Source organism: Allochromatium palmeri, from assembly GCF_009720725.1.
Taxonomy (GTDB): Bacteria; Pseudomonadota; Gammaproteobacteria; order Chromatiales; family Chromatiaceae; genus Thermochromatium; species Thermochromatium palmeri.
Map to the genome: position 1 here is coordinate 1 of NZ_WNKT01000021.1, position 57,671 is coordinate 57,671.

51 protein-coding genes and 1 riboswitch (1 of these 52 running past the window's edge) are annotated in these 57,671 nt (G+C 63.6%); of the genes, 31 read left to right on the top strand and 20 right to left on the bottom strand.

The features are described 5' to 3' along the window. Positions 1-189 precede the first annotated feature (189 nt). Together GJ668_RS20580 and GJ668_RS10825 are read left to right on the top strand one after the other, a co-directional pair. On the top strand, positions 190-1,062 hold the full coding sequence (locus GJ668_RS20580; RefSeq protein WP_246194792.1) for a DUF1186 domain-containing protein: 873 nt from the start codon (positions 190-192) through the stop codon (positions 1,060-1,062). 280 nt (positions 1,063-1,342) lie between these two features. Beyond that, positions 1,343-2,401 (top strand): thioredoxin family protein, encoded by a 1,059-nt coding sequence (locus GJ668_RS10825; RefSeq protein WP_155450168.1) that lies wholly within the window; start codon positions 1,343-1,345, stop codon positions 2,399-2,401. 95 nt (positions 2,402-2,496) lie between these two features. Here the strand turns inward: GJ668_RS10825 and GJ668_RS10835 are convergent, their stop codons facing one another. Further along, complete coding sequence (locus GJ668_RS10835) at positions 2,497-3,438, bottom strand: lysophospholipid acyltransferase family protein (protein WP_155450214.1); 942 nt, start codon at positions 3,436-3,438, stop codon at positions 2,497-2,499. Between the two features lie 320 nt (positions 3,439-3,758). On the opposite strand from GJ668_RS10835, the gene GJ668_RS10840 reads away from it, so the two are divergent. Further along, on the top strand, positions 3,759-4,187 hold the full coding sequence (locus tag GJ668_RS10840) for a rhodanese-like domain-containing protein (protein ID WP_155450169.1): 429 nt from the start codon (positions 3,759-3,761) through the stop codon (positions 4,185-4,187). Positions 4,188-4,239: 52 nt separating this feature from the next. Here the strand turns inward: GJ668_RS10840 and GJ668_RS10845 are convergent, their stop codons facing one another. From GJ668_RS10845 to GJ668_RS10860, 4 genes are all read right to left on the bottom strand, one after another. Next, on the bottom strand, positions 4,240-4,782 hold the full coding sequence (locus GJ668_RS10845; RefSeq protein WP_343032207.1) for an iron-sulfur cluster co-chaperone HscB C-terminal domain-containing protein: 543 nt from the start codon (positions 4,780-4,782) through the stop codon (positions 4,240-4,242). Between the two features lie 37 nt (positions 4,783-4,819). Then, entirely contained in the window at positions 4,820-5,302 is a 483-nt protein-coding gene (gene iscR / locus GJ668_RS10850) for a Fe-S cluster assembly transcriptional regulator IscR (protein WP_186343036.1), read from the bottom strand. A 61-nt stretch (positions 5,303-5,363) separates the two neighbouring features. Continuing rightward, positions 5,364-6,161 (bottom strand): serine O-acetyltransferase, encoded by a 798-nt coding sequence (cysE, locus tag GJ668_RS10855; protein ID WP_155450171.1) that lies wholly within the window; start codon positions 6,159-6,161, stop codon positions 5,364-5,366. A gap of 35 nt (positions 6,162-6,196) precedes the next feature. Then, positions 6,197-6,979, bottom strand: coding sequence for an RNA methyltransferase (locus tag GJ668_RS10860; RefSeq protein WP_155450172.1), 783 nt, complete (start codon positions 6,977-6,979; stop codon positions 6,197-6,199). An 80-nt stretch (positions 6,980-7,059) separates the two neighbouring features. Between GJ668_RS10860 and GJ668_RS10865 the strand changes: the two genes are divergently transcribed. Beyond that, a complete protein-coding gene (locus tag GJ668_RS10865) occupies positions 7,060-7,860 on the top strand; it encodes an inositol monophosphatase family protein (protein WP_155450216.1) in 801 nt (266 codons plus the stop codon). Here GJ668_RS10865 and yjgA read toward each other — a convergent pair. Both yjgA and recJ read right to left on the bottom strand, forming a co-directional pair. Beyond that, entirely contained in the window at positions 7,845-8,381 is a 537-nt protein-coding gene (gene yjgA / locus GJ668_RS10870) for a ribosome biogenesis factor YjgA (protein WP_155450173.1), read from the bottom strand. The two genes, GJ668_RS10865 and yjgA, sit on opposite strands and share 16 nt — an antisense overlap. A gap of 86 nt (positions 8,382-8,467) precedes the next feature. Beyond that, positions 8,468-10,189, bottom strand: a complete 1,722-nt coding sequence (gene recJ / locus GJ668_RS10875) for a single-stranded-DNA-specific exonuclease RecJ (RefSeq protein WP_186343037.1) — start codon at positions 10,187-10,189, stop codon at positions 8,468-8,470. 190 nt (positions 10,190-10,379) lie between these two features. Continuing rightward, positions 10,380-10,611: riboswitch (cobalamin riboswitch) on the top strand. Positions 10,612-10,786: 175 nt separating this feature from the next. Here recJ and btuB point away from each other — a divergent pair. The 4 genes from btuB to GJ668_RS10895 all read left to right on the top strand — a co-directional run bounded on the left by btuB (position 10,787) and on the right by GJ668_RS10895 (position 15,162). Further along, positions 10,787-12,658 (top strand): TonB-dependent vitamin B12 receptor, encoded by a 1,872-nt coding sequence (gene btuB / locus GJ668_RS10880; protein ID WP_155450174.1) that lies wholly within the window; start codon positions 10,787-10,789, stop codon positions 12,656-12,658. 75 nt (positions 12,659-12,733) lie between these two features. Beyond that, positions 12,734-13,789, top strand: coding sequence for a nicotinate-nucleotide--dimethylbenzimidazole phosphoribosyltransferase (gene cobT, locus GJ668_RS10885; protein ID WP_155450175.1), 1,056 nt, complete (start codon positions 12,734-12,736; stop codon positions 13,787-13,789). A 27-nt stretch (positions 13,790-13,816) separates the two neighbouring features. After that, a complete protein-coding gene (locus tag GJ668_RS10890) occupies positions 13,817-14,410 on the top strand; it encodes a histidine phosphatase family protein (RefSeq protein ID WP_155450176.1) in 594 nt (197 codons plus the stop codon). Further along, positions 14,407-15,162: an adenosylcobinamide-GDP ribazoletransferase gene (locus GJ668_RS10895; protein WP_155450177.1), complete on the top strand. Its 756-nt coding sequence runs from the start codon at positions 14,407-14,409 to the stop codon at positions 15,160-15,162. Before GJ668_RS10890 ends, GJ668_RS10895 begins: the two co-directional genes overlap by 4 nt. Here GJ668_RS10895 and GJ668_RS10900 read toward each other — a convergent pair. Further along, positions 15,124-17,475: a DNA internalization-related competence protein ComEC/Rec2 gene (locus GJ668_RS10900; RefSeq protein WP_155450178.1), complete on the bottom strand. Its 2,352-nt coding sequence runs from the start codon at positions 17,473-17,475 to the stop codon at positions 15,124-15,126. The two genes, GJ668_RS10895 and GJ668_RS10900, sit on opposite strands and share 39 nt — an antisense overlap. A 64-nt stretch (positions 17,476-17,539) precedes the next feature. Here GJ668_RS10900 and GJ668_RS10905 point away from each other — a divergent pair, with 64 nt between their 5' ends. Further along, positions 17,540-18,094 carry a DUF2062 domain-containing protein gene (locus GJ668_RS10905; RefSeq protein WP_186343038.1) on the top strand — a complete coding sequence of 185 codons (555 nt, stop codon included), beginning with the start codon at positions 17,540-17,542 and terminating at the stop codon, positions 18,092-18,094. Here GJ668_RS10905 and lolD read toward each other — a convergent pair. Beyond that, positions 18,037-18,738, bottom strand: coding sequence for a lipoprotein-releasing ABC transporter ATP-binding protein LolD (gene lolD / locus GJ668_RS10910; RefSeq protein WP_155450179.1), 702 nt, complete (start codon positions 18,736-18,738; stop codon positions 18,037-18,039). The genes GJ668_RS10905 and lolD overlap by 58 nt on opposite strands. After that, a complete protein-coding gene (locus GJ668_RS10915; RefSeq protein ID WP_155450180.1) occupies positions 18,731-19,978 on the bottom strand; it encodes a lipoprotein-releasing ABC transporter permease subunit in 1,248 nt (415 codons plus the stop codon). The genes lolD and GJ668_RS10915 overlap by 8 nt, the downstream gene beginning before the upstream one ends. Before the next feature lie 177 nt (positions 19,979-20,155). Between GJ668_RS10915 and GJ668_RS10920 the strand changes: the two genes are divergently transcribed. Next, entirely contained in the window at positions 20,156-22,609 is a 2,454-nt protein-coding gene (locus tag GJ668_RS10920) for a glycoside hydrolase family 31 protein (protein ID WP_155450181.1), read from the top strand. 5 nt (positions 22,610-22,614) lie between these two features. Here the strand turns inward: GJ668_RS10920 and GJ668_RS10925 are convergent, their stop codons facing one another. After that, positions 22,615-24,153 (bottom strand): mechanosensitive ion channel family protein, encoded by a 1,539-nt coding sequence (locus GJ668_RS10925; protein WP_155450182.1) that lies wholly within the window; start codon positions 24,151-24,153, stop codon positions 22,615-22,617. Between the two features lie 227 nt (positions 24,154-24,380). Further along, positions 24,381-24,959, bottom strand: a complete 579-nt coding sequence (locus GJ668_RS10930; protein WP_155450183.1) for an OmpA family protein — start codon at positions 24,957-24,959, stop codon at positions 24,381-24,383. A 444-nt stretch (positions 24,960-25,403) separates the two neighbouring features. On the opposite strand from GJ668_RS10930, the gene GJ668_RS10935 reads away from it, so the two are divergent. After that, positions 25,404-25,925, top strand: coding sequence for a DUF7931 domain-containing protein (locus GJ668_RS10935; RefSeq protein ID WP_155450184.1), 522 nt, complete (start codon positions 25,404-25,406; stop codon positions 25,923-25,925). Between the two features lie 112 nt (positions 25,926-26,037). Here GJ668_RS10935 and GJ668_RS20130 read toward each other — a convergent pair whose 3' ends face one another. Continuing rightward, entirely contained in the window at positions 26,038-26,811 is a 774-nt protein-coding gene (locus GJ668_RS20130) for a hypothetical protein (protein ID WP_186343039.1), read from the bottom strand. Positions 26,812-27,199: 388 nt separating this feature from the next. Between GJ668_RS20130 and ppsA the strand changes: the two genes are divergently transcribed. The 3 genes from ppsA to GJ668_RS10955 all read left to right on the top strand — a co-directional run bounded on the left by ppsA (position 27,200) and on the right by GJ668_RS10955 (position 31,555). Continuing rightward, entirely contained in the window at positions 27,200-30,781 is a 3,582-nt protein-coding gene (gene ppsA, locus GJ668_RS21260; protein WP_155450185.1) for a phosphoenolpyruvate synthase, read from the top strand. Positions 30,782-30,920: 139 nt separating this feature from the next. After that, positions 30,921-31,145: a hypothetical protein gene (locus tag GJ668_RS10950; protein WP_155450186.1), complete on the top strand. Its 225-nt coding sequence runs from the start codon at positions 30,921-30,923 to the stop codon at positions 31,143-31,145. Continuing rightward, positions 31,145-31,555: a type II toxin-antitoxin system VapC family toxin gene (locus GJ668_RS10955; protein ID WP_155450187.1), complete on the top strand. Its 411-nt coding sequence runs from the start codon at positions 31,145-31,147 to the stop codon at positions 31,553-31,555. The genes GJ668_RS10950 and GJ668_RS10955 overlap by 1 nt, the downstream gene beginning before the upstream one ends. On the opposite strand, the gene GJ668_RS10960 is transcribed toward GJ668_RS10955, so the two are convergent. Continuing rightward, complete coding sequence (locus tag GJ668_RS10960) at positions 31,556-32,776, bottom strand: AI-2E family transporter (RefSeq protein WP_155450188.1); 1,221 nt, start codon at positions 32,774-32,776, stop codon at positions 31,556-31,558. Positions 32,777-32,963: 187 nt separating this feature from the next. Between GJ668_RS10960 and GJ668_RS10965 the strand changes: the two genes are divergently transcribed. From GJ668_RS10965 to GJ668_RS10975, 3 genes are all read left to right on the top strand, one after another. After that, entirely contained in the window at positions 32,964-33,857 is an 894-nt protein-coding gene (locus GJ668_RS10965) for a transporter substrate-binding domain-containing protein (RefSeq protein ID WP_155450189.1), read from the top strand. Positions 33,858-33,874: 17 nt separating this feature from the next. Further along, entirely contained in the window at positions 33,875-36,601 is a 2,727-nt protein-coding gene (locus GJ668_RS10970) for a putative bifunctional diguanylate cyclase/phosphodiesterase (protein ID WP_155450190.1), read from the top strand. A 98-nt stretch (positions 36,602-36,699) separates the two neighbouring features. Continuing rightward, positions 36,700-37,656 carry a metallophosphoesterase gene (locus GJ668_RS10975; RefSeq protein ID WP_186343040.1) on the top strand — a complete coding sequence of 319 codons (957 nt, stop codon included), beginning with the start codon at positions 36,700-36,702 and terminating at the stop codon, positions 37,654-37,656. Between the two features lie 102 nt (positions 37,657-37,758). Here GJ668_RS10975 and GJ668_RS10980 read toward each other — a convergent pair whose 3' ends face one another. The 3 genes from GJ668_RS10980 to GJ668_RS10990 are packed head-to-tail and all read right to left on the bottom strand — an operon-like array spanning position 37,759 to position 40,622. Beyond that, positions 37,759-39,159: an NAD(P)(+) transhydrogenase (Re/Si-specific) subunit beta gene (locus tag GJ668_RS10980; RefSeq protein ID WP_155450191.1), complete on the bottom strand. Its 1,401-nt coding sequence runs from the start codon at positions 39,157-39,159 to the stop codon at positions 37,759-37,761. 12 nt (positions 39,160-39,171) lie between these two features. After that, a complete protein-coding gene (locus GJ668_RS10985; RefSeq protein ID WP_155450192.1) occupies positions 39,172-39,471 on the bottom strand; it encodes a proton-translocating transhydrogenase family protein in 300 nt (99 codons plus the stop codon). A 53-nt stretch (positions 39,472-39,524) separates the two neighbouring features. Further along, positions 39,525-40,622: a Re/Si-specific NAD(P)(+) transhydrogenase subunit alpha gene (locus GJ668_RS10990; protein ID WP_155450193.1), complete on the bottom strand. Its 1,098-nt coding sequence runs from the start codon at positions 40,620-40,622 to the stop codon at positions 39,525-39,527. Positions 40,623-40,866: 244 nt separating this feature from the next. Between GJ668_RS10990 and prmA the strand changes: the two genes are divergently transcribed. Together prmA and GJ668_RS11000 are read left to right on the top strand one after the other, a co-directional pair. Next, positions 40,867-41,742, top strand: coding sequence for a 50S ribosomal protein L11 methyltransferase (prmA, locus tag GJ668_RS10995; RefSeq protein WP_155450194.1), 876 nt, complete (start codon positions 40,867-40,869; stop codon positions 41,740-41,742). A 47-nt stretch (positions 41,743-41,789) separates the two neighbouring features. Further along, positions 41,790-42,869, top strand: coding sequence for a DUF3592 domain-containing protein (locus GJ668_RS11000; RefSeq protein ID WP_155450195.1), 1,080 nt, complete (start codon positions 41,790-41,792; stop codon positions 42,867-42,869). Positions 42,870-42,943: 74 nt separating this feature from the next. Here the strand turns inward: GJ668_RS11000 and GJ668_RS11005 are convergent, their stop codons facing one another. Next, positions 42,944-43,219, bottom strand: a complete 276-nt coding sequence (locus GJ668_RS11005; RefSeq protein WP_155450196.1) for a Txe/YoeB family addiction module toxin — start codon at positions 43,217-43,219, stop codon at positions 42,944-42,946. Continuing rightward, positions 43,200-43,472 (bottom strand): type II toxin-antitoxin system Phd/YefM family antitoxin, encoded by a 273-nt coding sequence (locus GJ668_RS11010; protein ID WP_155450197.1) that lies wholly within the window; start codon positions 43,470-43,472, stop codon positions 43,200-43,202. The genes GJ668_RS11005 and GJ668_RS11010 overlap by 20 nt, the downstream gene beginning before the upstream one ends. A 158-nt stretch (positions 43,473-43,630) precedes the next feature. On the opposite strand from GJ668_RS11010, the gene dusB reads away from it, so the two are divergent. From dusB to GJ668_RS11065, 11 genes are all read left to right on the top strand, one after another. After that, positions 43,631-44,650, top strand: a complete 1,020-nt coding sequence (gene dusB, locus GJ668_RS11015) for a tRNA dihydrouridine synthase DusB (protein WP_425482487.1) — start codon at positions 43,631-43,633, stop codon at positions 44,648-44,650. Between the two features lie 73 nt (positions 44,651-44,723). Next, entirely contained in the window at positions 44,724-45,005 is a 282-nt protein-coding gene (locus tag GJ668_RS11020) for a hypothetical protein (RefSeq protein ID WP_155450199.1), read from the top strand. After that, positions 44,992-45,312 carry a hypothetical protein gene (locus GJ668_RS11025; protein WP_155450200.1) on the top strand — a complete coding sequence of 107 codons (321 nt, stop codon included), beginning with the start codon at positions 44,992-44,994 and terminating at the stop codon, positions 45,310-45,312. The genes GJ668_RS11020 and GJ668_RS11025 overlap by 14 nt, the downstream gene beginning before the upstream one ends. A 140-nt stretch (positions 45,313-45,452) precedes the next feature. Continuing rightward, positions 45,453-45,761 (top strand): helix-turn-helix domain-containing protein, encoded by a 309-nt coding sequence (locus GJ668_RS11030; RefSeq protein WP_155450201.1) that lies wholly within the window; start codon positions 45,453-45,455, stop codon positions 45,759-45,761. 126 nt (positions 45,762-45,887) lie between these two features. After that, positions 45,888-47,447 carry a bifunctional phosphoribosylaminoimidazolecarboxamide formyltransferase/IMP cyclohydrolase gene (purH, locus tag GJ668_RS11035; protein WP_155450202.1) on the top strand — a complete coding sequence of 520 codons (1,560 nt, stop codon included), beginning with the start codon at positions 45,888-45,890 and terminating at the stop codon, positions 47,445-47,447. A 6-nt stretch (positions 47,448-47,453) separates the two neighbouring features. After that, positions 47,454-48,230: an acyl-ACP--UDP-N-acetylglucosamine O-acyltransferase gene (gene lpxA / locus GJ668_RS11040; RefSeq protein WP_155450203.1), complete on the top strand. Its 777-nt coding sequence runs from the start codon at positions 47,454-47,456 to the stop codon at positions 48,228-48,230. A gap of 43 nt (positions 48,231-48,273) precedes the next feature. After that, positions 48,274-49,569 carry a phosphoribosylamine--glycine ligase gene (gene purD, locus GJ668_RS11045; RefSeq protein ID WP_155450204.1) on the top strand — a complete coding sequence of 432 codons (1,296 nt, stop codon included), beginning with the start codon at positions 48,274-48,276 and terminating at the stop codon, positions 49,567-49,569. A 15-nt stretch (positions 49,570-49,584) separates the two neighbouring features. Beyond that, positions 49,585-51,201, top strand: coding sequence for a tetratricopeptide repeat protein (locus GJ668_RS11050; protein WP_155450205.1), 1,617 nt, complete (start codon positions 49,585-49,587; stop codon positions 51,199-51,201). Positions 51,202-51,214: 13 nt separating this feature from the next. Further along, positions 51,215-51,889: a sensor histidine kinase gene (locus GJ668_RS11055; protein WP_246194795.1), complete on the top strand. Its 675-nt coding sequence runs from the start codon at positions 51,215-51,217 to the stop codon at positions 51,887-51,889. Next, complete coding sequence (locus tag GJ668_RS11060) at positions 51,877-53,709, top strand: VWA domain-containing protein (protein WP_186343041.1); 1,833 nt, start codon at positions 51,877-51,879, stop codon at positions 53,707-53,709. The genes GJ668_RS11055 and GJ668_RS11060 overlap by 13 nt, the downstream gene beginning before the upstream one ends. Beyond that, positions 53,706-54,743 (top strand): hypothetical protein, encoded by a 1,038-nt coding sequence (locus GJ668_RS11065; RefSeq protein WP_155450207.1) that lies wholly within the window; start codon positions 53,706-53,708, stop codon positions 54,741-54,743. The genes GJ668_RS11060 and GJ668_RS11065 overlap by 4 nt, the downstream gene beginning before the upstream one ends. 19 nt (positions 54,744-54,762) lie before the next feature. Here the strand turns inward: GJ668_RS11065 and GJ668_RS11070 are convergent, their stop codons facing one another. Next, positions 54,763-55,767, bottom strand: coding sequence for a phosphotransferase (locus tag GJ668_RS11070; protein WP_186343042.1), 1,005 nt, complete (start codon positions 55,765-55,767; stop codon positions 54,763-54,765). A gap of 93 nt (positions 55,768-55,860) precedes the next feature. Between GJ668_RS11070 and GJ668_RS11075 the strand changes: the two genes are divergently transcribed. Continuing rightward, on the top strand, positions 55,861-57,671 hold the 5' portion of the coding sequence (locus GJ668_RS11075) for an LPS-assembly protein LptD (RefSeq protein WP_246194797.1). 775 nt of this gene lie beyond the right edge of the window; the window shows 1,811 of its 2,586 coding nt (coding positions 1-1,811); the start codon lies at positions 55,861-55,863; its stop codon lies off the right edge, out of view.

A 57,671-nucleotide genomic window follows, 5' to 3' on the forward strand; every position in this document is an offset into this window, starting at 1 on the left:
GGGCTCAACGGACGGTGAAGAGGGGCTTATCCTGGTCTTGAAGACCGCAGACGGTCAAGGGGTCTCTGAACGCTTACATCCTGGCCAAGTACGGAGCCTGAAGCCCGCACGCGCCACGCCTTCAATGGATCCCGATGCCTGTTAAAATGCGCCGAAACACGCGCATCGCGATGTTAAGGGTAAAGACCGATGAACCTCAACGACATCAAAGATCAGCTTGCCTTCTTCAGTAGCCGTTTCCCCAAAGCGGCAATTCAGGCGGCCATCACGCAGCGTGAAGCCGTCACTCCCATGCTGCTGGAGGCGCTGGAAGCAATGGCCAATGCGCCCGAAATCCCGAACCGCGAACCCTACCCCATGCTGCACATGTATGCGCTGTACCTTTTGGCGCAGTTTCGAGAGCCAGCGGCCTATCCATTGCTGGTCAGGCTATTCTCGATGCCGGGCGACTTCGCGCTTGATTTGACCGGCGATATAGTGACCGAGGATCTGGATCGAATGCTGGTAGCGGTGTGCGGCGAGGATCTGGATCCGATCAAAGCGATGATCGAGAACCCCGAGGTCAATGAGTACGTCCGTAGCGCCTGTCTCCACGCGCTGGTCACGCTCGTCCTCCAGGGCGATCTGGCGCGTGAGGAGGTCATCGACTACTTCAGGGATTTGTTCCACCACAAGCTGGAGCGAGAACCAAATTTCATCTGGGACGCGCTCATCATCAATTGCTGTGATCTCTATCCGGAGGAGCTGTTGACGGAGATCGAGCGCGTGTTCGCCGATGATCTTGTGGATCAGTTCATGATCAGACTGGAGGATGTCCAGCAGGTGATGGCCGATGGAAAAATGAATGCCCTGCGGGAGGCAAGGCAGCGTAGGCGGGGGCCGATCAAGGATACCGTGGCCGAGATGAGCGGGTGGGGCTGCTTCAACGAGGATCGGCATAAGCATGCAGGTACGGCCGCAAAAACCGCAGGAGGCGCCCAGGCCAAGCAACAGAAGGTTGGCCGTAACGATCCCTGTCCCTGTGGTAGTGGAAAGAAGTACAAAAAGTGCTGCGGGGGCTGAGAAGATGCCTGAATAGGCGCCCCAGCTCGATGACCCCGACCGGCTACGGTCGATGAAGAGCACAGAGTCCGCTGGGCCGACACCGGTTAGGTATTCGCGCACGGCGATGACGCGACTGGTGTTGAATGGGCAGAGTGTCGCGATCCCCATCAAAAGCCCCTGAGTGTGCGCTCAAACTCTGCCGCTCGGCATTGCCAGCCGGCGCGCGGATCGCGCAGAATCCGACCTCGATTGTACGAAATCCAATAACAACGACGTCCAATTGAGGAGTGCAAGCGCCATGTCCACACACAGATCCCGCATCCTCGCCCTGTCGCTGGGCGCCCTGCTCGCGCTGCCGCTCCTGGCTCAGGGCGCCGAGGAAGCCGCCAAGGCCGCCGAGACCGCCACTCCCGCCGGCAAGGTTCTCGGTGCGCGCCAGTCGGTCCACCCGGACTGGTTCAAGGAGAGTTTCCTCGACATCGACGAGGACATCGACGAGGCGACCGAGCTGGGCAAGCATCTGATCCTGCTCCTTGAGATGAACGGCTGTCCCTATTGCGCGCGGATGGTCGAGGAAAACTTCGCCCAAGCGCCCTACCGCGACTTCATCCAGGAAAAGTTCGACGTCATCGTGCTCAATGTCCAGGGGGATCGTGAGGTCGCGCTGGACGCCGAAACCAGCCTGCCCGAAAAGGAACTAGCGCAGCGGCTCGGGGTGCGCTATACGCCGACCGTGATCTTTCTGAATGCCGCCGGCGAACCGGTCGCGCGGGTCGATGGGTATCGCAACACCGAAGACTTCAAGCGCGTGCTCGACTATGTCGCCACGCGCGCCTATGAGAACCAGACGCTCGCCGAATTCATCACCAGCACAGGCACAGGGGCTTACAGCTTTCGTCCGCATCCGCGCCTCCAGTCACTCACCGACCTGAGCACGGTCAAGGACCAGCCGCTTGCCGTACTGTTCGAGGATGCCCAATGCCTCGCCTGCAACGCGCTGCACGACGGCCATCTAGCCGCCCCCGAAGTCGACGCTGCCCTGGCGCCCTTCGTCCTGGTCCGGCTCGACGCGCTGGCCGACACGCCCATCATCACACCCGACGGACAGCCGACTACGGCCCGCGACTTCGCCAACACGCTGAAGATCACGTATCGACCAACCCTGGTGCTCTACGATCAGGGCCGCGAGATCGCCCGCATCGAGAGCGATCTCTACCGCTATCACTTCGTCGGGCTCCTGGAGTACGTCGGCCAGCGGCAGTATCAAACGTATCCAGACAGCCCCTTTGACTATATCAACGCTAAGACCGCCGAACGGATCGCCGCCGGCCAGGATGTGCATATCACCGACGATTGACGTCAACTTTTGATGGGCTACAAGGACGTCCTGAGTCTGGCGGGCGGCTTCACCGGCTGGGAAGCCGCCGGCCTGCCTGTCAAGCGCGAGGCGCGCTACGTCTGATCCAACACGGGCGCGAGACCCTGGTCCAACGCCAGGGTCTCGCGCACACGACGGGCCTGTTCGAGCGCGTGCCCGTCATCGAGCGGCCCGCTATAGACCTTGGGCATCCCCTCCGGGCGACGACGGAAACGCTTGTAGGGCCAGAGATACTGCTCGGGACAGACGCGAACGCAGTGCTCGATGCCACGATTGAGCGCCGCCGCCGCCACACTGTCATCTTCGCTGTCGATCCCCTCGGGCGCCGGCAGACAGTGGATGATGAATCCACGCCCATCGACCAGCCGTTCGGCAAACAGGAAAATCACAGGCGCGCCGGTCCGCCGCGCCAGCCGGTTGACCAGCAACATGCTGAAGGCCGGAATCCCGAAGAAGGGCGCAAAGACCGCGCCCTTATCCGCTTTTGGTTCCTGATCGGGCAGGATGCCGACAGAATCCCCTCGCTCCAACGCCTCGACCAAAACCCGGATCCCGCGCGCCGTGATCGGCGCCAGATCCGCCCCGGTACGCGCGCGCGACTCGCGGATCAGGTCGTCGAGATAGCGCTGCGGCTTGTAGAAGATCGCCGTGCGGCCCTGAGCCGCCAGATAGAGTCCGGCCAACTCCCAGGCGCCGTGATGCGGCGAGAGCACGATGAGTCCCTGCCCCGGCTGACGTGTGAGCCATTCGGCGCCCCGCACCTCGCGCACCAGCGACAGCACCTGGTCGACCGGCCGCAGCCAGAGATAGGCGATTTCCAGATAGGTCTTGCCGAACTCGCCGAGATTGCGGTCGCGCAGACGCCGCTGTGCATCAGCCGTCAGTGCCGGGAAGCAGAGCGCGATGTTGAGCAGCGCATTGCGTCGCTGCCGGTTCGGCCAACGCGCCACCACCCAGCCCACGACGGACCCCAGCCGATGGATCAGCGGCAGCGGCAGACGCGCCATGAGCTGCATCAGCACACGCAATCCGCGCTCCTTGAGCACCTGTCCGGGACGTGTCGCGTCCCCGGCCCCGTTGACCGTGTTCGAGTCCCGCTTCGCTTGGCGAGTCAATGCACCAACCTCCACCGCCGCGCTGAGATCCGATTCGCACGGTTCGGCTTATCGATTCAATAGATAAATTCAAGTCACCCGAACGGATTGCTCGTGATGACAGACGATGCGCGGCGGTTACACTGGTCGCTCGGCGCCAGTCCGGCAACCGACCGGCACGGACCGACAAGGCACGATAACAAGCAATGACCACCAACCACCAAAACGAGGCATCACCAACCATGAGCGACGATTTACCAACCGGCCTCGCGCCCCGCGAAGCGCTCGAAATGCTCGACTCCCATCCACAGGCCATCCTGGTCGATATCCGCTCGTCCATGGAGTTCCTGTTCGTCGGACACCCCAAGGGCGCGGTCCATGTCCCCTGGATCGACGAACCCGACTGGGTGGTCAACCCCGACTTCGTCACCGAGATCCGCAAACTGGTGCTCGGCGGCGCGGTCTGCGATCAACGCCAGGGGTGCGCGCCGATCATCCTCATCTGCCGCAGCGGCAAACGTTCGCTGGAAGCCGGCCGGGCCTTGATCCACGAGGGCTTCAAGTCGGTGTTCCATGTCGACGAGGGATTTGAGGGCGAACTCGACGAGCATCATCATCGCAGCACCATCGGCGGCTGGCGTTTCCACGGGCTACCCTGGGAGCAGTGCTGAGGCGCCCATTGCTCTAGGTCGTCAGGCCAAGCGCGTCCAGCCTGGGCCAGGCTCAGTCTGGACGCCGCTTGAGCCGTTCGGCCTGTCGCTCCTCGGTCTCGCGCTGACAGCGGGCGAGCGCCTGGAGCTGACGCACGACCTCGCGCGCGGCACTCAGATTGGGCGGCGAGGGATCGGCGAAGAGCTGGTGCAGTTCCTTGTCGAGCGCCGCGCCGCGCTCGGCCAGACGGGTCAGCACCTCGGACAGGGCTGATTCCAGGTCGGAGCGATTGGTAGCCGCGACCAGCGCCTCCTGGCGCTCCATCTCCTCGACGAGCAGGGCGCCCGGCGCCTCCTCGCTGGTCGCGGCCCCCGTCTCCTCGGCGCCATAGAGCCGAAACAGATATTCAGCCCGCGCCAGCGGCTCGGTCAGCGTTTGATAGGCCCGATCGATCCAGGCCAGCGAACGCGCCGTCTCGTCTTCCTCATCGCTGAGAAAGTCGGCCCGCACCACGCGCACCAGGGCGCGATAGCGCTCGGCCAGCACGCGGGTATCGAGCGCGAAATCGACCGGCAGATCGAAGAGTTCGAAGTAGTTTTTCTTTGAGTTCAACACGACTCAAACCGCCGTCGGACCATCCAGACCAACAGGCTCAGGCGCCGAGGCGCACCCGTTGGACGTCGAGTTTGACATCGACCGCCGCACAGGTAGTCGGCGGACGTTGGCCCAGGCTGTCGCGCTGGTCGACCAGGGTCTGTAGATCGATCTGGTTGAGATAGTCGTAGATGCGATCGCTCAGGTCGTGCCAGAGATCATGGGTCAGACAGGGTCCGTTGTTCTGACAGTTGTGCGCGCCGCCGCAACGGGTGGTGTCCACGCTCTCGTCGACAGCCGCAATCACCTCGGCGACATGGATTTCAGCCGGGGTTCGAGCCAGATTGTAGCCGCCGCCCGGACCCCGCACGCTGGTCACGAGACCACATTTGCGCAGCTTGGCGAACAGCTGTTCGAGATAGGAAAGCGAGATGCCCTGCCGCTGGGCGATATCGGCCAGCGCGATTGGACCCTGTCCCTGATGGATGGCCAGATCCAGCATCGCGGTTACGGCATAGCGGCCTTTGGTCGTCAGTCTCACGGGCAACCTCTCTTGCGTGACGTACGCCCGGCATCATACGTTACCCGAGCAGGACGATCAATTAACCCCTAACGCGCGTTGGGTCATCGGCCTGGGCGCTGTCGGGCTGGGTCGCGGGTTCGATTTCCAGCGCGTCCAGATCGGCGTCGTGCTCGAAGTGCTCCATGAGTCCGTGATGCTCCAGGATGCGTGACATGGATTCGAGCCGCTGGTCCATGTGGTGGATGTGATCGAGCAGGCGGTTGATGGCATTGGCCACCGGGTCGGGCGCGTCGCGCGTGGCGCCATAGGCATCGAAGCCGATGCGCTTGGCGGTATCGGCACGGCGGCGCGTGGTCGCGTCGCGCTCGGGTTCGATGATGCGTCCGGGTACACCGACGGCAGTCGCTCCGGGCGGGACGGATTTGACCACCACCGCATTGGAGCCGATACGCGCGCCATCGCCGATGTCGATCGGGCCGAGCACCTTGGCCCCGGCCCCGACCACCACATCGCGCCCGAGCGTCGGATGGCGCTTGCCCTTCTGCCAGCTCGTGCCGCCGAGCGTGACACCGTGATAGAGAGTGCAGTCGTCGCCGATGATGGCCGTCTCGCCGATGACCACGCCCATGCCGTGGTCAATGAAGAAACGCTGGCCGATCACGGCGCCCGGATGGATCTCGATGCCGGTGAACAGGCGCGCGACGTTCGACAGCATGCGCGCCAGCCATTTGAAGTCGCTCCGCCAGAGCCGGTGGGCGATGCGGTGCGCCATGACGGCATGCAGGCCCGGATAGGTGGTGAGGACTTCGAAGGCGTTGCGTGCGGCCGGGTCACGGTCGAAGACGCAGAGGATGTCGTCTCGAATTCGATTGAACATGGATGTCCCGATACCTCGTGGGTGCGATCCCGCTTTCAATCCGGTTGTGGAGTCTCGTCCGAGCGGGCAAAGCGTTCAGGCGTCTTGCGGCCCTGGGCGGCGCTGAGGATGCCGCGCAGAATGTTGAGTTCGACCCGATCGGGCTGGGCGCGATTGAACAATCGGCGCAGACGACGGGTCAGGGTGCGCGACTGCTCGGGATCGCTGAAGCCGATCTGGACCAGGGTCTCGGTCAGATGGGCGTAGAAGCCGTCCATCGCCTCAGCCGTCGCCAGCTCGCGCGGGGCCTCGGTCAGCTGCTCGCCGGTCGCGGCCCGCGCGGCGCGGCGGATCTCGTAGGCGAGCACCTGGGCGGCGGCGGCGACATTGAGCGAGCTGAAGTCAGGATTGGTCGGGATATGGACCAGAAAGTGACAGCGTGCCAGCTCGTCGTTGGTCAGCCCCGAACTCTCGCGTCCCAGCATCAGGGCCACCTCGCCCTCCCCGGCGGCCGCGAGCAGACGCGCGGCGCACTCGGGCGGCTCCAGCAACGGCCACTCGATCGAACGCAGCCGCGCGCTGGCACCGACGACCAGCCGACAGCCGGCCAGGGCGTCGGTCAGGGTGTCGTGAATCCCGGCACGTTCGAGCAGATCATCGGCACCCGAGGCACGCGCCAGTGCCTCGGCATCGGGCCGCTGGCGCGGGGCGACCAGCTCCAGGCGCGACAGACCCATGGTCTTCATAGCGCGTGCCACCGCGCCGATGTTGCCGCTGTGTGTCGTCTCGACCAGCACGAAACGGATTCGCGCCAGCGACTCGGTCATTTGGTCTATCATGGGTGACTCAATCATCAAGTCTCTATTCGCTGTCTCAAGACCACTATGATACAGCGACCGTCCTGGATATCCCGCAACCGATGCACCCAAGCCTCAATATCGCCATCCGTGCCGCCCGCAGTGCCGGCAAGATCATCCTGCGCTTCTCCGATCGGGTCGATCAGCTCAAGGTCGAGTCCAAGAGCCGCAACGACTTCGTCAGCGATGTCGACCGCGCCGCCGAGGCGGCCATCATCCAGGAGTTGCGCGGACGCTTCCCCAGTCACGCCATCCTGGCCGAGGAGAGCGGCGAGCAGGCGGGCAAGAGTGACTTTCAGTGGATCATCGACCCACTCGACGGCACCACCAACTATCTGCATGGCTTCCCGCAGTTTGCCGTCTCGATTGCCCTGCTGAACAAGGGACAGCTCGAATGCGGCGTGGTCTATGATCCGCTACGCGAGGAGCTGTTCACCGCCGCGCGCGGTCAGGGTGCTCAGCTCAATGATCGCAAGATCCGCGTGGCCAACCGCCAGTCGCTCGACGGAGCACTGATCGGCACCGGCTTTCCGTTTCGCGATCAGCGCCACATCGACGCCTATCTCGGCATGTTCAAAGCCATGACCCTGGCCACCGCCGGACTGCGCCGTCCTGGATCGGCAGCGCTCGATCTGGCCTATGTCGCGGCCGGTCGCACGGATGGATTCTGGGAGCTGGGGCTGTCGTCCTGGGATTGCGCGGCGGGCGCGATCTTGATCAAGGAGGCCGGCGGCACCGTGACCGATCTGGCGGGCGGCGAGCGCTTCCTCGACACCGGCAATCTGGTCGCCGGTAATCTGCGGGTGCATCGTGCCATCCTGGATCTGATCCAGCCCTGCTTGAACGATCAGCTCAAAGCCTGAGAGCCGTCGAGGGCTTCGCGCAGGAACCGAAACAGCTTGCGCGGCGCATCGGGCTTGCCGCGCTCGGTATCACGCTGGGCGGCGCGGACCAGGGCGCGCAGTTGCTGGCGGTCGACCTCCGGACAGTGCGCGATGAACTCGGTCACGGCGCCGTCGCCCTCGTCGATCAGCCGCTCGCGCCAGCGTTCCAGCGCATGATGATGCGCGGTAGCCGCGCGCTCGCGCTCCTCGGCGCCGTCCACCAGCGCATGCACGGCGTCCATGTTCTCGCGTTCGAGCAGATTGGCGATGCGCTTCCAGTGGCGCTTGCGTGCGCGCAGATCCTTGATGCGCGGTGTCTCGTCGAGCGCCACCCAGGTCGCCTCGCTCAGATTCAGTCGCTCCAGCTCAGAACGCGGCATCGACGCCATGCGCTCGGCAAGCGCCTGGAGCGCCAGCTTGTCACGCTTGATCTGGCTCTTGCTCGGACCTTGCGGCTGACCGTCCTCGTCGTATTCAAATGCGTCATCATGTATCTGCATGCACTTCCACCCACGCCAAGGGCGTCGATTCGCCCGGCGTCAAAGACTGTTTCAAATTCACTCGCTTGATGGACCTTGGCATCCAGTCACGCCTGGAGATGATCGACCAGCAGTTGCAGCGACTGTCGTCCGCGATAGCTATTCACGTCCAGCCGATAGACCAGACGCACCGCACCGCGCGCGGCCTCGATCCGCTCACCGAGACCAAAACCGATGGCTTCGATCACGGCCCCGCCCGGCGGTGCGACCTTGAGCTTCAGATGCCGCTGATCATCGCCGACGATCCGAGCTTCGACCACCTCGAAGACGCCATCGAAGCGCGGCTCAGGAAAATCTTTGCCCCAGGGACCGGCGACGCGTAACGCCTCGGCCGTCTCCAGGGTCATGAGTTCGACCGGCAGCGCGCCATCGGAGCGGATCTCCGGGGTTGGCGGCACATCACCGAGCTGCACCCGCACCGCCTCGACGAAGGCGTCTCGAAACGGCTCCAGACACCCTGGACGCAATGTCAGGCCCGCCGCCATGGCATGTCCGCCGAAGTATTCGATCAGATCCGGATGCCGCCGATCGACCCAGTCGATGGCATCGCGCAGATGCAGCCCCTCGATCGAGCGTCCCGAGCCGCGCAACCGGCCATCGCCGGCGTCGGCGAAGGCGATCGTCGGGCGATGATACCGCTCGCGGATGCGCGCGGCGACGATTCCCGAGACCCCTTGATGCCAGTCCTCGCCGAACAGACACAGCCCCGGCGGCAGTGACTCGCCATCCAGGATCAGGGCATCGAGCACCGTCTCAGCGGCCTCTTTCATGGCGCCCTCGATCGTCCGGCGCTCGCGGTTGAGTGTGTCGAGCTGCTGGGCCATCGCGCGCGCCTGCGCTGGATCATCGGTCAGCAGGCACTCGACGCCGAGCGACATCTCGGTCAGGCGTCCAGCGGCATTGAGCCGGGGCGCGACGAAGAAGCCGAAATCAGCCGCCGTCGCACGCGCCGGATCGCGCCCGGCGACCTGGAGCAGGGCCAGCACGCCGGCACAGGCACGTCCGGCACGCAGACGTCTGAGTCCCTGTTCGACCAGAAGACGGTTGTTGCGATCCAGGCTGACCACATCGGCGACCGTGCCGAGCGCAACCAGATCGAGCCGGTCGGCCAGATTGGGTTCGGGGCAACCGGCACCGAACCAGCCGATCTCGCGCAGTCGTCCGCGCAGGGCGGCAAGCAGATAGAAGACCACGCCGACCCCGGCCAGATGCTTGCTCGGAAAGTCGCAGCCGGGCTGATTGGGATTGACGATGGCATCGGCGTCGGGCAGCGCGTCGCCGGGCAGATGATGATCGGTCACCACTACGCTCAGACCCAGCTCCCGGGCGCGCGCGATGGCCGCATCGCTGGAGATGCCATTGTCGACCGTCAGGATGAGATCCGCGCCCTGGGCATGCGCCGCCTCGACCACCGCCGGACTCAGTCCATAGCCGTTGGAGAAACGACTCGGCACCAGGAACGACACCCGGCGCGCGCCCAGATCCCTGAGTCCACGCACCGCGAGCGCGCTGCCGGTCGCGCCATCGGCGTCATAGTCGCCGACCACCAGGATGGACTGGTCGGACTCCATCGCCTCGATCAGCCGGCTCACGGCGGCGTCGAGTCCGCGCAGGGCCGTCACGGGCGCCAGCGCCGCGAGTCCGGGCGCGGCCTCGGCTGGATCGCTCAAGCCACGGCTGGCGTAGAGAACACTCAGGAGTTCGTCCGGAGTGTGCGCGGGAATGACGTCATGGTGGTCGGGTATGCGGCGGATACGGATGTCGGTCACTGGAATTCCAAAGATCGAGTACGGCCCGAATCAGGATCGCTCAGGCGCTGGAACAAGTCGTGCAGTGTGTCGGGAAACCGCGCGGCCATCAAGGGCGGCCTGGATCAGATCATCGAGGCCGCTTGCCTGGGGTTTTCACAGACAAAACCCCTACGAAAAACTCGTCATTTCACCTCGAACGCGGTTTAATAGCCGCCTTTGATCCCCTGGTGCCGCTTGGTGGTCTTTACCAAGCGGTTGAACGGGAAGCCGGTGCCCCACCCCATCGCGCGTGTGGAAAGCCGGCGCTGCCCCCGCAACGGTAGACGAGTCAAGACGCGACATGACGGCCACTGTGAGCACAGGCTCATGGGAAGGCGTCGCGTCGGAGTGTCATCACTCCGCTCGTGAGCCCGGAGACCGGCCAGGAGATCGGAGCCGAGCCAACCACCGAAGGCCGGCTCCACGAACGGGGTCGCGTGGGGCGGCAGCCGTGCGTCCAGGATCCCGGCTCGCCCAGTGGTTCCGCGCTCGTCTCTATCCGTCGTTCCCCATCGCGCCCTTCACCCTGTCGAGTCAGGCGGGTGTGCCTGACTCACCGTAAGGAGTCGAAGAACGATGTCCCATCCCTGGATGCTGGCGGCGCTGAGCGTGCCGCTGGCCGGTCTCGCCCTGGCCGACGAGACACCCACTCAACTTGAACCCGTGGTGGTCACCGCCACCCGGACCGCCGAACCCCAGGACACGACCCTGGCCTCGGTCACAGTCATCGACCGCTCCGAGATCGAACGCCGTCAGGCGCGCTCAGTGCCGGATCTGCTGCGCGGACTGCCCGGCGTCAGTATCACGCGCAGCGGCGGACCCGGACATCAGTCCTCGATCTTTCTGCGCGGCACCAGCGCGGATCATGTGCTGATGCTCGTCGACGGCGTCAAGATCGGCTCGGCCACCACGGGTACCGCGTCGCTGGAGGATCTGCCGATCGAGGAGATCGAGCGCATTGAGGTCGTGCGCGGACCGCGCTCCAGCCTCTATGGCTCGGAGGCCATCGGCGGTGTGATCCAGGTCTTCACCCGGCGCGGTGGCGGCGACTGGTCGCCGCGCCTGACGCTGAGCGGCGGCACACTCCACACGACCCAGGTCGCCGCCGGGATCTCGGGCGGCGGCGAGCGCGGCTGGGTCAATCTGGGCGCGAGCCTCGATCGAACCCATGGCATCAATGCCTGTTCCGGACGCTCCACGCCCTTTGCCAGCTGTGGCGTCGAGCAGGACGACCGCGACCCCTATCGCAACCTGGGACTGAGTCTGCGCGCCGGTTACCGCCTCAACGCGCAGGCCGAGCTGGAAGTCAATCTGTTGCGCACCGAGGGCCAGCTCGACTTCGACGGCTCGGCCTTCGCCGGCAACGTCTCGCGCTCCGAACAGCAGGTGCTGGGCGCCAAGGCGATCATCGAGCCGCTCGCGCCCTGGACCCTGACGCTGGCCGCCGGGCAGAGCCTGGACAACTACCGATCGTTCTTCGAGGATCCGGACACGGATGCCGACGAGCGTTTCGTCGACCAGTTCGAGACCACGCGCGACAGTCTCTCGCTGCAGAACGACTGGCGTCTCGCCGAGGCGCATCTGGCCACGCTGGGTCTGGACTATCGCGTCGACCACGTCTCCGGCAGCGTCGACTACAGCCGCGACAGTCGCGACAATCTGGGCGTCTTCGGCGAATATCAGGCCAGTCTCGGCGCGGTGGATCTCAAGCTCAGTCTGCGTCAGGACGAGGATGGCGAGCTGGGCGGACACGGCACCGGCAATGCCGCGCTCGGCTATCTGTTCGACACCGGCCTCCGGATCTTGCTCGCCTATGGCACCGCCTTCAAGGCACCGAGCTTCAACGATCTCTATTATCCGAACTACGGCAACCCGAACCTGGATCCGGAGCGTTCACGAAGCTGGGAGCTGGGGATCGCCGGCGAACTGCCAATCGGTCCGGGAATCGACGGACGCTGGGATCTGAGCCTCTACGAGACCGACATCGATGATCTGATCTCCTATGATGCGGCCCTGTCGGCAGCGGCCAATGTCCAGCGCGCCCGCATTCGCGGACTGGAAGCCACGACCCGCGCCAACTATCTCGACTGGAGCCTCCAGACCAGCCTGACGCTGCTCGACCCCGAGAACTGCTCGCCCGGTCCCAATCAGGGCAATCTGCTGCCGCGCCGCCCCGAGCAGAGCCTGGAGATCGATCTGGAACGGCGCTTCGACCGCTGGTCAGCGGGCGCCACGCTCTTCGTCTCCGGACGGCGATACGACGATCTGGCCAACAAGAACCGGCTCGACGGCTATGCACTGCTCGACCTGCGGGCCGAATACCGGATCAATCCAGCACTCCGCCTGCAAGCGAGGCTCGAAAACGTACTGGATGAAGAGTATGAGACCGCCTATCTGTACAACCAGCTCGGGCGCTCGGTCTATCTGACGCTGCGTTATGCGCTTTGAATAGACTTTAAATTCAAAATCTTAAATCTTAAACCTCAAAACTTAACCCTACCGTATCAAGACCAACGCACACCCATGAACGTGACTCTCGATTGGATCCAGGAACCCTGCCGCCCCATCGACCGCCAGGCTGCCGACGCGGCACGGGCGCGTCAGGACCAACTCACCAAGCCGCGCGGCTCACTCGGTCGCTTGGAGGAGATGGCGATCCGGCTCGCCGGGATGCAGGGCACCGCAACCCCCACGCCCGATCCGGTGCGCATCCTGCAATTCGTCTCCGATCATGGCGTGTCCACCGAAGGCGTCTCGCTCTTTCCGCGCGAGGTGACACTCCAGATGCTGCATAACATCGCGCGCGGCGGCGCGGCCGTCTCAGTGATGGCCGAGTCGATCGGTGCGGTGATGGAGATCTTCGATCTGGGCATCGCCACCGACCCCGGCCCGGTTGCCGGCGTGCGCTCCGAACGGCTCGCTCCAGGTACAGGCAACATCGCCCGTGAGCCAGCTATGAGCGACGAACAGCTCGCCCGCGCGCTCGACATCGGCCGTGCAGGCGTCGATCGCGCGCTCGACGAGGGCGCACGGCTCCTGATCTGCGGCGAGATGGGCATCGGCAACACCACCCCGGCCACCGCGCTCGCCTGCGCCCTGCTGGGTCTGGAGGCGTCGATCCTGACCGGCCCCGGCACCGGACTCGACGCTCAGGGCGTCTCGCGCAAGGCCCAGGTCGTCGCGACGGCCCTGGAACTCCATGCCCGGCCCGAGCACGGGCCACTGGAACTGCTCCGGCGTCTCGGCGGCTTCGATATCGCCGCCAGCACCGGCGCCTTCATTCGCGCCGCGCAACGCGGACTGCCGATCCTGGTCGATGGCTTCATCATCAGCTCGGCGGCCCTGGTCGCCACACGGATCAACCCAGGTGTGCGCGACTGGATGCTGTTCTCGCATGGCTCAGCCGAGCCGGGGCACCGGCACATGATGGAGGCGCTCGACGCCGATCCCTATCTGCATCTGCAGATGCGCCTCGGCGAGGCCACGGGCGGTGCGGCACTGGTGCCCCTGCTGCGCCTGGCCTGTGTCGTGCACCAACAGATGGCGACCTTCGATGAGGCGGGCGTCAGCAAGGGATGAGTGACCCATCGTCGCCAGAGCGCCGTCATGTCTGAACCCTTGGTCGATCTGTTGCGTCATGGCGATGTCCAGGGCGGAGCCTGCTTTCGCGGCGAGCGCGACGATCCATTGAGCGCGCTCGGCTGGGAGCAGATGCGACGCGCGACAGCCAGCGTCGGCACGACCGGCTGGACGCGGATCATCGCCTCGCCGGCGCGCCGCTGCGCCGACTTTGCCCGTGAACTGTCCGCGGCGTGCGGCCTACCCTTGAGCGTCATGGACGCATTCCGCGAGCGGGCTTTCGGCGACTGGGAGGGCCGCCCCGTCGACACCATTCCAAGCCATGAACTCCAGCGCTTCTGGAACGATCCGGTCGGCTACACGCCACCGCGCGCCGAGCCATTCGCGGAGTTTCGCGCCCGGGTGCTGGCGGCCTGGCACGAGCTGCTCGACGGCGACGACGAATCCCATACACTCCTGATCACTCACGGTGGTGTTATCCGCGTGCTGGTTGCCGAGGTGTTGCGCATGTCCGACACCGGGCTGCTGTTACTCGAAGTCCCCCACGCCTGTCTCACCCGGCTGCGGATCTATCCACCGCCGGGGCGCCCGAGTTTGATCGCTCACGGTTCTCTGCCATGACACTGCGCCCACTTTGGATCGCCGGACGTTTCCTCTCCCGGCTGCCCTTCCCCGATCCCGGTCCGTCGCAACCGAGCGAAACCGGGCATTCGGTCCCCTGGTATCCGTTTGTCGGCCTTTTGATGGGCGGACCGGCGGCGCTGGCGGCGCTGGTCCTCGCCGGGGCGCCGGTCGATGTCGCGGCGGCTCTGGTGCTGATGCTCTGGGTCTGGTCGAGCGGCGCCCTGCATCTCGATGGACTGGCCGACAGCGCGGATGCCTGGATCGGCGGACTAGGCAGCCGCGAGCGCACGCTGGAGATCATGAAGGATCCGCGCAGTGGTCCGGCCGCTGTGACGCTCATCGGGCTGGTGCTGATCGCCAAGTGGGCGGCGTTGAAGACGCTGATCCTGGCGGGTGTCATCTGGCCCCTGCTCGCCGTGCCCATGCTGGCGCGGGCACAGTTGCCGCTCCTGATGCTCACCACGCCCTATGCGCGCCGACAGGGTATGGCCGCCGATCAGTTCAACCATCTGCCGCGACGGGCGGCTGGGCTGAGTGTGCTGGCGGCCGGAGCCGTGACGCTGGCACTCGGCGGCTGGGTCGGGTTGGCGCTGACCCTGGCGGCGCTGGCGCTCTACGGGATCGGGCGGCGGGCGATGCTCGTGCGTCTTTCCGGCTTCACCGGCGACACGGCTGGCGCCCTGGTCGAGCTGACCGAGACCCTGGCGCTCCTACTCTGTTCGCTGGTCCTGGGTCTGAGTCCGGGATGACGGGCGATGACTCCAGAGCCGCCCGGCGCGCGCACGCCATCCATGCGGTTCATCGATCCAGCCCGTTGGTCCCAGCCTGAACTGAATGGCACCGTCGAGCGCCGTGTTCAGGCTCGGAATCCCGCGTTCGGCCAGACGTTCACGCACCACAGGTACCGGAAAGCCGAACTGATTAGCATAGCCGGACGAGAACAGCACCCACTCGGGTCGCGTCGCATCCAGCAGACGCGCTGAAGTCGAGGTCGCGCTGCCGTGATGTCCGGCAATCAGGACCGCAACCCGCCAGTCGGCCCCGAGACGTGCCACCAAGTGCTCTTCGGTGCGGGCGTCCACATCACCGGTCAGCAGAATGGACCGTGCTCCAACGCGAATCTCCAGGACACAGGAGGACTCGTTGCCCTTGAGATCGACCCCAACCTCGGCGCGCGGCGGATGCAGCAGACGAAAGTCGACACCCGACCAGGTCCAGTGCGCTCCGGCCACACAGGGTTCGGCGCCGGCCAGCCCCAACCGCTCGGGTTCACCTGTCTGAATACGCCCGGCGGGCACACGCGCCAGCAGACCGGACGCACCGCCGGCATGATCCCGGTCGGCATGGCTGATAACGAGTCGGTCGATGTGCGCGATTCCACGCGCCTGGAGAAAGGGGGCGACGATCATCGCGCCCGTGTCGAAACCGCCCGGATAGGCCGGTCCCACGTCGTAGACAAGCACACCGCCCTCGGTCTCGACCACGACCGCCTGCCCCTGACCGACATCGAGCAGACTGAACCAGACCTCGCCCCAGCCTGGTGTCGCCGGTCGCACCGCGACCAAGGGCAGCATCAGAAACAGCCCCTGCCAGCGCCCCGGCAGACCGCGCGGCGCCAGCAGCAACACAGCGCCCAACAGCGCTGCCGCCCAGACCCAGAACGGACGTTCGGGCAGAGACGCGGCTGACCAGGGCCGCGCGGCGAGCCAGTCCAGACCATGCAGACACCAGCCGAGTCCATCGGCGACCAGCCGCAATGGCGCATCGAATCCAGCGACAGGGACGACGCTCAGGAGACTGGCGATCAGCACCAGCGGCAGAATGAGCACACTGAACAGCGGCACCGCCACCAGATTGACCAGTGGCGCGATCAGCGAGGCCTGACCGAAGAACAGCAACAGCAGCGGCAGCAGACCGAGACCGATCGCCCATTGCGCCCGCCCCCAGCGTGTCCAGAGATCACGACTCGGCAGCCGCTGCCCCAGATGCCACAGCAGCAGGGCCACGGCACCGAACGACAGCCAGAAGCCATAGGAAAGCACCGCCCCCGGATCCCAGACCAGCACGCCGACCAGCGCCAGCGTCAGGGCCTGATAGGGCCGCAGCGTGCGCTGCCAGAACAGCGCCCCCAGCACCACCGCCAGCATGATGAGCGCACGCTGGGTCGAGATGGCGAATCCAGCCAGCGCCGCATAGCCGAACCCGGCCAGCAGGCTGACGATCGCCGCCGCGCGCGGAGCCGCCAGAATCAGGGTCAGGCGCGCACTCAGCGACCACAGCCAGCGCGCCAGCCAGAAGACGCCGCCGGCCACCAATCCCACATGCAGCCCCGAGATGGCCACCAGATGATTCGTGCCGGTGCGGGTAAAGGTCTCCATGGTCTCGCGGGCCAGAGCGCCACGCTCGCCAAGGGTCAGGGCCTGGATCAGCCCGAGCTGTGGCGAGCCGTCCAGCACCTCAGCCAGATGCGCGGCCAGACGCTGACGCCAGCGGGTCAACCAATAGCCCCCCGGCCCAGCGTCCAGACGCTCGAACGTATCCCGTCCGCGCGGATAGCCCGTTGCGGCGATGCCCTGCTCGAACAGCCAGCGCTCGTAGTCGAAGCCGCCTGGATTCAGCGATCCATGGCGCGGCTTGAGACGGACAGCGATACGCCAGCGCTCGCCAGCCAGGAACGTCGGACAGTCGCGATAGCAGGCGAGCCGGATCAGACCGCTGAATTCCAGCTCGGTCCCGTCGGCCTCCCAGGTACGCTCGACCTCGAACAGCATGCGTGTTCGACGCGCCTCGACACTCGGAATCGAGGCCACGCGCCCCTCGACGACCAACGGCGCGCGCGCCAACGCATCCGGAAAGGGCGCACACAGCAGTTGACAGGCGTGGAACCAGGCCCAACAGAAACCCAGTGCGACAAACAGGCTCCAGCGCGCACGCGGCCAGACCCAGGCTGGAACAGCAGACACGGATAGGAGCAGCACCCCAAACCACCACGGCGGTAGCTCGGGCAGCCAATGCAGCCCGGCGACACCTAACGCGAAGCCCAATCCGACATCAAGCCGCATCCCTAAGCGTCGCCTCTGGCTTTATACTCGCGCCCGCCCCCCCGTGATCGAGAGAGTTCGATTTGTGAGAAAGTGGCTCAAACGGGTCATCCCGACCCCAGCGGAGATGCATGGCCATCGCTGGCTGAGCGTCTTCGGCGAACTGTTGCACGACCCTAATCTCTGGCATCTGAACCGGCGCTCGGTCTCGGGTGCCGTGGCGGTCGGCCTGTTCGTGATGTACCTGCCGCCGCTCGGACACCTGCTGATCGCCGCCGCCCTGGCCATCCGTCTGCGGGTCAATCTGCCGATCGCCGTCACTCTGGTCTTGATCTCCAACCCGCTGACCATCCCGGCCATGTACTACTTCGCCTATATCCTGGGCTGCTGGATGCTCGACATCCCGCCGGGGGCCTTCAGTGTCCAGTTCTGGTTCGACTGGCACAACTGGCTCGGCATCCTGGAACCGCTGCTGCTCGGCTGCCTGATCTGCGCGACGAGCTGTTCGCTCGTCGGCTATGTGGGGATCCGGCTGCTCTGGCGCTGGAAGTTGGTGCGCCAGGTCGAGCGGCGGCGGGCGCGTTATCGCGCGCTGTTCAAATCGACGGACAAGACCCCATCGTCGAGCCGCCAGATCTGATCCAGGCGTCCGGCCAGCTCGAGATCATGGGTGACGATGACCAGACTGGTGCCGATCTCGCGGTTGAGTTCGAGCATGAGTTCATAGACTCCGCTCGCGGTGTGACGGTCGAGGTTACCGGTCGGCTCGTCGGCCAGAAGACAGGCCGGACGGGTGACCAGCGCCCGCGCGACGGCCGCGCGCTGACGCTCACCCCCGGAGAGCTCACCCGGCTTGTGCTCGCCGCGATGACCCAGTCCGACGCGCTCCAGCAGCCGTGACGCGCGTTCACGCGCCTCGGCCGGCTTGGCCCCGCCGATCAGGAGCGGCATGGCGACGTTCTCCAGTGCCGTGAACTCGGGCAGCAGATGATGGAACTGGTAGACGAAACCAAGATGCCGGTTGCGCAGACGTCCGAGTTTGGCCTCGCCGAGCCGGCTGATATCCTCGCCGCGCCACTGGATGCGCCCCGACGTGGGACGCTCCAGTCCGCCAATGGCGTGCAACAGGGTGCTCTTGCCCGACCCGGAGGCACCGACGATCGCGATGCGCTCGCCGGGCTGGATCCGAAAGCTCACGCCCTTGAGCACCTGGACGGCTTGCGGACCCTGATGGAAGGTCTGGACCAGATCCCGGACCTCCAGCACTGAGGCTGACTCATTCATAACGCAGCGCCTCCGCCGGTTGGGTCTTGGCCGCGCGCCAGGCCGGATAGAGTGTCGCCAGGACCGACATCAGAAAGGCCCCGCCGCCGACCCTGAGCACGTCGACCAGGTGGACGTCCGAGGGCAGCGCGCTGATGTAATAGATATCGGGATCGAGAAAATGGACGCCGAACAGGCTTTCGATCCCGGCCACCACCGGCTCGACATTGAGCGCCAGGAGCACGCCCGCGACCATGCCGATCACCGTACCGATCAACCCGATGGCCGTGCCCTGGACCATGAAGATGCCCATCACCCGTGCTGGCGAGATGCCGAGCGTGCGCATCACGGCGATGTCGGACTGCTTGTCGGTGACCACCATCACCAGGGTCGAGACGATATTGAACGCCGCTACGGCGACGATCAGAAACAGGATGATGCTCATCATCCGCTTCTCCATCGCCAGCGCGCTGAAGAAGTTGCTGTGGACCTGGGTCCAGTCGACCAGACGATAGACACCGCCGAGTTCATAAGCGATCTCGCGCGCCAGACGCGGCGCCTGCCACATGTCGTCGAGCTTGAGCCGCACCCCGCCGACCGACTCGCCCAGGCTCATCAGGCGTGCGCCATCGGCCAGATGGATAAAGGCGGCGCTGCGGTCGTAGTCAGCCATGCCCACGGCGAAGATCCCGCTGACTGTGAAGCGCTTGAGACGCGGCATGACACCGATCGGTGTCGAGCTGACCTGAGGCGTGACCACGGTCACCTTGTCGCCCGGCCCCACGCCGAGATAGTTAGCCAGATCCCGACCCAGGATGATATTGAAGTCACCGTCGACCAGATCGTCGATCGAGCCGTTGATCATGTGCTGGCGCAGATCGGCGACCTCGTCTTCTTCAACTGGCTCGATGCCGCGCACCACCGCCCCGCTCACCTGCGCGCCGCTGGCCAGCATCCCCTGGATCTCGACGAACGGTGCCGCGCCGAGCACATGCGGATTGGCACGCACCTGCTCCAGCACCTCGGGCCAGTTGGCGATGCCGCCATAGGGATCGGTCAGGGTCGCATGCGAGGCCATCGACAGGATGCGTTGCTGGATCTCTTTATGGAACCCGTTCATCACCGACAGCACCACGATGAGGGCGACGATCCCCAGCGCGATCCCGACCATCGAGGTTCCGGAGATAAAGGAGATGAAATGATTACGGCGCTTGGCGCGGGTGTAGCGCAGGCCGATATAGAGTGGCAATGGATGAAACATAGGGTTGACATTTAACCACAGGCACGAAGTCGAAGGCGATTAGCTGTTTTGGTCCAAGCACGGATCCGCGCTTGGATCGCGCGGCATGATACTGAATAATCGGTGACCTCCTATCGGTCTTTCAGTCGACCCCGGTTCTCGGACGAACGTCGACGCACACTCGATGAGGAATCCGCAATGGACGATCCACTGCTTGCCGCCCCCATGCCCGTGCTCGATTGGGTCAGCGAAGCCACAGCCTGCATCACCCGCCATGAACACGGCCTCCTGCGTCTGGAGGCGGTCGCACCCGACATCCTGCGTCTGCGGTTCGCGCCCAATGGACGCTTTGCCGCCCCCCGCCCCTGGAGTCCGGTCCTGGATCTGGCGCCGGCCGGACTCTCGGTCCGCGAAGAGGACGGCCAGCTCTGGATCGGCACCGAGCGGCTGAGCGCACGGATCAACCTGAGTAGCGGGGTGCTCGCCTTCACTACACCTGAGGGTCAGGTCTTTGCTGAAGATCTCTGTGCACCCGGCTGGCGCGAAGTCAGCCTGGAGGAGACGCGGCTGCAACATCTGCCCGATACTGAACTGCCGCCCGGCGAGGCGCGCATCGGTGTCGGCGTGCGCAAGCGCATGGCCCCGGACGAGGGCTATTTCGGCTTCGGTCAGCGCGATGGACGACTCGACCGTCGCCATCGGCGTCTGACCCACTGGACGGTCGATCGCGTCGTGCCCGGTCATGGTCTGGGCGAGGACAATCTCTATCAGGCCCAGCCGACCTTCATGGCGGTGCGTCCGGGTCTGGCCTGGGGCCTGCTGCTGAACTCGACCTGGTTCAGCGGTTTCGATGTCGGGCGCGAATACGAGGATGTGCTGACGCTCTTCACGCTGGGCGGCGAGCTGGATTACTACATTTTCGCCGGCCCGACCCCGGCGGCGGTCGTCGAGCAGCTTACGCGCCTGACCGGCCGTCCGTTGCTGCCGCCGCTGTGGGCGCTCGGCTTCCATCAGTCGCGCTGGAGCTATGGCACCGACCGCGACGTGCGTGCCCTGGCCGAGGGTTTTCGTCAGCGCACCATCCCGCTCGATGCGATTCATCTCGATATCGACTACATGGACGGCTATCGCGTCTTCACCTGGGACCACGAGCGCTTCCCCGAGCCGGCCGCAACCGTCGCAGCACTCCAGGCGCTTGGGATTCGCACCGTCACCATCGTCGATCCGGGCGTGAAGCACGATCTCGGAGCCGGCTACGGTGTGGCCGAGGCGGGCGTGGCGGGCGAGTATTTTCTGCGCCGCGCCGATGGCGAGCTGTTCAGCGGCTGGGTCTGGCCCGACGAGTCGCTGTTTCCGGACTTCTGCAGCGAGCGCACCCGCCATTGGTGGGGCGATCTGCATGGGTCGCTGATCGAGATCGGCGTCGATGGCATCTGGTGCGACATGAACGAGCCATCGATCGTCGATCGACCCTATCGCGAGCCAGGCGTGACTGAATATCCGGTCCCGCTGGCGGTCTGTCAGGGCGACGAGGGCGAAGCGCTCCATGCCGAGACCCATAATCTCTATGGACACCTGATGGCGCGCGCGACCTGGGAGGGACTGGAGCGACTGCGTCCCGAACGTCGACCCTGGGTGCTGACCCGCTCGGCCTTCGTCGGCACCCAGTGCTGGGCGGCGAGCTGGATGGGCGACAACAGCGCGCGCTGGGAGGATCTGGAGACCAGCCTGCCGCAACTGGCCAGCCTGGGTCTGTGCGGTGCGCCGCACGTCGGCGTGGATATCGGCGGTTTCTACGGTCACAGTTTCGGCGAACTCTATGGGCGCTGGATCGAGCTGGGCGCCTTCTATCCCTTTATGCGCGTCCACGCCCATTGCGACAGCCGACCGCAGGAACCCTGGTCGTTCGGCCCCGACATCGAAGCCATCGCCCGCCAAGCCATCGAACTGCGCTATCGACTCCTGCCCTATTTCTACACCCTCGCCCATCGCGCCCATCGTGACGGCGAACCCTGGTGGCGTCCGCTGCTGTTCGACTTCCCCGATCAGGCCGATCTCTACGCCATCGAGGATCAGATCATGATCGGCCCGCAGATGATGATCGCCCCGATCCGCGCGCACGGGCTCAAACGGCGTCTGGTCGAACGGCCGCCGGGGTGTTGGTACGACTTCCGCTCCGGCGCGCGGCTTGATGCGGGTCCGGGTCCGCTGGTGATGGACGCCCCGCTCGGGGCCATGCCGATCCTGGTGCGCGGCGGTTCGATCCTGACGCTGGGCAATGTCCGCCAGTCGACCGCCGAACCGCTCAGCGAACTCATGCTGGAGATTTACCCGGACGACGCGGCTGAAGGCACCTGGACGCTGATCGAGGACGATGGCGAGAGTTTCGCCTATCAGGACGGCGCGCTCGCCGAGACCGATGCCCGCATCGCACCGCTGTCACAGGGAGCGGTGTTCACGCTGGCGGCGCGGCGGGGCGACTACCAGCCCGCGCCGCGTAGCCTCATCCTGCGGTTGCATCTGCCCGAGGCTCCGGCCGGTTTGACGCTCGACGAGACCCCGGTCGAGGACTGGCGCTGGGACGCCGAACTCCAGGCCGCCGAGGTGCGGATCGTCGATGACGGTCAGGCGCACTGTCTCGCGCCTGGCTGAACCGTTCAGAACCGGCGCGGCACGCGCGGATGACGCACGCGCAAGCCCTCGATACGCTGCCGGATGTCGCGCAGGCTCAGACGCCCGACCGGCTGACGGCTGGCCGCGCGTGCCGCCTCAGCGGCGTCGATGCGCTCCTTGACGATGCGCGCCAGATGCTCGGCCAGCTCGTGCCGATTCGCCAGCAGAGTGCGCAAAACCTCGAGGTCGATGCGGATCAGGTTGACATCACTGCGCGCGCGCAATTCCAGGAATGACGGCTCATTAGCCAGCATGGTGGTGATGCCGAAATGGTTGCCGGGTGCCAGCACCTCGGTCACGGTGCGAGTGCGATCCGGAAGCGTGATCGCCGCCTCGACCAGTCCGCCGACGACGACATAGAAGGCATCGCTCATCGCCCCCTCGGCGAGGATCACATGGCCGCTGTCGAAGTGGACATAGACGGCACGCGCGGCCATCTGTTCGAGTTCTTCAGCGGTCAGTGATCCGGCCATGTCGAGTCCCTTGAGTGCCAGGAGGATGGTCGGCGGTTCGGTCTGGACCTCTGGCGCGCGTCGGGTGCGCATCTCGCGGACTTCAGGTGCCAGACCAATGCCGGCACGCTGCAAAGCCCAGTGGATCTCGCGAAACAGCTCCTCGCGCCCGCGAAACATCGCCGGATAGTTGCGCAGATGCACCCAGACCATATAGCTATAGGGCACCGTGGTGGCGTCGGCCAGACGCACGATCGGATGCGGAAACTTGAGGACCGACTCGCAGCGCAGCGCGGCATCCAGGATCAGTGCGGTCGCAAAACGTGGATCGACCTCGGACGGGATCTTGACGAAATACCAGGGCGCGAACAGATGCTGGTCGCCGTGGAGATTCTTGAGCGACTCGCTGGCCATGCGCGAATTGGGGATGACATGGGTGGCATTGTCCCAGCCACGCAGCCGCGTGGCGCGCCAGTTCAGATCGATGACCTGACCGACGATGCCGTCCGGTAGCTCGATCCAGTCGCCCAGGTTGAACGGGCGTTCGATGCCAAGCGCGATTCCTGAGAACAGATCGCCCAGCGTGCGCTGCAAGGCCAGACCGAGCACGGCGGCCGCCACACCCGTCGACAGCCAGACCCCGGTGAAGGAGACGTCCTGGCTCCAGAGAAAGAACGCCAGCCCGATGAACATGAAGGCGCCATGGATGAGCCCCATCATCAGTTTAGGGATGCGCTCGACCAGCGCCTCGGTCCGGGCCGCCAGGATGGACTCGATCAGGCGCGCCACCAGCCAGCCACTGATCACATAGACCAGGCCCAGCGTGGCGACTCGGATCAACGCGGTCGTGCTATCCAGACCCAGGGTACGCGCGGCCAGATCGGTCAGGGCACCCAGCACCAGCAGCACCAGTGGCAACAGCGCCAGATCCAGCACCGCCGAGAGCACCGGCAGACGCTCGGCGAGCCAACGCCCCTGAAGCAGGCCCTTACCAAGGCGCCAGAGGCCAAACAGCAGCATGGTCGACAGCCAGATCCACCAATGCAGCTCGACGAAGGATTCGAAAGACATCGCCTAAACGCTTAACGCCCTCAAGCTAAAAAAGGCCGATCACGCGCAAGCATGACCGGCCCCGCCATAAGCCCCAGTCGGGGGGATGAGGCTCATTGGACTCAGAAACTTGGGAGGGAGGACTTGGGCATCGAGCTGTCAAACGCAGGATCGGTGCCTTTATGTCGATCGGGTGCGCCGTCACACGATTGGCGGCGGCACCCCCCGATCGTGGGATGGGTCAACGATCAGTAGTCGGCGTTGATCCGCACGCGACGCTGCTCGACGGAGTAAATGTCGACTCCAGGCAGCATGTCAGACTTGCCACGGCTCTCGACCGAAACAATGTCCTGAGGCGAGATACCACGGCTGATCATATAGTCCTGCACGGCCTCGGCGCGACGCTGGCCGAGCTGATAGTTGTAGGCATCAGAACCCTTGGCGTCGGTGTGGCCGGTCAGCGAGATGCGCTCTTGCACTTCAGAGTTCTTGACCTGGGCGATGTAGTCGTCGAGACGACGCAGTTCGTTATCATTGACGACGTTCTCCATGCGGTACTTGTCGAACTCGAAGTTCAGACGCACGGTGAACTCCTTGGGAGCCGGCGGTGCGGCGGCGACACAGGGCTCCAGGTCACTTGGACCATGCAGGCTCTGCCAGCACTCGCCATAGTTGTTCACCCACGCCGTACCCTCGGGCTTGGCCGACCAGAAGTGTTCCATGTTGTAGTCACTGGCGCTCACGGCCGCCGGAGCAGACAGTGCCGCCGCCATTGCAAGCGGGGCAGCCAGGGCAGCGAGGCGTTTGAATAAAGGTTGTTTGCGCATCTTTTTGGCTTCCTGTTGAGGTGGTGGAGATGATCGAATCGGAGAACCCGTGGTTTAGCCGAAATACAGGTCAGTTGCAAAAATCGCTCATGATCCTTAACGCTAAGCCCTCTTTCCGCCTCGGGAATCTCACTGGCGAAATGGTCGGAGCGCGGACGCGGCTCACTAGGAACCGGTCGTTTTAACACAGACATTTTAGCCCACAAGAGGAGCAAAAGTGCAACTTTTTATAAAGTCGCGACATATTTACAACGTTTTCCTTGAAAACGCAACACTCGCCAGCCGTGAGAGGCGCAAGAATCGCTATCAAAGCGGGATTCAGTCAAATTTAGTGCGTTACATATCTACAACAGCCAGAGCGACGAGCCAACGGCGCCAGCCGCGTTTGGAGGCGCGCTTGTATGCCTGTCGCACCGTCTCTGTACATCACAACCTGTAACAACCATGCCTAACGAGACCTCCCTCTTCTCAACAGCGCCGGACGTCGGTAGCCGACGCCTGACACTCACGGGTAGCCAGGATATTGCCGGGATCAGCGCCGACATGGCCGCGCGCGCCAGACGTGAATTGCTGATCTATGGCCCAACGCTCGACCCGGTGCTCTACGATCAGGCGCCTTTTTTGGAGGCCATCAGACGTCTCGCGCTGGAGCGTCCCGGACTCTGTGTGCGCGTCATGGTGTTCGACCCGCGCGCGGCGAGCCAGAGCGGGCACCGACTGATCGAGCTGGCACGACGACTGACCTCGCGCATCGCCATACAGCGCGTGGCGGATGAGGATCGGGATCGTCTCGATGCTTTCCTGGTCGTCGACGAACGGCGCTACGTTCGGCGTCGTCTGGCTGACAGACTGGAGGCAATCGCCGACTACGATGACCCGCCGGCCGCGCGACGTTTGGTTCAGGAATTCGAGCGGCTTTGGGAACGCAGCAGCGTCGACGCCGAATTGCGTCAGCTTTTCATTTGAGCATGCGCGACGGTCGAGCGTGCAGACCCTTGGGGGATATCTTGAGGGGATGATGAAGGGCAGTAGACAGGCCGCGCGCCAAGGGCGCGCGACCCGTGGGGCAGGCTTAGTTTTAGGAGCGCGGTCCCATGTGCAGCATCCAAGCCGGCATCGGACGCTTGATGGGCGCCGGTTCCGCGGACACAGGGGCTTCTTCAGCGACCGGAGCGGCCTCTTCGGCTGCCGGGGCTTCTTCAGCGACCGGAGCGGCCTCTTCGGCTGCCGGGGCTTCTTCAGCGACCGGAGCGGCCTCTTCGACTGCCGGAGCTTCTTCAGCGACCGGAGCGGCCTCTTCGACTGCCGGGGCTTCTTCAGCGACCGGAGCGGCCTCTTCGACTGCCGGAGCTTCTTCAGCAACTGGAGCGGCCTCCTCAGCTGCCGGGGCTTCTTCAGCGACCGGAGCGGCCTCTTCGACTGCCGGCGCCTCTTCAGCGACTGGAGCGGCTTCCTCGGCTGCCGGAGCTTCTTCAGCGACCGGAGCGGCTTCCTCGGCTGCCGGAGCTTCTTCAGCCACCGGAGCGGCCTCTTCCGCGGCCGGGGCTTCTTCAGCGACCGGAGCGGCCTCTTCGACTGCCGGGGCGTCTTCAGCGACCGGAGCGGCTTCTTCAACCGCTGGAGCGGGCGCGGCTGGCGGTGGGGTTAGAGCCACAGTCCCGATCGGAGCAATGTTGGCGGCGACCTCACTCGGCGGTAGCGGTGGCGCATCACCATAGAGCGCGTCGGTGGAGATGACATAGAAGGCCCCAGCCGCGACGACGATCCCAACGCCGCGCACGATGAGCTGACCGTTGTCGCTGGCCCCCAGCATGGCTCGCAGTTGCGCGAGGCCGGGCAATTCTTCACTCATTTGAATTTCCTCTCGGTTCGAGTATCGATCTGGATCGGTTTGGATACGGTTAGGCGCGCCTAGGCTGCCTGAACAGACCCGCTGGTTCAAGACAAGAATGTGGTGTCCGCGCCAGGAAGTGAATCCAGAGCGCGAAACGGCAACCGCCAATCCAGCGCGGTTCAATGCTCAGGATTGATGGACTCTCGGGACGTCCGCTGTCCGGCTGGGGTATATTTTCCAGATTATTACGCGGTCATTGCAACCGACGATCATCCGTTCGGGGGCGGCTCGACCCGATCTCTCGCCGTGGCCCATGCTGAATCGCCCGCCTGGATGGGTCCAGACCCTACTGGACCGCACCGCTCGAATACCTTCAATAGCAAGACAAGACTGGAGTAGCACAACGATGACCGACTACGTCCGCTGGCTGAGCGATCTCGGGATGGACGATGTCCCCGTCGTCGGAGGCAAGAACGCCTCTCTCGGCGAGATGATCCAGAATCTGACCCATCTCGGCGTGAGTGTGCCGGGCGGCTTTGCCACCACTGCCGACGCCTATCGCGAGTTTCTCGCCAAGGATGGACTCGACGAGCGCATCCAGTCGGTCCTCGACGCGCTGGACGTGGAAGACGTCAGCGCGCTGGCCGAGGCTGGACCGCGCATCCGTGGCTGGGTGATGGAGCAGCCCTTCCCGGCTGAGCTGGATGCGGCCATCGATGCGGCCTATGCCAAGCTGACCGCTGAAGCCGGAACCGATGAGGTCTCCTGGGCCGTGCGGTCCTCGGCAACGGCTGAAGATCTGCCGGACGCTTCCTTCGCCGGTCAGCAGGAGACCTTCCTCAACGTTCATGGACTCGACAACATCAAGCACCGGATCAAGGAAGTCTTCGCCTCGCTGTTCAACGACCGCGCCATCTCCTATCGCGTCCATCAGGGCTTTGAGCATCGGCATGTCGCCCTGTCGGCCGGTATTCAGCGCATGGTGCGCAGTGATCTGGCGTCCTCGGGTGTGATGTTCACGCTCGACACCGAGTCGGGTTTCCGTGATGCCGTCTTCATCACTGCCAGCTATGGTCTGGGCGAGATGGTCGTGCAGGGCGCGGTCAATCCGGACGAGTTCTATGTCCACAAGCCGACGCTGGTCGCGGGGCGTCCGGCGATCCTGCGCCGCACCGTCGGCGACAAGGCCATCCGCATGGTCTACAGCGATCCAGAACACGATGCGCATGTGAAAACCGAGCCGGTGCCCGAGGAGCTGCGTCCACGCTTCAGCCTCACCGATGACGAGGTCCAGGAACTGGCCAAGCAGGCGATCCTGATCGAGCAGCATTATGGCCGTCCGATGGACATCGAGTGGGCCAAGGACGGAACCGACGGCAACCTCTATGTCGTCCAGGCGCGTCCTGAGACGGTCCAGAGCCGCACCGGCAACGTCATCGAGCGTTATATCCTCAAGGGCAAGGGTCCGGTGCTCACGACCGGACGCAGTATCGGCAGCCGTATCGGCGCCGGTGCCGCGCGCATCGTCGAGAGCATTGCCGACATGAACAAGGTTCAGCCCGGCGATGTGCTCATCACCGACATGACCGACCCCGACTGGGAGCCGGTGATGAAGCGTGCGGCGGCGATCGTCACCAATCGCGGTGGGCGTACCTGCTTCTCGGGCGACACACGACTTCTGACCAACAAGGGCTTCATGTCCTTCGCTGAGGTCCATGAGCAGGGTCACGAGGGGCTGAGCGTCCCGGCGCTCGACCGCACCTCGCTCAAGGTCGAATGGAAGCCGGTCGAGGCGGTCATGAAGAAACAGGCCAAGACCATCCGGGTCGAGGTTTCGCAGACCGGACGCATGCAGGGCAACACCCTGACCCTAACACCCGATCACAAGATGCTCAATCTCGCTGACGGCGCGCTCGTCGACACCGAGATGCAGCAGATGCTGGCCGATGAAGACGCCGTGCTGCTGGCCCAGCATCTGCCCGCGCTGGCGAGTTCCACCGGCAAGGAGCGTTCGCTGGCCTATCTGCTTGGCGGCCTGATGAGCGATGGCCACATCTATCTGAACCGCACCCATGGCGAAGTGACCTTCATCCAGAAGCCGACTGAACTCAAGCAGCAGTTCATCGAGCGGATGAATGAAGCACTGGTGGAGAACTATGGCAAACGCTTCAGCGTCTCGACCAAACAGGTCTCGCAAGGCTTCATCCGTGGCGTTCAGGTCGTTGGTCAGGCCAATGCCTATCGCTGTTATTCCAAGGCCATCGCCGAGGATCTGAGCCGCGAACAGGACACCATTGTCACCACGTTGCTGAAGTCCGACCGCGAACTGGCCGCGCACTTCCTGGCCGGTCTGATCGACGGCGATGGGTGCTTCAAAAACGGGCGCGTCAACCTCTATGTGTCCGATGAAGAAACCCTGCAAGCCGTGATCGTGGCTTGTCTGCGGCTCGGTACCGTGCCTCAGGTCACGCGCAACCGTCATATCCATAACGTGCAGATCGTCGAGCAGCTCGATCTGATCGGTCGTTATACTCAGCGCGTCGCTTGTCGTGACGAGCGTCAGGTTGGCAGCCGCTTCTTCAACGCCCGTCAACTGTTCGCGCCCAACGTCAACTCAGACATCAACAACCGGGTCAGAAAGGGCTATCTGGTCACCGAGCGCGCCATCCGCGAGGCGCTGCCGAAGCTGGAGACCGAACACGCCCAGCGGCTGCATACCCTGCTGGAGTCGGATCTGCGTCAGGCGCGCGTGCGGCAGGTCGAGGACGGCGACGAGCAAGCCGTCTACAACATCACCGTCGCCGACCATCACAACTACATCGTCTTCACTGAGCGCTATACGCCGGTGATGGTCAACAACTGTCACGCGGCGATCATTGCCCGCGAGCTGGGCGTCCCCGCCGTGGTCGGTTGCAACAATGCCACCGAGATGGTTCAGGAAGGCCAGCCGGTCACGGTGAGCTGTGCCGAGGGTGACACCGGCTTCATCTACGACGGTCAGCTCGACTTTGAGTACAAGACTGTGGAACTCTCGGCCATGCCCGAGATCCCGGTCAAGATCATGATGAACGTCGGCAACCCGGATCGGGCCTTTGCGTTCTCGGCCACGCCCAACGCCGGTATCGGTCTGGCGCGGCTGGAGTTCATCATCAACAACATGATCGGCATCCATCCCAAGGCGCTGCTCGAATTCGACCAGTTACCGGCGGATCTCAAGGCGCAGATCGCCCCGCGTATCGCCGCCTATGCCAGCCCGCGCGAGTTCTATGTCGCCAAGCTGGCCGAGGGGATCTCGACACTGGCTGCGGCGTTCGCGCCCAACACCGTCATCGTGCGCATGTCGGACTTCAAGTCCAACGAATACGCCAACCTGATCGGCGGTCCGCGCTACGAGCCGGAGGAAGAGAACCCGATGATCGGCTTCCGTGGCGCCGGACGTTATGTGGCCGAGAACTTCCGCGACTGCTTCGAGATGGAATGCGAGGCGCTCAAGCGGGTGCGCAACGACATGGGGTTGACCAATGTCGAGATCATGATCCCCTTCGTGCGCACCCTGGGTCAGGCCAAGGCCGTCACTGAGGCGCTGTCGGTACAGGGTCTGGAGCGTGGCAAGGATGGACTGCGGCTGATCATGATGTGCGAGCTGCCGTCCAACGCCGTGCTGGCCGAGGAGTTCCTGGAGTATTTCGACGGCTTCTCGATTGGCTCCAACGACATGACCCAGCTCACGCTCGGTCTGGACCGCGATTCGAGCCTGGTGGCCGAGCACTTCGACGAGCGCGATCCGGCGGTCAAGAAGATGCTCTCCATGTCGATCGCCGCCTGCCGCGCTCAGGGCAAGTATGTCGGCATCTGCGGCCAGGGGCCGTCGGACCACAAGGACTTCGCCGACTGGCTGCTCAAGCAGGGCATCAGCAGCATCTCGCTCAATCCCGACACTGTGATCGACACCTGGCTCTATCTAGCCGAGCAGGCCAAGACGCTCTGATCCGGCGCGTTCAAGGTCGGTGCAACGAAAATCCCCCGCTTGGGGGATTTTTTGTTGGCGCGGACTTGCGACGAAGATTGCGGCCTCTGTTCGGCTTTGCCAGAATCTCTGGCTGAACACATCGAACCCGAGGTCTTCCATGCAGATCGAAGCCGAGGTCTCACGAGACGGCATCCTCACGGCCAAAGTCCCGGCGCGGTATCGCGGAAAGCATGTGCGCATCCGCATTGAGGACCGTGACAGCCCAGCGTCATCGCAATGGCAAGCCTTGTCCGCCATGCTCGACGAGATCGAGGCAGCTGACATTCCGCGCCGCAGCCATCACGAAATACTGGACACCGTGCGCGACTTCCGCGAGTCGTGATGAAACTCGCCTATGTCGATACCTGTGTGTGGATCACCCTGATCGAAGGCTTGGACCGCTATCGACCGCCGATCCGTGCCGCGCTGGCGAGCTTGGCCGAGGATGGCTGGGAATTCTGCGCCTCTGACGCCGTGCGGCTGGAAGTCCTGATTCGACCGCAGCGCCTGAGGCAGGATCGGCTGATCGAGCTGTATCGTGGTCTGCTCGACACCAGTCGGACCTTGAGCATTCCGGCAACAGTGTTCGCCGATGCGCTGACCGTGGCGCGTGTCGATGGACTGAAGGCGATGGATGCCGTGCATGTGGGGATCGCCAGACATCACGGGTGCGGACGCTTCGTCACCACCGACCCGCATTTCAATTCCCTGCAAACGATTGAGCCTGTCTGGATTGCGCTTCCAGCGGATTGATCAGCAGTGCTGTTTTTGCTCCTTGCCCGACTGATTCGAAGCCTGTTCAGGATTGGACGATGACTCACTCGACGCCTCCAAGTCTAACGCCGAGTCGCTGGGTTGAGTATCGTGCTCTTCAGGCGCGTCGAGCGTCCCCTGAGTGACCTGCTCGACCAGCAATTCCCCCACCTCGGGCAGCACATCGGCGAACTCGACGCCATAAATCTCCCAGATCGAGATCAGGAGCGAGGCAATCACCGGACCGATGAAGAGTCCCGGCAGCCCGAACATGAAGAGACCACCGAGCGTGCTGAAGAAAATCATCAGCTCGTGCATCTTGGTGTCCTTGCCGACCAGGATCGGGCGCAGCAGATTGTCCAGGCTACCGACGATCAGACCACAGAAGAGTCCGAGCAGAACGCCCGTCAGCACCGCGCCCTGGAAGATGAGGATGATCACGGCGGGAATCCACACCAGCGCCGCGCCGACATTGGGGATGATCGACAGCAGCGCCATCACCGTCCCCCAAAAGACGGCGTTGTCGATTCCGGCGACAGCAAAGGCGATGCCGGCCAGGCTGCCCTGCAGCAGTCCGATGAACAATGACCCCTTGAGCGTCGCGCGCGTCACTGAGGTGAACTTGTCGAGCAGCAGACGCTCATCGCGGGTCTGGAGCGGCAGGTAATAGAGCAGCTTGAGGATGAGCTTCGGCCCGTCCATCAGCAGGAAGAACAGGCTGTAGAGCAGCACGAAGGTCAGGAAGATGAAGTTGGCGGTCTTGAGCGTGGCCGACGACACCCAGTCGACGAGGAGCTTGCTGATGATGGTTGCCACCTGCCCGGCTTGTTCGAGGATCAGGCCGCGATGCAGGATGACCTCGTCGTAGAAAGGGAGATGTTGGAGCACGGCCATGAAGTCGGTCGGATCCTCGATCACGCCCCGGACCCAGATCGTGATCAGTTCACTGACATCCAGTGCCTGGCCGATCAGCACCGTGATCAGGAAGATCGCTGGGATCAGCACCATGACCGCGATCAGCAGCAGGGTCAGGAGTGAGGCGACCGGCGCGCTACAGCTGAGCCGGGCTTGCAGCCGCAGATAGAGCGGACGCGCAAGGGCACTGAAGATCCCGGCGAGCAGGAGTGTCATCAGGAACGGCTGGATCATGGCCAGGAAGAGCGCCGAGATCCCGAGCGCCATCAAAATGATGACAGATTTGGTCAGTGTATCTTGGGTCATGACAGCGGACTCCGGGAGTTGATACCTAGCGGGAAGCATCGCGCACACCCCAACCCAGGCGGCTAAACTGTGTCTGACTTGGTTGGCATGGGTTTTTCCCAGTCACGCCATTCCGGCTTGCCTGGCATCAAAGATCCTGCCCATTACAGTTCGATTCTAGCCTGAGATTCCGCACGGAAACGAGACTATGACTGCATATCGTTTGTACTCGCTTGCTGCACTTCTTGCCGGTGGCCTCCTGGCGGGTTTTACCACCACGGCTGCTGACCTGCCCGAGATCAAGGCCAGAGGCGAACTGCGCCATCTCGGTATTCGCTACGCCAACTTCGTAACCGGCACCGGCGACGGCTTCGACGCCGAGCTGACGCAAGGATTTGCCGATTACCTGGGCGTGGATTACACACTGGTCTACAGTGACTTCTATTCGGTGATCCGTGATCTGCTCGGCAAGAATGTGGTGCGTTCGGGCGACAGCGTGACTCTGGAGGGCGACTTCCCCATCAAGGGCGACATGATCGCAAGTGGCTTCACGGTCTTGCCCTGGCGAGAGCAGATCCTGCTCTATTCCGAGCCGACCTTCCCCTCGCAGGTGATGCTGATCGCCCGCGCCGACTCACCAATCCGGCCGATCCAAGGCAGCGAAGATTTGGCTAAGGACATCCAGGAGACCAAGGCGCTCATCGGCAGCCAAAGTCTGCTGGTCATGGAAAAGACCTGTCTGGATCCGGCGAACTATGGTTTACAGGGACAGGGAATCGAGCTGCGTGTCTATACCAAGAGCAGTAATATCAACGAAATGGTGCCCGCTTTGCTGCACCTGGAGGCGGATCTGTCGCTCCTGGACGTTCCGGACCTCATGCTCGACATGCAGAAGTGGGCCGGAACCTTCAAGGTCATCGGCCCTATCTCAGAGGAACAGACGCTGGCCGCAGCCTTCCCCAAGGATGCGCCGCAGCTGCGCGACGCTTTCAACGACTATCTGCGCCAGATCAAGGTCAACGGAACCTATGATCGTCTGGTGCAAAAATACTATCCAGGCGCGCGAAGCTATTTTCCCGCCTTCTTTGCCGAACAGAACTGAGATGAGGGGAAAGGGCGATGACATCCTGGCCGAAACGCCGACACGGATGGCTGGTTCTGGCCGCCGCTGCCTTTTCCCTCTACCTGGCGCTCCTGCTAGCGAACGCCTACCAATCCAACGGTCAATTGCGCGCCGCCGCCGAGATGCGCCTGTTTGCCGAGGCGCAGCAAACCGCCACTCTGATGAGCGACTTTCTGGCGGACCAGGAAAGTTTCGTACTCGACCTCGCAGAGGTGCAGTCGATCGAGACCTTTCTCGTCAACAAGGCCCTCGGCATGTCGATGCGCTATGGACTGAACGCCAATCTCTCAGCGATCGAGGAGAGCTTCCGTCGCAAACTCACACAGAAGCGCCTGCTTGGCGCACCTGTCTACGAGCGCCTGCTCTATTTCGACGAAGAGGGTCTTTTGATCGTCGATACTAATCCAGGGCATCCGATCGACGCGCCTATCAGCGGTCATGATCCAGAAGCCAAGCTCATCATCGACGAGGAGAACGGTAAGATCCTTGCCGCCGCACCCGTCGACTACCATGGCCAACCGCACGGCACCGTAATCACGGTATCCAGCCTCGATCTACTCTCACGCTATCTGACCTCGTCCACAGCCAACCTGGGCTTTTGGCAGTTTCTCATCACCAAAACGGGACGGGTACTGACGGATGACAGCAGAACTGGGTTGGGCGGCGCACCTTCTCCGACCCTCGCCGGGATCCCACCGGCAAAGCTGATCCCTATCGGCGAGCGTCCGAAGCTCGCCATGACTCCACTGGCCGCCGACTTCGATCTGGTCTTGCGCATCCCCGTCGCGCACACCGAGCTCTCAGTCATCACAGCGCTGCCCGCCTCGCTGCTCTATGGACACATCACCTCGCAGAGAGTCCTCTACTTCGCCAGCAGCGTACCGCCGATTCTTTTGCTCTCGGCGCTCTGGATCAGTCGCATGCGTCAGCGCACCCAACGCCTCGAGGCCGATGTCCGCGAGTCCAACCGCGACCGCGCGGAACTCAAGGACCGCAACGATGCATTGACCGCCGAGATTGTCCGACGTCAAACACTGGAGCGGCAGTTGCGCGAAAGCGAGGAACGCTACCGCATGTATATCGAGCATGCTCCAGAAGGCATCTTTGTTGCAGATAATCTCGGGCGCTTCGTGGATGCCAATCCCTCGGCGTGTGCCATGGTCGGCTACAGCCGCTCCGAGCTGCTCAGGATGACCGTCACCGATCTTTCACCGCCGGACCAGGTTAGCGTGTACCTTGCCGCGTTCGAGCAAATCCTGGCCAATGGTCGGCACGAGCTGGAGATCACTCTGCGTCGCAAGGAGGGCCACGACATCGTTGGCAGCCTGCGTGCAATCACCTTGCCCGGTGATTTCGTCATGGGTTTCTGCACGGACATCACGGCGCGTAAGCTTGCCGAAGAGCAGATCCATAATCTGGCCTATTTCGATCCACTGACTGAACTCCCGAATCGTCGCCTTCTCCTTGACCGCCTGCGCCAGACAATGGTCGTAAGCAGTCGACATCAGGAATATGGCGCCTTGCTCATGATCGATCTGGATCATTTCAAGGATCTCAATGACACCCAGGGCCATGACATCGGGGATCGCCTGCTGACTGAGGTCGCTCGTCGCCTCACCGCGAGCGTGCGGCGCGAGGACACGGTCGCTCGGTTGGGCGGGGACGAATATGTCATCGTCGCGGGTGAACTCGGAACAGATGAATCCGGGGCGGCGCTGCTGGCTGAGCAGATCGCCGAGCAGATCCACTGTGCGCTCGGCCGACCCTATATGTTGGAGGAGGGACGCCTCACGTATCACAGCTCCGCCAGTGTTGGCGTGACCTTGTTTTGCGGCCAGGAGATCGGCGTCGAGCTGCTGCTCAAGCAAGCGGATGTCGCCCTTTACCAAGCCAAGTATGCGGGTCGCAACACCATCCGCTTTTTCAATCCAGACATGCAAGCCGCCATCGACGCCCGGGCGACGCTGGAAACGGCCTTGCGACGCGCTATGAACTCCGACGAGTTAAGCCTCTATTTTCAACCGCAAGTGGATCGCGACGGACGTGTGATCGGCGCCGAGGCACTGCTGCGCTGGCTACCGTCCGACGCCGAGCCCATTTCTCCGACGCGCTTCATTCCCTTGGCCGAAGAGACCGGACTCATCATCCCGATCGGTCTCTGGGTGCTTGAGCAGGCCTGCGCACAGTTAGGTGCCTGGCAGGCAGATGCCAGCACACGAGAGCTGGTGCTCTCAATCAATGTCAGTGCCTGCCAGTTCCACCAGCCAGACTTCGTCGTCCAGGTACAGGAAACGATCGCTGAATTCGGAATCGATGCGACACATCTGAAGCTCGAACTGACCGAGAGTCTGGTGCTCGACCGCATCGATCAGGTCATTGCGCGCATGCACATGCTCAAGGATCTCGGTGTAAGCTTTTCACTCGACGACTTCGGAACCGGCTACTCATCGTTGTCGTATCTCAAGCGGCTCCCGATCGACCAGGTCAAGATCGACCAGTCGTTCGTGCGAGATCTCGCGCACGACCAGAACGACGCGGCCATCGTGCGGGCTGTGCTGGCCATGAGCCGGTCGCTGGGGTTGAATGTCATCGCCGAGGGTGTCGAGACCGCGGAGCAGTTCGACTTCCTGCTCAGTCACGGTTGCGAGCAGTTCCAGGGCTACTTGTTCGGCAAACCAGCCCCAATCGACGATTTTCCAGCCAAGGTCATAGGGGTAGGATGACAGCTGCTGTTCGGGGTAAGCCAACATCAGTGCAAGAGTAACGGCCCGCGCGCCGGCGCGCCCGTTACAAAACACCGTCCAGACATGGAGTCCAGCTCGTGAGCTACGACATCATCGGCGACATTCATGGACATGCGGATGCCTTGAAGGCCTTGCTGGTTCAACTTGGCTACCGCGAGCACAGCGGTGCCTGGCGCCACCCGGAGCGTCAGACCATCTTCCTGGGCGATTTCATCGATCGCGGCCCCCAGCAAACCGAGACCCTGGACATCGTCCGGCGCATGATGGATACAGGCCGTGCGCTGGCCGTGATGGGAAACCACGAATTCAATGCCATTGCCTGGTTCCTGCCCAATCCCCGCGCGCCAGGCGACTCCCTGCGCTCGAACCGCCTGGACAAGAATCGTCGTCAGCACAGTGCCTTCCTCAACGCGGTGGCGGACAAACCGCTACAGCACAAATCCTATATCGACTGGTTCCTGAGCCTGCCACTGTGGCTGGAACTGCCGGGTCTGAACATCGTCCACGCCTGCTGGCATCCGGATCACCTGGCCTACCTGGCGCCGCGTCTCGATGCCGACCGCTGTCTGAACGCGGACCTTATGGTCGAAGCAACCCAGGAACCCGAGGACGCAGCGGAAAAGAACAGCCCCGAACCCAGCCTGTTCAAAGCCGTCGAGGCGCTACTCAAAGGGATCGAGATTCCGCTCCCGCCCGGCGCATCCTTCTGGGATAAGGATGGCCACGCGCGTCAGCATGTACGCATCCGCTGGTGGGATTCCACGGCGACCACCTATGATCAAGTCGCGCTGTTGCCCGACACCGAGCGAGCGCAACTGCCCAAACAGCCGATTCCCGAGCCTGTCAGCATTCGACAGGATCACGGCAAACTGGTGTTCATCGGCCATTACTGGATGACCGGCCAGCCTGAATCGCTGTCGGATTCCGTGATCTGCGTGGATTACAGCGTGGCCAAAGGCGGCAAGCTCGTCGCCTACCGCTGGGACGGTGAGGCGACGCCAAATCGGGCCAACTTTCAGTGGGTGGGCGAATAGCGGTCGCGCCTGAAGGGACTTGCATCCATGGTTGCTTCAAAGTGTCGAAGGCGAATCGCCGGCCACGAAGCCTCCAGCTTCGCGACCGGCAAGCGGATCGGCCTAATGCCCTCCACCCTTGAGCGCCGTATTCATCCCCTCGATGGTGTCCTTGGCGTCGCCGAACACCAGATAGGTGTTGTCCTGATAGAACAGCAGATTATCGACACCTGAATACCCCGGACGCATCGAGCGCTTGAGGAAGTAGACCTGACGCGCGCGTCCGGCTTCCAGGATCGGCATCCCGTAGATGGGACTGGTCTTGTCCTCCTTGGCCGCCGGGTTGACGACATCGTTGGCCCCGACCACCAGCACCACGTCGGTGCCGGGGAACTCGGGGTTGATCTCGTCCATTTCCAGCACCTGATCGTAGGGGATGTCGGCCTCGGCCAGCAGCACGTTCATGTGCCCCGGCATGCGTCCGGCGACCGGATGGATGGCGAACTTGACCTCGACCCCGCGCGCCCCGAGTAGCTCGGCCAGCTCTTTCAACGCATGTTGCGCCTGCGAGACCGCCATGCCGTAACCGGGCACGATGATGACGCGGCCCGCATCCTCCATCCAGTAGACCGCGTCCTCGACCGCCGCCGACTTGACACCCTTCTCGGCCGCCTGCGCCCCGGCGCTCTCACCCGCGCTACTGTCGGAGCCAAAGCCGCCGAAGACGACATTGATGATCGAGCGGTTCATCGCCTTGCACATGATGAAGGACAGGATCGCGCCCGAGCAGCCGACGATGGCCCCAACGATGATCAGCAGATTGTTGTGCAGCGTGAAGCCGGTCGCCGCCGCCGCCCAGCCCGAGTAGCTGTTGAGCATCGAGATGATGACCGGCATGTCCGCCCCGCCGATCGGGATGATCAGGGTCACGCCGATGACGAGCGCCAGCACCGTCATCAGTGCCAACGACAGCAGACTGCCGGTCATCGCGAAATGCACCGCCAGCGCAATGGTCAGCGCACCGATGACGGCATTGAGCAGATGCTGCCCGGTGAACTTGACCGGCGCGCCCGACAGCAGCCCCTGGAGCTTGCCGAAGGCGATGATCGAGCCGGTGAAGGTAATCGCGCCGATCACCACGCCCGCCGAGATCTCACCCATCAGCACCGCATTGAGCAGCCCTAGGTGCTGATGATGCAGAAAGGTGCCGATGCCGACCAGCACCGCCGCCAGACCCACGAAGCTGTGCAGGGCCGCGACCAGTTGCGGCATCGCCGTCATCTGGATGCGCAGGGCGACAATGCCCCCGATGATCGCGCCGCCCGCGATCCCGGCAATGATGAAGCCGTAGGACTGCACCTCGCGCGCGAGCAGCGTGGCGACAATGGCGATGACCATGCCGAGCATGGCGTAGAGATTGCCCCGACGCGCACTCGCCGGATGGGTCAGCCCCTTGAGGCCGAGAATGAACAGGATCGCTGCGACCAGATAGGCCAGCGCCTGATGGTTGACCGTGAATTCCATCGCTGTCCGTCCTTACTTCTTTTTCTTCTTGAACATCGACAGCATCCGGTGCGTGACCAGAAAGCCGCCGAAGACGTTGATCGAGGCCAGCAGCACGGCGACGAAGCCGATGAGCTGGACCAGCAGACCGGCCTGCGGATCGCCCGCGACCAGCAGCGCGCCGACCAGCACGATGCCGGAGATGGCGTTGGTGAGCGCCACCAGGGGCGTGTGCAGCGAGGGCGTGACGCCCCAGATCACCCAGTAGCCGATGAAGCAGGCCAGGACGAAGACATAGAGGGCGATCAACGAGGGATCGAGTGCCTCGGGCATGGGTTTAACTCCTGTGGGATACGCCGTGCGTATCCGAACGATCTAAATGGGCTTCAGGACGCCGCCTGAACCAGCATGGCGGCCGTGATGTCGTCTGACTCCAGATCCTTGAGCTGCGGACCGGACTCGCCGCGCTCAAACATGATCTCAATCAGATTGAGCAGGTTGCGCGCATAGAAGGCGCTCGCGTCCGCCGGGACCAGGGCCGGGAAGTTGGTCAGGCCGACCAGGGTCACGCCATGGCGCTCGACGATCTCATCGGCGACAGTGAGCGGACAGTTGCCGCCGCTGGCCGCCGCCAGATCGACGATGACCGAGCCGTGACGCATGCGCTGGACGACATCCTCCGTCACCAGCACCGGCGCGCGGCGGCAGGGGATGAGCGCCGTGGTGACGATGACATGCGCCTTGGCCAGCTCGTCGGCGAGCGCGGCCTGCTGGCGCGCCTTGGCCTCGTCGGAGAGTTCCTTGGCATAACCGCCCTCCCCCGCGCCACTCTCGCCGAGATCGAGATCGATCGGCTTGGCGCCGAGCGAGAGGATCTGCTCGCGCGTCTCGGGGCGCACGTCATAGGCATAGACGTCCGCGCCCAGCCGGCGCGCGGTGGCGATCGCCTGGAGTCCGGCCACGCCCGCGCCCAGCACCACCACCCGCGCCGGCTTGGCCGAGCCGGCCGAGGTCATCATCATCGGCAGGAAGCGTCCATAGCGCGCAGCCGCCTCGATCACGGCGCGATAGCCGGCGATGTTGCTCTGCGAGGACAGCACATCCATCGACTGCGCGCGCGAGGTACGGGGCATGCGCTCCAGACCCAGGACGCGCATCCCCTTGGCCAGCAGCGTCGGGAGGATCGTATCCTCGCCGCAGGATTCGAGCAGACCGAGATAGAGTCCGCCGGTACGCATGGCTTCGACGTCGGCCTCGTCCGGACGGCGGACCTTGAGCAGCAGGTCGACGTCATAGGCGCCGGCACGGTCGCTCAGGCGGGCGCCGGCCGCCTCGTAATCGGCGTCCGGATAGCCGGCACGCACCCCGGCGCCGGTCTCGATCACGACCTCGAAGCCCTGACCAACGAGCTTCTTCACGACCTCCGGCGTCGACGCCACGCGCGTCTCACCAGGGCGTGTCTCCAACGGGATTCCAATCTTCATGACGTAACGATTCGCCCCTGTTGTGGTTCGCCACCCTGGGGGCGGCAAAATTTGCGCATTATCCCGAGCGGATTGGTCAATCGCAACTTGTTAATATACTGGGATCTTCGCGATGTTCCGGAGAGCGTCGCGGCGCCGGTCGATATCACGGCATTCGTCATTCGCTCCAGGCGGCACTGAACACCGCGGCCCGAACAGGCTACAATCGCGCCCCTTCACCTCGCCCCAACTCTGGTCCGACTCCATGCCCTGGCTACAACTTGCCTTCGATGTTCCGCGCGATCAGGCGGACACTCTTGAACAGTATTTGGAACTGGCCGGAGCACTCTCGATCACGCTCGGCGATGCAGGCGACGAACCGCAGCTCGAACCCGATCCGGGCGAGACGCCGCTATGGTCCGAAGTTACGCTCACGGCGTTGTTCGAGAGCGATCCCGAGAGTGCCGCCCTGGTCGAGCGTCTGGCGCTGGATCTGGCCGCGCGTCTCGGTGAGCGCCCGCGCATCCATCGCATCGAGGATCAGGTCTGGGAGCGGGTGTGGCTCGATACCTTCAAGCCGACCCGCTTCGGTCAGCGGCTGTGGGTCTGTCCCCATGGCCAGCCGCCCGGCGACCCCAATGGCGTGGTCGTGGCGCTCGATCCGGGGCTGGCCTTCGGCACCGGGCATCACGCGACCACGGCGCTGTGTCTGGAATGGCTCGACGGTGCGGATCTGGCCGGCAAGACCGTGCTCGACTTCGGCTGCGGCTCGGGGATTCTGGCCATCGCCGCGCTCAAGCTCGGTGCCGCGCGCGCCATCGCGGTCGATCACGACCCCCAGGCGCTCACGGCCACGCACGACAATGCGCAGGCCAATGGCGTGCTGGATCGGCTGGAGATCTTCGCGCCCGAGTCGTTCACCGATCCGAGCGTCGATATCGTGCTGGCCAACATCCTCGCCGGCCCGCTGATCGCGCTTGCGCCGCGTCTGAGTGCGATGCTGGTTCCGGGCGGCGATCTGGTGCTCTCGGGCGTGCTCACCGAGCAGGTCGAGGCTGTCAGTGCGGCCTATGCCGAGCGCGTCAGGCTGGCGGCGACGCGCATCCGCGACGATTGGGCCTTGATCTCGGGACGCCGATGATCGCGAATCCGGCCCCAGGTTGAGGTGCACTCCGAGGAGAGACGGCGATGGCTGAACAGGCACCCAAACCCGGCGACAAACAACGCTACATCCTCGGATTGATTCTGGCCGTGGCGGCCTTGATGCCGTCCGTTGTCTGGCTCGCCCTGTTGGTGGCCGAGCGCGGTGAGTTCGGCGGCTGGGGGAATCCGGCGGAGATGGCGGCGACGCTCCTGGTCGTGTTGCTGGTCGTCGCGCTGGGTGTGATGGCATTCAAGCTCAGTCGGGTGCTCGAATACATCGATCCGGAACAGATCGATTTTCCGGCCCTGTCCGAATCCTTCAGCGACAGCGGCGGACGACTGGCGGCCTATCTGGAGCGACCGCCGCCGCGCCCTTTCGAGGCTGACTGCCTGGCCCCGATCTGGAACGGTCTGTTTCCGCCCGCGGCCCGCTTGGCGATCGCGCTCTTGCTGCCGCTCATGCTGATCATGTTGGCGCTGTTGAGCTACATGGTCCTTGGCGCCACCGAGGCCGATCGGATCATCGATCAGGGGCCGGTGAACACGGCCATGGCCACGGTCACGGCCGTCAAGGAGAAGCACGACCGCAATGGCGGTCGCTATTTTGAGACGCGCTATCGGTTCAAGGCGGTCGCCGGTACTACCGATCTGCATTCCATGAGCTTCGCGGACCATACTGAGCTTCGGCCCGGTGATCTCGCCTCGGTCGAGTACATGGCCAGCGATCCGTCCCTGAATCGGTTGGAGGAGATGCGAACGACCCCCATCGATCCCAACGCGATCCTTCTCCCCGTCTGGGCGATCACGCTCGTGTTCCTGCCCTCGTTTGGCGTTTATGTCTGGTGGCGGCGGCGATTCGCCTGCGTGTTGCTCACCGAGGGCGTGTTGGTCGATGCGGCGATCGAGTCGTTGCGTCGCGGCGGGCGAGGCGCGGTGTTCTGCAAGGTCGAGTATCGTCTCCAGGGTCTCGTCTCACGCAAACGGCTTGCCGTACCTGCCGACCCGAGCCTCTATGCCACGCTGCACAATCGTCGACAGCAGCATCGAACGATCAAGGTCTTGGCGCATCCGGAGCGTTTTGGATCGGTCTATTTGATCGAACCAATACTCGCCGCTGCGCGGTGAATCCGCAGATTCTGATTGGTTGCTACATGTTGCGTTTCATGTATTAGGTTAGCCCGAAACCATCCAATCACTGGTTAGGACTCAAAAGAGTCGTAATGGCCGCCGATGGCAAAGATATAGACATGAGTATCGTCAAATTTATACACAATCCGGTCCTTTTGGCTAAGTCGCCTCGACCAAAAGCCCGAAAGGTTATGTCGAAGTGCTTCCGGTTTCCCCAAACCGAAACGGGGATCATCGCGTAACATTTCTTTCAAAATGGCGCAAAGATTCTTGTGCATCCGTTTGTCACGCTGCCGTAGATCTTCGTACACCTCCCACGTTCTACCCTCAAATACTAACGATCTCATCTAACTGCTCTTTAGTCGGCGTATATCCGGTCCCCGCTTTATGGGTAGCACTGGATTCGGCGATCTGGCGCATCAGGCTAGTATTTTGGAGCACGTACAAGGTTTCCTGGTCACGTTCCCAGTCCTCCGCACTCATCACCACAAAGTCCGAGCCCGTGCGGCGAGTTACGCGAAGTGGCGCGTGCTGACTAACTACATGTTCGACAAAGTTTTTTAGACTGTCTCTGAATTTGTTTACAGTTGTGGTATCCATTATCGGGCGCCTCATGCTGTACGGTAACTCCGTACAGTTTAAGAGACAAAGCCCTAACAATGCCATACAGCCGCGGCCCGACGGCTGAAGAATGGGTTAAATCCGTGTAACCTTGAGGTTCACCGCCATCAGCCAGACGACTTCCAACGATTCAACCCGTGATTCCATCCCAACGAGCAACGTCTTCGCCCGCTTTGATCCGCCCCTTCCAGATCGGCCCCCATCGGCTCGCCAACAACCTGATCCTGGCCCCAATGGCCGGGATCACCGACCGCCCGTTCCGCACCCTGTGCCGACGCCTCGGTGCCGGACTGGCCGTGGCTGAAATGGTCGCCGCCAACACCGCGCTCTGGGGCAGCCGCAAGTCGCTGCGCCGGCTCGACTATCGCGACGAACCGGGACCGATCTCGGCGCAGATCGTCGGGTCCGACCCTGCCCAAATGGCCGAGGCCGCGCGGCTCAACGTCGAGCTGGGCGCGCACATCGTCGACATCAACATGGGCTGTCCGGCCAAGAAGGTGTGCAAGGTCGCCGCCGGTTCGGCCCTGCTGCGCGACGAGACGCGCGTGGCGCGCATCCTGGAAGCCGTGGTCGCGGCCGTCGAGGTGCCGGTGACGCTCAAGATCCGCACCGGCTGGTCGCCCGAGGAGCGCAACGCCGTGCGCATCGCCCGGATCGCGCGCGAGTCGGGCATCGCCGCCCTGACCGTGCACGGACGCACGCGCGCCTGCACCTATGGCGCCCCGGCCGAGTACGACACCATTCGCGCCATCCGCGCCTCAGTGGACATCCCGCTCATCGCCAACGGCGACATCGCTTCACCGGAAGACGCCCGTCACGTCCTGCACTACACGGGCGCAGACGCGATCATGATCGGTCGCGCCGCCCAGGGACGCCCCTGGATCTTCGGTGACATCGCCGCCGATCCGGTTCCGGAGCCTGCCCTTCCACCCGCACGAGCCGCCTCACGCGACTGGATCAGGGATATTCTGAGAGAACATCTCGAAGCCCTCTATGCCTTCCACGGCGATTACGCCGGAGTACGGATCGCACGCAAGCACATCGCCTGGTACTGCCGCGACCTGCCGGGCGCGGCGAGCTTCCGCGAGACCATCAATCGAACCGAAACGGCGAGCGAGCAGCTCCGGCTGGCGCTGGCGTTCCTGGATCAAGATTGACATTGATGTTTGAAGGACGTGCCGCACTAAAACTATACTTTCGTGCAGAACCCCTTCTCGAAGGACTCTCAGGATGGCGATCAGCGCACAGACACCCGTGGTCAAGGTCGTCGGCACCAATGGCCAGATCTCGCTCGGCAAGCAATATGCCGGACGTCAGGTACTCGTGGAAGAACGTGAGCCCGGCGTCTGGATCGTGCGCACCGCCACGGTCATCCCCGACAACGAGCGCTGGCTGCACGAGTCGCAGGCGGCCGCCGACCTGCAGGCCGCTCTGACGTGGTCCGGTGCCCAAGCCGCCTCCGACGCGAATCTCGAAGACGTCTTGCAGCGCCTCGGTCATGTCCAGTCCTGATCCCAGGGTCCGGCTGGATCTGAACAATCCCGTCTTCCAGGACCATCTGCTGAGTCTGCAAAAACCGGAACGTCACGCGGCACTCAACGTGCTCGACAAGATTCGACGCTTGACCTGGAATCAGGTGTACCGTGATCCGGGCCTGAAGTGGGAAAAGATCACCAGCGTCAAACCCCCAGCCGGGATCGAGGCCATTTACTCGCTGCGTATCACGCAGTCACGTCGGGCAACGGCCTATCGCGATGGAGATTTCATGCGTTTGCTGACCATTGCGCCGGATCACGACTCGACCTACGGCAAAAAGTGAGTTCAGGCCGCCCGTCGGATCGATGCGGCTGAAGCCGCACCTACAGCCAAACGCCACCCTCATTCCGGTCGACATAGACCCAAGTAACTGAATTAACGATACCGGCCTCGATCAGGCCCTGCACGAGAGATTTCCGCTGTATGACGAGTGAGGCCGCGCCCACGACATCCGAACCGCCCCCGCGCGCGACCGGATCCGACCCCGACAAAACTCAGAGCACCACGCCCCTGAGCCAATGCGTACAAGCGTCTGTGGCGGCCTATCTCGCCCACATGGCCGGACACGAGATCGAGGATCTCTACGATCTGGTCATGCAGGAGGTCGAACGCCCGCTGTTCGAGCTGGTGCTGCAACACACACAGGGCAATCTCAGCCAGGCGGCACGCCTGCTCGGTCTGACGCGCAATACACTGCGCAAACGACTCAAGGCCCACGGCATCGACCGCTGAGGTCTGTCCTAAAATCCATGGGATCGAAGACGCGGATGTTGCACAATTGCACCACAGCCGTCGATGCTTCGCTCCCGAACACTTCGCGAAGCCATACGCTCACCTAAAAAGAACCTGGACCATCCGATGCAACCCATTCAACGCGCCCTGATCAGTGTCTCCGACAAGACCGGTCTGCTCGACTTCGCTCGCGTGCTCGCCGCCCGTGGCGTCGAGATCCTCTCCACCGGCGGCACCGCCCGCCTGCTGGCCGACAACGGCCTGACCGTGGTCGAGGTCTCAGACCACACCGGCTTCCCCGAGATGATGGACGGGCGCGTCAAGACCCTGCATCCGCGCATCCACGGCGGCATCCTCGGCCGGCGCGGCATCGACGATGCGGTCATGACCGAGCACGGCATCCCGCCGATCGATCTGGTGGTCGTCAACCTCTATCCCTTCGAGCAGACGGTCGCCAATCCGGACTGTGACCTGGAGACCGCGATCGAGAACATCGACATCGGCGGTCCGACCCTACTGCGCGCGGCGGCCAAGAACCACGCCAGCGTCACCGTGGTGGTCGACGCCGCCGACTATGAGCGCGTGGCCGCGGAGATCCAGACCACGGGCGGCGTGAGCGACGCGACCCGTTTCGATCTGGCGGCCAAGGTGTTCGAGCACACCGCGCGCTACGATGGCGCGATCGCCAACTATCTGTCCGCACGCACCGAGTCCGAGGCCGATGCCGGCTTCCCGCGCACCCTGACGCTGCAATTCAAGCGCCAGCAGTCGATGCGCTATGGCGAGAATCCGCATCAGAACGCCGCCTTCTATGTCGAGCACCAGATCGGGGAAGCCGGCATCGCGACCGCCACCCAGCTCCAGGGCAAGGCACTGTCCTACAACAACATCGCCGACACCGATGCCGCGCTCGAATGCGTCAAGCAGTTCGACGAGGCGCCGGCCTGCGTCATCGTCAAGCACGCCAACCCCTGTGGCGTGGCCTTCGGTGCAACCTTGCTCGACGCCTACGACCGCGCCTATTCGACCGATCCCGAATCGGCCTTCGGCGGCATCATCGCCTTCAACCGCGAACTCGACGCTGAGGCCGCGAGCGCCATCGTTGCGCGTCAGTTCGTCGAGGTCATCATCGCCCCGCGCGTCTCGGACGCGGCCCGCGCGGCGGTTGCCGCCAAGCCGAATGTGCGCCTGCTCGAATGCGGCGACTGGACCCGCGAACCGGGCAACCGGCTCGACTTCAAGCGCGTCAACGGCGGTCTGCTGGTCCAGGAGGCCGACTTGCGTCTGACCGATCAGATCCGCACCGTCACTGAGCGCGCCCCGACCGAGGCCGAACTGGCCGACCTGCTCTTCGCCTGGCGCGTGGCCAAGTTCGTCAAGTCCAACGCCATCGTCTATGGCCGCGAGCGCATGACCATCGGCGTCGGCGCCGGGCAGATGAGCCGGGTGAATTCGGCGCGCATCGCCGCCATCAAGGCCGAGCACGCCGGTCTGACCGTCGCCGGCTCGGTGATGGCCTCGGATGCCTTCTTCCCCTTCCGCGACGGCATCGATCAAGCGGCGGCGGTCGGCATCCAGGCCGTCATCCAGCCCGGCGGCTCGATGCGCGACGAGGAGGTCATCGCCGCCGCCAATGAGCACGGCATGGCCATGGTCTTCACCGGCATGCGTCACTTCAGGCACTAAAAATCCATGCGCATCCATCCAACGGCCATCGTCGAGGACGGCGCCCAACTGCACGATAGCGTGACGGTCGGTCCCTATTCGATCATTGAATCCGGGGCCGTCATCGGCGAGGGCTGCCGCATCGAGAGCAACGTGCGCATCTTCGGCGTCACCCGGATGGGGGCGCACAACCGTGTCTGTCATGGCGCAACCTTGGGTTCCGAGCCGCAGGATCTGAGCTTCACCCCGGAGAAAGCCCGGCCGCTGGTCATCGGCGATCACAACCACTTCAAGGAGTGCGTCAACATCAGCGGCGGGATCAAGACCGAGGACGGCACCCGCATCGGCAATCACAATTACTGGATGGCCTTCAGCCACGCCGGGCACGATTGCATCGTCGGCGATCACAATGTCTTCGCCAACACCGCGACCCTGGCCGGGCATGTCGAGATCGCCGACCATTGCTTTCTCTCCGGCCAGGTGGCGGTGCATCAGTTCTGCCGCCTCGGCTCCTATGTCATGATCGCGGGCGTCACAGGCGTGCCTCAGGACGTGCCGCCCTATATGCTCGCCGACGGCCATCGCGCGCGCCTGATCGGACTCAATGTGGTCGGACTGAGACGCAGCGGCTTCAGCCAGGAACAGCGCACGCGCATCAAACAGGTCTATCGCCTGATTCTGCGCTCCGGTCTGCGCCTGGACGACGCACTCCAGCGCGCCGAGGCCGAGTATCCTAGCCCCGAGACGGCGCGGATCGTCGCCTTCATTCGTGCCAGCCGGCGCGGTATCGTGTCGTTCGATTGACTCGGATCCGATCCGAACCTAAAACCAGAGACTTGAAACACTGATGAAGATCTTGATCGTGGGCAGCGGCGGGCGCGAGCACGCCCTGGCCTGGAAAGCGGCTCAATCCCCACTGGCCGAGCAGGTGTTCGTAGCTCCCGGCAATGGCGGCACGGCGAGCGAAGCGGGCGTGGAGAACGTGGCCATTGCCGCCGACGACATCGCCGGACTGGTGGCGTTCGCGCGCCGCGAGTCGATCGGGCTGGCCATCGTCGGTCCCGAAGCGCCGCTGGTGCTGGGTCTGGTCGATGCCTTCGCCGAAGCGGGACTACCCTGCTTCGGGCCGCGTCAGGCGGCGGCTCAGCTCGAAGGCTCCAAGGCGTTCGCCAAGGACTTCCTGCACCGTCACGGCATCCCGACCGCCGCCTATGGCGTCTTCACCGAGCTGGAACCGGCACTCGACTATCTGCGCCAGGTCGGCGCGCCCGTGGTGGTCAAGGCCGATGGTCTGGCCGCCGGCAAGGGCGTGATCCTGGCCGATGATCTGGCCACGGCCGAGGCCGCCGTGCACGACATGCTCGGCGGCGGGCGCTTCGGTCAGGCTGGAGCGCGCGTCGTGATTGAGGAATTCCTCACCGGCGAGGAAGCGAGCTTCATCGCCATGGTCGATGGCCGGCACATCCTGCCGCTCGCCTCGTCTCAGGACCACAAGGCGCGCGACGACGGCGATCGCGGTCCCAACACCGGCGGCATGGGCGCCTACTCGCCCGCCCCCATCGTCACACCCGAGATCCACGACCGCATCATGCGCGAAGTGATGGAGCCGACGGTCGCGGGTCTGGCCGCCGAAGGACTACCCTATCTGGGCTTCCTCTATGCTGGACTCATGATCGACGCCAAGGGTACACCCAAGGTTCTGGAATTCAACTGCCGCCTCGGCGATCCCGAGACCCAGCCGCTGCTGATGCGCCTGAAGTCGGATCTGGCTGAACTCTGTCTGGCCGCGCTCGACGGACATCTCGACCAGGTCACGGCCGACTGGGACGCACGCCCCGCACTCGGCGTGGTCATGGCCGCCGGCGGCTATCCGGACGACTATGACAAGGGGCATGTCATCAGCGGCCTGGATGCGGTACCCTCCAGCGAAGCTAAAGTCTTCCAGGCCGGCACCCGGCAAGTGGACGACGCGATCCTGACCAACGGCGGGCGCGTGCTGTGCGTCACCGCACTCGGCGAAAACGTGGCCGAGGCCCAACGGTTGGCTTATCAGGCCGTCGACCGCATTCAATGGACAGGCGCCTTCTGTCGGCGCGACATCGGGCATCGCGCGATCGCGCGCGAACAATCCAGCGCGCAGTAGTCGGAGCACAATGCGATGGCGGACGCCTTCACAGCCAAGACCTTCCTGGTGATCGATGATTTCGCCGACATGCGCGCGGCGATCAAGGGTATCCTCGTCTCGCTCGGGGTCGCGCACATCGATCAGGCCCGCAACGGCAGCGAAGCCATCGCCAAGATGCAGCAGAATCACTACGATGTCATTCTCTGCGACTACAACCTCGGTCCCGGCAAGGATGGTCAGCAGGTGCTCGAAGAAGCGCGCCATCGTCAGCTCATCGGCGTCGACTGTATCTTCATCATGATCACGGCCGAAAACACCCGTGAAATGGTGATGGGCGCGGTCGAATACGCCCCCGACAGCTATCTCTCCAAACCCTTCACCAAGGATCTGCTGCAAACCCGTCTGGCCAAGCTCTTCGAGCGCAAAGCCCATCTGACCGTGGTCAATCAGGCACTGCTCGCCAAGGACATCTCGGCGGCGATCCGCGCACTCGATCTCTTGATTTCCAAAAAACCGCGCAATCTCGGCGAACTGCTCAAACTCAAGAGCGAGATCTGTATCGACTCCAATCGGCTTGATGAGGCCGCGACAACCCTGGAACAGGTGCTGGCCATCCGCGAGATGCCCTGGGCGCGGCTTGGGATCGGCAAGATTCAGTTCATGCGGAAACACTTCGATCAGGCGCTGGAAACCTTCAGGCAACTGATCGAGCAGGATTCCAACTTCATCGGCGCCTACGACTGGTTGGCGAAAACGCAAACGGCTCAGCGCCATTTCGCCGAGGCCGAGGAGACACTGCGCACCGCCGTGCGACTCTCGCCGCGTGGTATCCGGCGTCAGCACGCGCTCGGCGACCTCGCCCTGAACAACGGCCATCCCGAGATTGCTGAAACGGCCTACGAACACGCTGTCGGCCTATCCAAACACTCCGTGCTCAATCACCCGTCGATGTTTGCCGGACTGGCTAAGAGCAAGTCGGCCAACGCCAAGCATGACGAGGCGCTCAAGGTCACCGGCCAGATCAACAAAGTCTTTCCCGATCAACAGGAAGCGGCCTTCTATGCGGCCAGTACCAGCGCCATCATCAAGACGCGCCAGGGCGACGCGACCGGTGCGGCCGCCGCACTCGCCGAGGCCGAGGACGTGCTCGCCCGACTCAATGAAACGGTGCACTCATCCGAGCATGCCCTGGAGATGGCCAAGACCTATGCCGGACTCGGCCAAACCGACAAGGCCGCCGAGATGCTGCGTCAGACCATCGCCAATAATCACGACGATGACGAGATCCTGACTCAGATCGTGCATCTGTGCCAGGAATCCGGACTACAATACGATGCCGAGACGGCGATCCGCGAAGTCCAGCGCGACCTGGTCAAGACCAACAACGAAGGTGTGCGACTGATCAAGCAGGGCGAATTCGAGGCTGCCATCCGTCTCTTGAGCCAGGCCGCCGACGAGATGCCAGGCAACAAGACCATCAGCCTCAACGCGGCCAAGGCCATCATCATGTATATGGAACGCCAGGGCATCACCAACGACAATCTACAGCGCGTGCGCCATTATATCGACCGTGTTCAGACGCTAGCTCCCGATGACTGGCGACTGGGCGATGTCATCGCGCGACTGCGCAAACTCACCACTAAGGGTTGAACCGATGGACAGCATGGACTTTTCCGACATCCTGGCCTCTTCGATCCACGACATCAAAAACTCGCTCGGTCTGATCCTGACCAATCTCGAGGATCTGATCGGCAATCCAGAGAATCACATCGCCAATCCGCGTCAGGCCAGCCTCCTGCAACACGAGGCACGCCGCGCCAACAGCAATCTCATCCAGTTGCTGACGCTCTACAAGCTCGGTCACGAGCAGCTTTCCATGCGCGTGACGGCCAACAATCTCGATGACTTCCTGGAGGAAGTCGTCGCCGAAAATCACTCCGTGTGTCGGGCGCTCGAATTGGAATTGGGCTATCACTGCGAACCGGATCTGGAGGGCTATTTCGATCTGGAGCTGGTCCGCAGCGTGCTCGACAGCACCATCGGCAATGCCAGACGCTACGCCCGCTCACGCATCGAACTCAGTGCCGCTCAGGAAGACGGCTTTCTGGTCATCCGCGTCGAGGACGATGGCGGCGGGTTTCCGCCGGCCTTGATCGGTCTGCTGGAGTACCAGCCCGGCGAATTCGCCGAGGCCACCAACCCCGGCCGCACCCAGCTCGGCCTGTATTTTGCCACGCGCATCGCGCAGCTACACCACAATGGCGACACTGTCGGCCGGATCCATCTGGTCAACTCCCATCATCTGACTGGCGGCTGTTTCGAATTGTGTCTTCCCTGAGGCGTGCGCCGACGCTCTTAGCCGTCATCCTGCTGTGGCTGGTCGCGATCCAGGCACCGCTGGCGGCTCCAGCCGATGTGCGACTGCTCATCGATGTCTCGGGGAGCATGCGTCAGAACGACCCCAGGAACCTGCGCGCACCGGCCTTGCAACTGGTCAACGAACTCATGCCGGCTGGATCTATCGCCGGCGTGTGGCTCTTTGCCGAACAGACCGAGGTCTTGATCCCGCCGGCTCCCGTCGATGAGGCCTGGAAGAAGCGTCTCGGCCAGCGTCTCAACCGCATCCATTCGCGTGGACTCTTCACCGATATCGAGCGCGCCATCCGCACCGCGACCGAGGACTGGAGTACGACGCCGGCCGAGGGCGAACGTCATCTGATCCTCTTCACCGACGGGCTCGTCGATGTCTCCAAGGAGCCCGAGCCGAGCGCGGCCTCGCGCGAGCGCATCCTCTCCGAGCAGCTCGAAGCGCTTAAAACCATGGGCGTCAAGGTCCACACCATCGGCCTCTCGGATCAGATCGATGAGCCACTCATGCGCCTGCTGGCGACCCAGACCGATGGCTGGATGGAGACTGCGCAAGATGCCGAGACGCTCCAGCGACTCTTTCTGCGCGTACTCGAACAGAGCGCTCCACCGACGACGGTTCCGCTTGAGGGCAATCGTTTCGAGATCGACGATCAGGTGCGTGAATTCACACTGCTCGCCTTTCGTCCCGAAGGCGGACAGACCCAGCTGACGACACCCGACGGCGAGCGGATTCGGGTCGATCAGCTCGCTCCAGGCGTCAGATGGCGTGCCGAGGCCGGCTATGATCTGGTGACATTGACCAATCCCAAGCCCGGACAATGGCGCATTCGCGGCGTGGAAGACCCGGACAACCGGGTCGTGGTCGTGACTGACCTGGACATCGAGGCCGGACCGCTGCCCAACACGATCGGACTCGGCGAGATGCCCAAGACCGAGACCTGGCTCACCGACCATAAGCAGCCGGTCAAGCGCCTCGAACTCTTGGAAGTGCTGGTGGCCAAGGTGACGCTCGTCGCCGAGTCAGTCGCTGACGAGCCACCTGAATCGACCCCGGCGCCTTCCGCTCCACCGGCTCCACCGGCTCCACCGGCCGTCGAAGAGGGACAGACCCCGCCGCCCCAGCCGCCGCCCGGTGAGCAGCGTCTGACCCTGGATCCGGCCACGACCCGGTTCTCGGGGATGCTGCAAACAGCGACGCTCGCGCCCGGCGTCTACCGTGTGGACTTCGTCATCGACGGCGGTTCCTTCCAGCGCCAGCTCACCAAGCGTATCAAGATCAAGGGCGCGCCCCTGTCCCTGACCTATGAGCGCCAGCAACCGAGTGAGACCGACCCCCTAGCCGCCATCCAGATCCAGCTCAGCGCCGAGCCGGATCTGGTCGACCCGGCAAGTCTGCTCGGCTATCTGCTCGTGCGCGGCCCGGACGACTGGACCGAGGTCGTCGAGATCACCAAGGGCAAACGCTTCCCGCTGATGATCAAGATCCCTGTCCAGCGTCCGGGTGAATATCGAATCAGCAGTCATTTCATGGGCCGGACCCTGACGGACGACCCCATCGAAATTCAACCTGACCCCGGTGTCCTGAATTTCGATTTCGAGGCTCCGTCGAGTCAGGCCGACGAAGAGACAGCGGCAGGCAACGCTATCTCCTGGCCCTGGTTGCTGATCTATCTGCTCGGCGGCAATGCCCTGCTTGGTGCCGCCTTGGCGCTGACCTGGTGGCTCATGACGAGGGCCAGGTCCGGTCGTGAGCCGGCTCAAAAAACCGCCAAGAGGAAGCGCGCATGAGCACACTCCAACTGGCGGCGCTCATCCTGGCCGGCGAGTTCGCCCTGCTGGCCTGGGTCATCCTCTTTCTGATGCTCAGGCGACAGCACCACCAGACAAAAGATGATGAGGTGCATGCCGAGGCCGTCATGGAGCATCTGGAGTCGAGCGAACACTCTCACCGCGATGCGCTGACGAATCTGTTCGAGAACACCTATCGTCTGGAAGGCGATGAATTGGCGGCCAAGGTGGATGAATACATGGAACGTGAGCGGGCCTTCTACAACGTCATGCTGAATCTCTATCTCAACCGCGATGGCGAAAAGCTCAAGGAAATCCCGGCAGAGCTGGCCAAGGTAATCAAGCCCTGGGCCGAGATCACGCCGACCGGGATGATCAGCGCGAACGAAGTCACGAGCCTGGAGAACGAGCGGGCGCAGCTTTCGGCCGAACTCGAAAATACCAAGGAAACCCTCGAACAGCTCATGGATGAATACACGGCGGCGTTCCAGCAAGCCGAGCAAGCGAAAGCTAAACCAGCGGATAAGCCGCCGGCCACTCCGGCTGGCGCCGACACAGCACCGCCCGCCTCCAGTGCGGAGGACGCGGAGGACGTCAATTTCGACGATCTCGACATGGACGATGCCGATTTCGATATCCAGGCGATGGAGACCGCTCAGCCCGAGGAGCCTGAGGAGTCTGAGGCGCCCGAGACGGCCTTAGAACCAGAGCCAACCGCCAACACCACGGCTGATGCCGAGGACGCAGCCAAGGATACGGTTGAGGATGTAGTCGAGGACTCGGTCGGGGATACGGCCAAGGACGCGGTTGAGGACGCACTCGATCCGAGTGAGATCGATGCCATGCTGGAGCAGCTGGCGAAGGAGACCGCGAGCGATTCAGCGGCCGCCGCGCCCGACGCCGATCGCGAACGCGCACTCAGCCCGCAGGAGATCGAGGACGCGCGCGCGCGGGATGAACTGGAAGGACTCGCGGATCTGTTCGATATGTCCGATGACTCGGACAGCGCGGCCTCGGATAAACAGAAAACCTGAGTCCGTGCGCTTGCGGCCCCTAGACGTGCGAGGCCAGACGCGATTCCAGCGCGCGTGCCACAGGCTCGCCGAGCCAGTCGCCAAACGCACTCAATTCCGGATAACGACCCGCCACATCCCGTACATAGCCCAGGGTGCGCGGAATGTCAGCCAGATAGCCATGTTTGCCGTCGCGCAGACTCAGACGGGCGAAGATGCCGCACGCCTTGAGATGACGCTGCATCCCCATGAGATCGAACCAGCGCCTGAATTGCTCAGGCTCGACCGCCTGGAGCAGGCCCGACTCGGTGGCGCGCTGGAAATAGCCGAGCGCCCAGTCCCAGACGCGCGGCTCAGGCCAGGCGATATAGCAATCGCGCAGCAGCGAGACCAGGTCATAGGTGATGGGGCCGACCACGGCATCCTGGAAGTCGAGCACGCCCGGACTGGCATTCTCGGTCAGCATGAGATTGCGCGAGTGATAATCGCGATGGACGCAGACGCACGGCTGTTCCAGGGCGCTGGCGATGAGGATGGATTCCAGGCGTGCGAGCCGCTCGCCGTCGCGCTCATCGAGCGATAACTCCAGAAGCCCCTGCAACAGCCAGTCGCGAAACAGACCCAGTTCACGCGCGAGCAACGGCGCGTCATAGTGCGGCAGTCCTTCGGTCGGGGTGCGCGTCTGGAGGATTTCCAGGGTTTTGAGCGCCTCGCCATAAAGCCGGTCGGCAGTTTGATCGTTCAGCTCGCCGAGATAGACGCGATCACCGAAATCCGAAATCAGCAAAAACCCCTGCTTGCGCGCCTCGGCCTGAATCTCGGGGGTATTGACGCCGATGGCATGAAAGCGTCGCGCCAGATCGGCATAACGACCGCAGTCCTCGAACTCGGGCGGAGCGTCCATGGCGATCCAGGTCTCGCCATCGCGCCAGACACGCCAATAGCGGCGAAAACTCGCATCCGAGGACGCCGGCGTCAGCTCCAGCGACTCCGTCCCCAATACCTCAGTCAACCAAGCATGCAATGCCGCCTTTCGCTCCGACACGCGACTTACCTCAACCCGTCATAGAGTCTTCGAAACCAAGGCTCCGCTGCGCGATGCCGTCATCGGCGATTGATGGCGCGCCCTGGATATGCCATGGTTGCAGGTTCAACCCCTAGCGTCCACCCATTCAGTCACACAGCCTTTCGACCGATGCCGACCCTGGCCGACTTCAAACAGAGCGCACGCGCGATGGCGCTGCTCGTGCTCGCGGCCGTCTCGGCTTCCAGCGGGGCGACGGAATCGAGTCCGAGTGCGACGGCTCCAGCACCTGAGCCGGACTCGCCGCCACGCTCACCTCAGACGGCTTTTACGCCGAGCACACCGCAGCATCTGCCCTCGGTCGAATCGCCCCTGATCCCCAACCGTCCTGCCGAACGCGATGCCGCGCTCGCGACCCTGAAGGAACAGAGCGCACAAGGCGTCACCCTCGCTCCACCGGACGAGACACCCGCTGCGCCCGTGGCTGCCATCCCTATCGAGCAACGCGCGGATGACCGCCGACTGCATCTGGATCTCGGCTGGGAGTACTGCGGACCCGCGCCCGGCGTCACGGATACCACGCCCATGTCACCGCCACCGGACGCGCAACGTCTGCCGATCGAGATCACGGCCGATCTGGTCGACTATGATCGTGAACGCGACCTGATTCAGCTACAGGGCGATATCGAGATCCTCCAGGAATCGCGACGACTGCGCGCGGATCGCTCGCATTACAACCGACGTACCGGAGATGTCAACGCCAGCGGCGGTATCGAACTGGACTATCCGGGTCTGCGGCTCATCGGCGAGCGTGCCGATTACAACCTGGAGACCCAGCGCGGCTATCTGCAACAGACCGGCTATCGGCTGTATGGTCAGGCCAATCTGCGCGGCGCGGCCAGCGAAGCCTGGCTGCTCGACGCCGAGCGCAGCCGGTATCGCGATGTTCTCTATACCACCTGCCCGCCCGGTAACGCGGCCTGGTCGCTACGTGCGCACGATCTGGAGCTGAATCAGGGCACGGGTCTGGGCGTGGCACGTCAGGCACGCCTGAGCCTCTGGGACGTGCCGGTGCTCTACACGCCTTATATGAGCTTCCCGATCGATGGACGCCGGCGCAGTGGCTTTCTGATCCCGATCATCGGCACTTCCGAGCAAACCGGATTCGACTTCAGCCTGCCCTATTACTGGAACATCGCGCCCAACATGGACGCGACCCTGGTACCGCGCCTGATGAGTTCGCGCGGACTGATGCTGGGCGGCGAGTTTCGCTATCTCTCGCCCAGGCAGCGTATCGAACTCGATGGCGAGCTGCTGCCGCACGATCGCAAGGACGAGGCCGCGGGCGTGCGCGGGGCGCTACGCATCACCCAGTCCGGGCGACTCGGGGCGCGCTGGTCGACCGCAATCGACTATGCCTCCGTCTCCGACGACCAGTATCTGCTCGACTTCGGCAACCGGCTCGATGTAACGAGCGTGCGCAATCTCATTCAACGCGCCGATCTCTTTTACGGCGGCGACGGCTGGTGGGCCTTGGGGCGCGTACAGCAGTTCCAGACGGTGGATACCAGCATCGCGCCGGCCAACCGGCCATACGGACAGCTTCCGCATATCGAGCTGAACGTCGCGCCCAGCACGCTGATCAGCGGACTGGAATACACCTTTGATGGGCAGTACGACTATTTCGATCACAACTCGGACGTTCATGGCGGGCGACTGGTCGCTATTCCCTCACTGCGCTGGCCGCTGCGACGCAGCTTTGGTCATCTCATTCCGCGCACCCGGCTCTATTACACCCAATACGATCTCGCCGACCAGGTCGAAGGTGCCGAGAGTCAGCCGAGCTATCTGATTCCGAATGTCGATCTCGACGGCAAGCTGATCTTCGAGCGCGAGACCGACTGGTTCGGGCATGAGACCTTGCA

Coding starts and splice junctions, on each gene's coding strand:
- GJ668_RS10925 (WP_155450182.1), bottom strand. CDS start 24,153: ATGTCTTTCGAATCCTTCGTCGAGCTGCATTGGTGGATCTGGCTGTCG.
- purD (WP_155450204.1), top strand. CDS start 48,274: ATGAAGATCTTGATCGTGGGCAGCGGCGGGCGCGAGCACGCCCTGGCC.
- GJ668_RS11005 (WP_155450196.1), bottom strand. CDS start 43,219: ATGAGATCGTTAGTATTTGAGGGTAGAACGTGGGAGGTGTACGAAGAT.
- GJ668_RS10860 (WP_155450172.1), bottom strand. CDS start 6,979: ATGATAGACCAAATGACCGAGTCGCTGGCGCGAATCCGTTTCGTGCTG.
- GJ668_RS10835 (WP_155450214.1), bottom strand. CDS start 3,438: ATGCAGCTCATGGCGCGTCTGCCGCTGCCGCTGATCCATCGGCTGGGG.
- GJ668_RS11050 (WP_155450205.1), top strand. CDS start 49,585: ATGGCGGACGCCTTCACAGCCAAGACCTTCCTGGTGATCGATGATTTC.
- GJ668_RS11020 (WP_155450199.1), top strand. CDS start 44,724: ATGGCGATCAGCGCACAGACACCCGTGGTCAAGGTCGTCGGCACCAAT.
- GJ668_RS10865 (WP_155450216.1), top strand. CDS start 7,060: ATGCACCCAAGCCTCAATATCGCCATCCGTGCCGCCCGCAGTGCCGGC.
- GJ668_RS11055 (WP_246194795.1), top strand. CDS start 51,215: ATGGACTTTTCCGACATCCTGGCCTCTTCGATCCACGACATCAAAAAC.
- btuB (WP_155450174.1), top strand. CDS start 10,787: ATGTCCCATCCCTGGATGCTGGCGGCGCTGAGCGTGCCGCTGGCCGGT.
- GJ668_RS10840 (WP_155450169.1), top strand. CDS start 3,759: ATGAGCGACGATTTACCAACCGGCCTCGCGCCCCGCGAAGCGCTCGAA.
- GJ668_RS10920 (WP_155450181.1), top strand. CDS start 20,156: ATGGACGATCCACTGCTTGCCGCCCCCATGCCCGTGCTCGATTGGGTC.
- GJ668_RS10965 (WP_155450189.1), top strand. CDS start 32,964: ATGACTGCATATCGTTTGTACTCGCTTGCTGCACTTCTTGCCGGTGGC.
- GJ668_RS11065 (WP_155450207.1), top strand. CDS start 53,706: ATGAGCACACTCCAACTGGCGGCGCTCATCCTGGCCGGCGAGTTCGCC.
- lolD (WP_155450179.1), bottom strand. CDS start 18,738: ATGAATGAGTCAGCCTCAGTGCTGGAGGTCCGGGATCTGGTCCAGACC.
- GJ668_RS10900 (WP_155450178.1), bottom strand. CDS start 17,475: ATGCGGCTTGATGTCGGATTGGGCTTCGCGTTAGGTGTCGCCGGGCTG.
- GJ668_RS10955 (WP_155450187.1), top strand. CDS start 31,145: ATGAAACTCGCCTATGTCGATACCTGTGTGTGGATCACCCTGATCGAA.
- GJ668_RS10980 (WP_155450191.1), bottom strand. CDS start 39,159: ATGGAATTCACGGTCAACCATCAGGCGCTGGCCTATCTGGTCGCAGCG.
- GJ668_RS10915 (WP_155450180.1), bottom strand. CDS start 19,978: ATGTTTCATCCATTGCCACTCTATATCGGCCTGCGCTACACCCGCGCC.
- GJ668_RS10825 (WP_155450168.1), top strand. CDS start 1,343: ATGTCCACACACAGATCCCGCATCCTCGCCCTGTCGCTGGGCGCCCTG.
- lpxA (WP_155450203.1), top strand. CDS start 47,454: ATGCGCATCCATCCAACGGCCATCGTCGAGGACGGCGCCCAACTGCAC.
- GJ668_RS11000 (WP_155450195.1), top strand. CDS start 41,790: ATGGCTGAACAGGCACCCAAACCCGGCGACAAACAACGCTACATCCTC.
- GJ668_RS11030 (WP_155450201.1), top strand. CDS start 45,453: ATGACGAGTGAGGCCGCGCCCACGACATCCGAACCGCCCCCGCGCGCG.
- purH (WP_155450202.1), top strand. CDS start 45,888: ATGCAACCCATTCAACGCGCCCTGATCAGTGTCTCCGACAAGACCGGT.
- GJ668_RS20130 (WP_186343039.1), bottom strand. CDS start 26,811: ATGAGTGAAGAATTGCCCGGCCTCGCGCAACTGCGAGCCATGCTGGGG.
- GJ668_RS10950 (WP_155450186.1), top strand. CDS start 30,921: ATGCAGATCGAAGCCGAGGTCTCACGAGACGGCATCCTCACGGCCAAA.
- GJ668_RS10990 (WP_155450193.1), bottom strand. CDS start 40,622: ATGAAGATTGGAATCCCGTTGGAGACACGCCCTGGTGAGACGCGCGTG.
- prmA (WP_155450194.1), top strand. CDS start 40,867: ATGCCCTGGCTACAACTTGCCTTCGATGTTCCGCGCGATCAGGCGGAC.
- ppsA (WP_155450185.1), top strand. CDS start 27,200: ATGACCGACTACGTCCGCTGGCTGAGCGATCTCGGGATGGACGATGTC.
- GJ668_RS11025 (WP_155450200.1), top strand. CDS start 44,992: ATGTCCAGTCCTGATCCCAGGGTCCGGCTGGATCTGAACAATCCCGTC.
- GJ668_RS10970 (WP_155450190.1), top strand. CDS start 33,875: ATGACATCCTGGCCGAAACGCCGACACGGATGGCTGGTTCTGGCCGCC.
- cysE (WP_155450171.1), bottom strand. CDS start 6,161: ATGTTCAATCGAATTCGAGACGACATCCTCTGCGTCTTCGACCGTGAC.
- GJ668_RS10935 (WP_155450184.1), top strand. CDS start 25,404: ATGCCTAACGAGACCTCCCTCTTCTCAACAGCGCCGGACGTCGGTAGC.
- GJ668_RS10930 (WP_155450183.1), bottom strand. CDS start 24,959: ATGCGCAAACAACCTTTATTCAAACGCCTCGCTGCCCTGGCTGCCCCG.
- GJ668_RS20580 (WP_246194792.1), top strand. CDS start 190: ATGAACCTCAACGACATCAAAGATCAGCTTGCCTTCTTCAGTAGCCGT.
- GJ668_RS10985 (WP_155450192.1), bottom strand. CDS start 39,471: ATGCCCGAGGCACTCGATCCCTCGTTGATCGCCCTCTATGTCTTCGTC.
- GJ668_RS10895 (WP_155450177.1), top strand. CDS start 14,407: ATGACACTGCGCCCACTTTGGATCGCCGGACGTTTCCTCTCCCGGCTG.
- GJ668_RS10960 (WP_155450188.1), bottom strand. CDS start 32,776: ATGACCCAAGATACACTGACCAAATCTGTCATCATTTTGATGGCGCTC.
- GJ668_RS10890 (WP_155450176.1), top strand. CDS start 13,817: ATGTCTGAACCCTTGGTCGATCTGTTGCGTCATGGCGATGTCCAGGGC.
- GJ668_RS11010 (WP_155450197.1), bottom strand. CDS start 43,472: ATGGATACCACAACTGTAAACAAATTCAGAGACAGTCTAAAAAACTTT.
- yjgA (WP_155450173.1), bottom strand. CDS start 8,381: ATGCAGATACATGATGACGCATTTGAATACGACGAGGACGGTCAGCCG.
- cobT (WP_155450175.1), top strand. CDS start 12,734: ATGAACGTGACTCTCGATTGGATCCAGGAACCCTGCCGCCCCATCGAC.